Genomic DNA, 55,561 nt, shown 5'->3' with positions numbered 1-55,561 from the left:
TCCTACTGGCGGCCCCGGTTACCGGCCGGTTGGTGCCGCAACAAAGCGAAGCGCCGCTTAAAGTCCGACGGCGGCAGGTCACCTTGGGTGAGCTGCCGCCGTCGGGCTGGGGCATGGGGGGTTACGCGAGGACCGCGAGCCGGGACTCAGGACGGCGGCCGAAGAGGGCACGGTCCAGGGAGAGCCGCCCCGCTCCGGTGAGGGCCAGGGCGAAGGAAGCCGCGGCCAGCAGGAGCACGAGTTCGTACCCCCCGTTTGCCGCGAAAACGCCGGCCTGGACGTGCACCAGGAACAGGGCGCCCAGCATGTCCAGGACAAGCAGGGCGGCCACCACGCGGGTGAGGATCCCCAGGATCAGGGCAATGCCGCCTGCCAGTTCGAGGACGGCGATGGCGGGGGCCACGACGTCGGCCGCCGGAACGCCCATCTTGGCGAAGGAGGCCTGGGTGCCGGCGATGGTCCATTCATTGAACTTCTGCCAGCCGTGGGCTGCGAAGAGGAAGCCGAGGATGATGCGAAGGGCGGCAAGGGCGGTGGTGGTCAGTGCTGACTTGTTCATGGATCCACTGTCCCCGAGCAATAGTTGAACTGTCAACTAATATGCTGAAAGTGTGGGCTTTGTCATGCCCGGGCCTCGTCGGCTGGCAGCCGCGGTTAGGCTGGCAACGTGCCCCAACAACCTGCGCTTGCCCCCGCGGCCGGGACCCGCGGCCCAGCCCGCGAAATCCTCCGCCTCGCCGTCCCTGCCTTCGGGGCGCTGGTGGCTGAACCCCTCTTCCTGCTGGCTGACTCTGCCATCGTGGGGCATCTTGGCGTCGCCCAGCTTGCCGGGGTGGGACTGGCGTCCGCTGTGCTGCAGACCGCCGTCGGGCTGATGGTCTTCCTGGCGTACTCCACGACGCCTGCCGTGGCCCGTGCCATCGGCGACGGCCAGTTGGGCAAGGCCCTCGCCGCAGGGCGCGACGGCGTGTGGCTGGCAACGCTGCTTGGTGTGCTCCTTGCGATGGCCGGCTTCGCCGCTGCAGAGCCGCTCATTGACCTGCTGGGCGCGGAAGGCAGCGTGCGCACCTTTGCCGTCGAATATTTCCGCTGGTCCATGCCGGGCCTGGTGGCGATGCTCCTGATCTTCGCCGGCACCGGCGTGCTTCGCGGACTGCAGGACACCCGGACCCCGCTGGTGGTGGCAACGGCCGGATTCGGCGTCAACATTTTGTTGAACCTGTGGCTTGTCTACGGCCTGGGCTTGTCTGTGGCCGGATCGGCGATCGGCACCAGCCTGGCCCAGTGGGCCATGGCTGCCGTCTACGTCGTGATGGTGCGCCGGAACGCGGTGCGGCACGCCGTCAGTCTTCTGCCCAGCTGGCGGGGCATTCTTGGCATGACCCGTGTTGGATCCTGGCTCATGCTGCGTACACTCAGCCTGCGGGCAGCCATCCTGGCCACGGTGCTGGTGGTGACGGCCCAGGGTGAGGTCAACCTCGCCGCCCACCAGCTGGCCATGACCATCTTTTCCTTCCTGGCTTTCGCCTTGGATGCCCTGGCTATCGCCGCGCAGGCGCTGATCGGGAAGGAGTTGGGTGCTTCGAATGCCGGCAGGGCCCGACTTCTCACCGGCACCATGACCAAGTGGGGCGCAGGGTTCGGCGTGGTCACGGGCCTGCTGCTGGCCGCAGTTGCCCCCTGGGTGGGGGCCGTGTTCACTCCGGATCCGCAAGTGCAGTCAGTGCTCACCGTTGCGCTCTGGGTCCTGGCTGCCGGACAGCCCATCGCCGGATATGTCTTTGTCCTGGACGGTGTATTGATAGGTGCCGGGGACGCACGGTACCTCGCTCTCGCCGGGCTGGTGAACCTCGCCGTCTACGTGCCGCTGCTGGCCGGGGTGGCGCTCTCCGGTGCCACCGGCGCCGCAGGGCTGGCCTGGCTCTGGGCCGCCTTCGGCGTGGGATACATGGCCGCCCGCGCCCTGACCCTTGGCCTTCGTGCCCGGTCTGACCGCTGGATAGTGCTGGGGTCCGCCTGAGGCGGCATTCCAGGCCGGCACGGTGGCCGGGTTCGACCTTCCGGCAGCCGGCACTAAACTGGACCGGTGACGCAACCATCCACTCCCGCGGGCGCAGCCCCGGGAACTGCCCCCCGCAACGACCTCTGGAAGCCGGTCCTGCTGCGCGCGGCTGCCGCGCTGGCATTCGGCGCGATGACGGTGTTTTGGACTTCGCCTTCCGTGGAGGTCATGGGCTGGGCCGGCGGCCTCTACCTCCTGGCGGCCGGTGTGGTGTCCCTCCGGACTGTCCCCGCAGCGGGTTTCGCGCAGAATTCCACGCCCGGAAAGCTGCTTTCCGCCGGCGGCGCCGTCCTGGCCGGTGCCGGTTTTGCGGTGATCCTGCTGCACAGTGACCTGTTGTTCGGGGTGATCGCGGCCCTGGGGCTGGGCGTTGCCGGTGTCCTCGAACTCGCCTGCGGCCTGCAGAACAGGGGCCGCCACGTCCTGGCCCGCGACTGGATGGCGTCCGGAGTCATCGGCATCGGAACGGCCGTGCTGCTGCCGTTCTTCATCAACCTCGGAGCCCACGCCCTGCTCGGCGTAGCCGGGGGAGGAGCCATCATTTCGGGCGTCCTGTGGGTCCTGTCCGGCCTGACGCTGCGGCACGATGCCCGCCCCGGCGCAGGAAAGCCGTAAACTAGGAGGAGCGCCCTTCTACTTTCTGTAGAAAATCCGGCGCGAAACCGCAATTCGTAAACCAGGCCGGCCGCGCGCCGCCTGCAGGGAGGAACCACTGTGGCTGACCAGCATCAAGGAAAACCGCGCAAGCTGCGGACCTCGGTGAAGGGGCCGCTGATGTTTTCGGCATTCTGGGCCGTCGTCGCCTTCGTGGCAGTGTTGATCTTCGCCTCCGGGGGGAGCGCCCGGGCGCCCCGCTTCGACCTCGCCTTCACGGCCGCCGGCATCGCCTTCATCGTGACCCTGGTGATCGCCGCCATGCTGTCGATGAGCTACAAGGAGAACGCCGAACACCTCGGCAAGGGGTCGGGCGTGAACCTGAGCTCCGCGCCCAAAGCATCTCCCCACGGAGGGTCCGGCCACGGCTTCGGTGCTCCCGGCCGCGAGAACCCGCCGGCATCCGGCAACGGCAGTGACGGCACGCCCCAGCGCTAGCGGCAAACCAGCGTTAAGGGCCAAGCGCAGGAAGACCCTGCTAATTCGCGGCCGCCTGCCTGGCACGGTAGGCCGCAACATGCGCCCGGTTGGCACAGTTTCCCGTGTCGCAATACCGCTTTGACCGGTTCCGGCTCAGGTCCAGCACCGCCGCATCGCAGTCTTCCGACTCGCACATGCGCAGCCGCTCCATCTCCTTGCTGCGGATCACGTCAGCAAGGGCCATTGCCGCCTCGGTGCTCATCCGGTCCGACAGGGGAGCTTCCGGCGCCGTTGCATGCAGATGCCAGTCCCAGCCGTCGTGCTTCATCAGCTGAGGCAGCGCATTCGCGTCCCGCAGCAGCCGGTTAACCGTTTCAACGGCGGCATCCTCATCCGCGGTCCAAACCGCTGCCAGTTCACGTCGCAACTGCAGCACGCTTTCCAATTCCGCGGCATCGCGGCTCCGGCCGCCGGAGAACCCTTCAGCGGCCAGGAAGGCGTCCAGATCTGCCACGGAAGCCAGTCCTTCCCTGCCATTCGCGGAAGTGTTGATGAGGTTCACCACCGTACGCAGCGCCACTTCAGTGTCAGGGGCGAAAACCATGTTGACTCCTTACAGCACCCAAGCGTAGTGTCATGAGCATTACCCCACTTTACTCCTGACAGGAGGCGACGGTGCCTGCCGCCAACAACATCACCCCCACCCCGGAACTGCGCACCGGGCGCCCTGGCTTCCTGGCGTCCGGGCTCGGAACCGCACTGTTCTCTTCCGCGGTTTTTGGCCTGTCCGGGTCCTTCGCCAAGTCATTGCTTGAGGCCGGCTGGTCGCCGGGAGCTGCCGTCACCGCCCGCCTGACTGGTGCGGCGCTGATCCTTGCACTGCCCGCTGCCTTTGCGCTCAAGGGCCGCTGGCACAAATTGCGGGACAACTGGCTCACGATCGTGTTGTTCGGGCTCATTGGTGTGGCGGCCTGCCAGTTGTTCTACTTCAACGCGGTGGCCCGGTTGTCCGTGGGAGTGGCCCTCCTGCTGGAGTACCTGGCCCCGGTGATCATCGTCCTGTGGCTCTGGGCCGCGAGCCGGCGGCGTCCCAGGCTGCTGACGGCCGGCGGGACACTGCTGTCCCTCGCCGGGCTGGTGCTGGTCCTTGACCTTACCGGCGCCGTGAAGGTGGACCTCATCGGGGTCCTTTGGGGAATGGCGGCCGCCGTCTGCCTGGCCATTTATTTCTTCATCACCGCCAGGGAAAATGACACCCTGCCCCCCATTGTCCTTGCGTCAGGGGGACTCATGACTGGCGCTGCCGTGATGTGGCTTGCTGCCGCAACGGGCCTGCTGCCCATGACATTCAGTGCCGCGGACACCACGCTTGGCCCCTGGACCACACCCTGGTGGGTGTCCCTTGCGGGACTGGTGGTGCTGGCCACCGTGCTGGCGTACGTCTCGGGCATCATGGCCGCGCGGGCCCTCGGTTCCAAAGTGGCATCCTTCGTGTCGCTGACGGAGGTCCTGTTCGCAGTGCTGTGGGCATGGCTGCTGCTCGGCGAACTGCCCGGCGCCATCCAGCTCCTGGGCGGTGTGCTGATCGTCGGCGGGGTCATCCTGGTCCGGGTGGACGAGCTGCGTGCCGCCGCATCCCCCGGCGAAAAAGGTGCAGGTGTCACGGCGTCACCCTTGGAACACGCGAACGACGTCGAGCCCGTCCCTTAGCCACGCCCGTCACCTGCGCTTCGCCCGTGCCTTAGCCGTACCCGCCCGGGAAGCCGGCCACCGGCAAGGCGGGCCGCCGCCTTGCCGGTGGCCCTGCACCCCCAGGCGCCGCCGTCGGACGCCAACAAAAAAGGGCAGGGACACCGGTTGGTGTCCCTGCCCCGCCCGCTGCGGTAAGCCTAGTGGGAGGCCTGGCTCTGCTCTTCGGCGTTGCGCTTGGCCTGCGCGCCCGCTTCCTTCAGTGCCTCGGCAACCTTGGTGAGCATCGCCGTGTGGGTGCCGGACCATTCGTTGCGGAACTTGGTGGCGTCCGGGCCTTCCCAGTTGGTGCTGCTCAGGACCTTGGTGAGAGTGGATTTCTGCGTCTCGATCTCGGACGCCCCTGCCTGAAGCTTGCTGCCGAGCTGGCGAAGCTGCTCAACGTCTGCACCCCAAATAGCCATCAGTTTCTCCTTGTTGAAATCGTGGATCCGAACCAGATCGGCATCCCCAGCGGCCCCCCGGCTCATCCGGAAGATCCATTGCCTAAAACCTATCCCGGACCCCAAAAAAGTGTCGATGGGCAGCCCTGCCCATGCCGGGCTCCCCATGGACGCCGGGCGGAGGCCATGAAAAAGGGGTCGATCCCAGGCGTTGGAAGAGCCTAGCATGGCGGTATGTGCCGGAATATCCGAACCCTCCACAACTTCGAGCCGCACGCCACGTCCGAGGAAGTGCACGCAGCCGCCCTGCAGTATGTCCGCAAGATCAGCGGCAGCACCAAGCCGTCAAAGGCCAACCAGGAGGCCTTTGACGACGCCGTCCATGAGATCGCCCACATCACACAGCACCTGCTGGATGCGCTGGTAACGCAGGCGCCGCCCAAGGACCGGGACGCGGAAGCGGCCAAGGCCAAGGCGCGCGCCGCAGTGCGTTACGGCGCGGCCTGAGCCTCGGCCGACGCACTGCTGCTATTTCCCGAAGCTGCGCAGGCGCAGCGAGTTGGCCACCACCAGGACGGAACTGGCGGCCATGGCAGCGCCGGCGATCATCGGATTGAGCAGCCCCAGGGCGGCCACCGGGATGCCCACCGCGTTGTAGAAGAACGCCCAGAACAGGTTGGTCTTGATGGTGCCCAGGGTCTTCCGGGACAGCTCGATGGCCTGTGCCACCTGGGCGAGGTCGTTGCCCATTACCGTCAGGTCAGCGGCTTCGATGGCCACATCCGTGCCGGACCCCATCGCAATTCCCAGATCGGCCTGCGCCAGCGCCGCGGCGTCGTTGACGCCATCCCCGGCCATGGCCACCGTGGCGCCCCCCGCCTGGAGCTTCCGGACTGCCTCGACCTTCCCTTCCGGCAGGACGCCGGCGTAGACGTCGTCCGGGGCGATGCCGACGGCGGCAGCCACCCGGGCGGCGACGGCGGCGTTGTCCCCGGTCAGCAGGATGGGCCGCAGGCCCAGTGCCTTCAACCGGTCGACGGCGGCTGCGGACCCTTCCTTGACGGTGTCCCGGAGGCTGATGATTCCGGCGGCTTTCCCATCCATGGCAACGCAGATGGCCGTCGCTCCACCCTCCTCAGCGGACGACAGCAGGGCCCGCTGGCCGGCATCCAGGACAATCCCGTTCTGCTCCAGCCAGCCGCTCCGCCCTGCCATCACGGCCCGGCCCCCGACGGTTCCCGAGACTCCGCCGCCCGGGGCGGAACTGAAATCCTGCACGGATGGCAACGGGCCGGCGTCGTCCGTTGCGCCCATCGACGGCGCCCCGGCAACTGCTGCCGCCGCGATGGCGCGGGCCACCGGGTGCTCGGAGGCGGCCTCGACGGCTCCGGCCAGCCGGAGGACGTCCTGGTCCTGGAACCCGGGGAACGCTGCCGTCGCATCCACGGCCAGCACGCCCGTGGTGACGGTGCCCGTCTTGTCCAGCAGGATGGTGTCAACGGTGCGGGTGTCTTCAAGGACCTGGGGGCCCTTGATCAGGATGCCCAGCTGGGCTCCCCGGCCCGTGCCCGTCAGCAGGCCCACCGGGGTGGCCAGGCCGAGTGCGCAGGGGCAGGCAATGACCAGCACGGCGACGGCGGCCGTGAACGCCTGCCGCAGGTGGTCCCCGTCAGCGGCCGGGCCGGCGAGGAGGAGCCAGAGCACGAACGTCAGGACGGCAAGCGCCAGGACCACCGGCACGAAGACCGCGCTGATCCGGTCTGCGAGCCGCGCGATGGGTGCCTTGCCGGTCTGGGCCTGCGACACCAGCCGCGCCATCTGGGCGAGAGTGGTTTCGGAACCAACCCGGGTGGCCCTGACCAGGAGGCGGCCGGAGGTGTTGATGGTGGCGCCGGTGACGCGGCTGTCCGGTCCCACCTCCACGGGGACCGATTCACCGGTCACCAGGGAGGCGTCAACGGCCGAGGCCCCGTCCACCACTACGCCATCGGTGGCGATCTTCTCTCCCGGCCGGACCACCAGGACGTCGCCCACCTGGAGCTTGTCGGCGGAAATTTTCTCCTCGTTGCCGTTGCGCAGGACAGTGGCATCCTTGGCACCCAGGTTCAGCAGGGCCTTGAGGGCATCACCGGCCTTCTGCTTGGCATTGGCCTCCAGGTACCGGCCCAGGAGCAGGAAAGTGGTGACGACGGATGCCACCTCGAAGTACAGGCCGCCGGACATGCCCTCCATGCCCGGGTGCTCGGTCATCCGCGGGTCCGCCAGCAGCTGCCAGGCCGAGAACAGGTACGCTGACGCCACCCCGAGCGACACCAGGGTGTCCATGGTGGAGGCGAGATGCCTGGCGTTGATGGCCGCGGCACGGTGGAAGGGCCATGCAGCCCACGTGACCACCGGCAGCGCCAGCACTGCCGCCACCCACCCCCAGTTGGGGAACTGGAACGCCGGGACCATGCTGACCAGGAATACCGGGGCCGTCAGGGCTGCGGCGAGGATGAGGCGCGGGCGGAGCAGCGATGCGGGGACCGCAGCGGCTTCAGTGGCAGGCCCGGCTTCCGGACCCTTAGGGTGTTGGGCGCGGACCGTTGCCTTATAGCCGGCCGCTTCCACCGTTGCTGTGAGCTGTTCGTCGGTGACGCCCTCCGGGACCGTGACGTATGCGGACTCCAGTGGCAGGTTGACCGTTGCGGCCACACCGTCGAGCTTGCCGAGCTTCTTTTCCACCCGGTTGACGCAGGATGCGCACGTCATCCCTTCGATGTCGAGTTCGACGATGCGGGTGCCCGGCGGGCGGAGCAGTTCCTGGTGGCTCATGGTCGGCTTTCCGGTAGTGGAAGGGTTTCTAGGCTTCGTTGGCTACCACCAGGTAGCCGGCCTCGGCTACGGCTTCGCCGATTTCCGCAGGGGAGAGTTCCTTGCCCGAGGTGATGGTCACGGTGGAAACGCCGCCGGCGTTCAGGTCCACGTTCACTGCTTCGACGCCTTCAAGGGCTTCGAGTTCTTCGCTGACTGCCGACACACAGTGTCCGCAGGTCATGCCGGAGACGCTGATGGTTGTGGTGGTGGGGGAGGTGGTGCTCATGGCTTGCTCCTTCAGTGGGGCCGGCGGTGGCCGGGGTGGGATGGGGTGGTGTCAGCGAAGCAGCCGGCCGATCGCGTCGGCAGCTTCCTTGACCTTGGCATCAATGGCTTCTGCGCGTGCGTCGGGGTCCGGTTCGGAGGCTGCCCCCACCACGCAGTGGCCGATGTGTTCCTCGACCAGGCCGAGGCTGACAGCATGCAGGGCCTTGGTGACGGCGGCAACCTGGGTGAGGATGTCGATGCAGTACTTGTCCTCATCCACCATCCGGGCGATGCCGCGCACCTGGCCCTCGATGCGCTTCAGGCGGCGCAGGTACGCATCCTTGTTTCCCGTGTAGCCATGTTGCGGGGCGGTGCCATCCTCGGTGGCCGGCCGCTCGGCCGCGGAAACGGCTTCTTCCATAGCGTTCATGCAGTCAACTTATACCCGGGTGGGGTATCTTGGCAAGTACCCCTAGGGGGTATCATTGGCGCGGTGGGGTCCGACTCACCCAGGTTTCCTTCAGGGCACAAAAAAGCTCCGGAGTGCGTTATTGGGGGATACGCACTCCGGAGCAGCTTTTGGGCAATTCCGGCTTCCATCTCTCTGGATCGGCCTTGCTGAAATTAGCTTACTGGCAGGTACGGCACTGCGCCAGCACCGAGAATAACTACTTTCGCTTTACTTTAGCCGGGCCCCGCAGGGAGGCATCCGCGTCCCTGCCCGCTGCTCATGGCCGGTCCTCGTGGGCGGCCATCCGATAGGGAACCACCAGCACCGGCCGGCTTTGATGGTGGCTGAGCCAGGCCCCCACGGATCCACCCAGGGCCTCCGAGAGCCGGTGGGACAATCCCCGTTCCGAGGTGCCCACAATGATGATGGTGGCGTCCACTTCGGCTGCCAGCTGCCCAAGGGCACGGGCCGGATCCCCGGTGAGGGTACGGAAAGACCACTCGGGGCGACCGCCGCCCGCCGGCAGCTTGTCCACCGTGGCCTGGACCTGTGCCTTCAACTCCGCGGCCAGTGCAGGCATGTCATCATCAGCGTCGGGGTGCCGCGAAAGGCGGTGGGCGGAGCGGGCGGGGTCCCACTCCACAAGGTAGCTGGCTTCATCTACGTACGCGCAGACCAGGGGTGCGGCCAGCCGGGCAGCCAGGGCGGCCGCGGCCTCGATCACCTCCGGGTGCTGTTTGGGCATGAGTCCCACCAGCAGCGGGGCCCCGTCGAAGTGTTCCCACATCATGCTGCCCATTGTCCGCCCGCCCACGGCGGGGTGAACAGGTACGTTAGGCCCGGGCAGCCCCTTGACTGCCGGACCGGGTCGCTAGGGAACTGCGGGGAACGCGGTCACCACCACGTTCTTGCCCCACGGATCCTCCGTGTAGCAACTGATGAGGACCAGGCGGTTGGGCACCATGTCCCAGACCGGACTGTCCTTGAGGCTTGACTTCAGATAGGTGGTGACGCTGTCCACCCGGTAGCTGATGGTTCCGGCCGGAGTCTCAACATCAAGCCGGTCACCAACGGCCGCCGCGGAACTGAGATGGTTGAAGGGAGCGTCCGCGCCTTCCCAGCTGTGGCCGATGACGTAGGTGGTGTTGCCAGAGCCTTTCCCTGGCGTGCCGAAGGCCGTCAGCCAGTATCCGTCCTTGGTGGCAGGGGGCTCGATGGTGCGGCTGGATTGGGCTTCGCCGTCCAGGTCCAGGGGCTGGATAGCGACGTCGAAGGCGGCGGCCGGATAACGGATGTGCAGTGGAGGGGCAGCCGGTGGAAGGTCAGGTGCCTCCACTGCCGGCCGGGCCGGGCTTTGTGCAGCGGCTGCCGCAGCGTGCGGCACACCGGTCTCCGCCATGGGGGCCGCGCCGGCGGACCCAGCAGTGCCGGGAGCCGAAGCGGAGCTGACGGGGACAGCCAGCAGCGGTGAGGGATGGAACAGGGGAGCGCCAATGGTGAAGGACAGGAAAGTGAGGACACCACACCAAAGGATGGCGAGGTCGCCCCGGTTCCACCGCCGCCAGCCCGGGCGTCCCGTGACGCGTCGCCTGGGCGCCGCGTGCCGGCGTCGATCCTGTGGCATGGCATGTCCTCCCGGGCCGGGCTGGATTGGAAGGAAGGCGTCCTGCCGGGCACTGGCAGGACGCCTTCCTTGTCTGGAGCCACTGGAAGTGGCGGGTTATGGGCTAGCCGTCGGTGTGCAGCAAACGTGGCCGACGGCGGACGGCCACCGCTGCTCCTGCGGCCGCCAGCGCTCCCAGGCCTGCGAGCCAGCCGGGCCCGCCGTCGGCGGCACCCACTGCCGTCTGGGCGTTGTACCCCTGGTTCGTTCCCACGCTGACGGGAGTTGCGGCGGGAGCTGCTTGGGGGGCTGCCTTGGGAGCAGCGGCAGCCTGTTTGGCGGGTGCGGCCTGGCCCGAGACAGCGGCCGGTGCCACCGCCGGCGGTTCCACCGCAGTGGTTTCCGGTTGGACAGCGGGCGGTTCCTGAACAGGCTGGTCGACGACGACGGGCGTTTCCTCGGCCGGCGGAGTCACCACAGGAGGTTCCTCGGCGGGAGGTTCGACGACGACCGGCGGCTGCTCGGCAGGCGGTGTCGCCGGAGTTGTGGCAGGAGGATCCACCACAACGGGCGGGTCAATCACTTCGCCGGGCGGCAGTGTCGCACCGCACTCGTTGACGTAACGAAGCTTTCCCTCGTTGGTCCAGTTCTTTCCCTCCGGCAGTTTGGTGGTTGGAGGAATGATGTCATCAGGGTGCTGGTCGTGGCCGCCGGTCCCGTTGGCGTTGAATGACATCTGGGTGAGGGTCTTTCCGTCCCAGTGGCAGGCCACCACCTGGTCAGGGGCGGCTATGGCAGGCGCTGTGAGGCTGATCAGGCCGAGCCCAACCACCCCCAGTGTGGCTAAGGTGCGTTTCATGATTTCTCCCCATATATGTGTGAAACGGACCATGGCGAGGACTGGCCAGCAGTAGCGCCCTATGCCCCAGCAACACGGTCAGCTTGCTTTGAGATTTCAGGCTAGGGGGACCGCTTGACGCAGTCGCCAGTAGGGGATACTCGTCTTTCCCGGGCACCTGCCGGCCAAGTTACCTGCCGGTACCCTAAAGCCGGCCTTGGCCACCTGCTTCCGCGCCAGGACCTTGTCCGCCGCTTGGGCCGCGCCTAACGTTTTAAGTGCAGCAAGGAGGGAAAATCGTGGAAATCTTCATGTGGTGGCTGGACCTGGACCTGGCCAGCAAGGAGTGGTTGCGGCAAAACCTCCATGCGGAGGAACTGCCGCTCCCGGTGCTTCAGGGGATCGCGGAGGCGGGCGGTCCGCATCCGGGCAATCCGGCCGCCGTGCTGACCGCCGCTGACTGGGACTTCATCGAGACCCAGTCGGAATTCGTGGACTGATCCCTCCCGGTCTGCGATTGGGGAAACGCAGGGGGCGGAAACCGTTGCGCCTTGGCCCCTGACGGTGGTTGCATGGTCCGCATGGCAACGGCGGCAGAATCCTTCATCCTGGCAATCGGCACCAAGAAAGGGCTGTGGCTCGCCACCAGCCGCGACCGGCGGGAATGGTCCTTCACCGGCCCGCATTTCCTCATGGCTGAAATCCCCAGCATCGGGATCGATACCCGGGAGGGCCGCACGCGGATCCTGGTGGGGGTCCGCAGCCCGCACTGGGGGCCAACGGTTGCACACTCCGATGACCTGGGCGCCACCTGGTCCGAGCCCGAGCATGGCGCCATCACGTTTCCCGAGGACACCGGCGCCGCCCTCGACCGCGTATGGCAGATCTACCCGGACGCAGAGTCCCGTCCCGGAGTTGTGTGGGCGGGGGCCGAGCCCATCTCCGTCTGGAAATCCACCGACGGCGGCGAGCACTTCGAGTTGAACCGGGGCCTGTGGGACCACCCGCACCGCAGTGAATGGGGAGCGGGCTATGGCGGTGCGGCGGCCCATTCCATCGTCGTGGACCCGGTGGGCGAAACCGTGCACGTCGCCATGAGTACCGGCGGGGTTTACCGCTCGCTCGACGGCGGCACCTCCTGGGAAGCGCGCAACAAGGGCATCTCGGCCTACTTCATGCCGGACCCCAACCCGGAGTTCGGCCAGTGCGTGCACAAGATCGCCGCCGATGCCGCCGTGTCAGGACGCCTCTACGCCCAGAACCACCACGGGGTCTACCGGACGGACGACAACGCCGACAGCTGGAGCTCGATCGCCGACGGCCTGCCCGCGGACTTCGGCTTCGTGATGCTGACGCATCCGCGCCGGGACGGCACCGCCTGGGTGGTTCCGCTGAAGGCCGACGGCGAACGCATCCCTCCCGACGGAAAGCTCGCCGTCCACCGCACGGACGACGCCGGGACCACCTGGACCCGGCTCAGCGCCGGTCTCCCCGAGCACGAGTACAACAGCGTGCTGAGGGACGCCGCATCGGTGGACACCGCCGAACCCGCCGGCGTCTACTTCGGCACGCGGGGCGGCACCGTCTATGCCAGTGCGGACGAAGGGGACACCTTCAGGGAAGTGGCGTCGCACCTGCCGGACGTCCTCTGCGTCCGGGCAGCAGTGGTGGCCGGTGCCTGAGATCTCGTTGCTGCTTCCCAGTGTCCTGCAGCCCCTGGCCGGCGGCCAGTCGGTACTGTCCACCCCAGCCGACGGGCCGGTAACGGTAAGGCGCCTGCTCGACGCGGTGGCATCGGACTATGCCGTGCTGGGCCGGCGGCTCCGTGACGAAACCGGGGCGCTGCGCAGATTCGTCAACATTTACGTCGACGGCGACGAGGTGCGGCGGCTGCAAGGCCTGGAGACCGAGGTCCAACCCGGCCAGGAGGTGCTGGTCATCCAGTCCGTTGCGGGAGGCTGAGCTGCCCATGGAGCCCTGATCGCAAACCAATCCAAAGCATCACGGACGCCACCGTCGAGTGGCTGCATTCGCCGGTACATCATTGGCAGGACCAAAATTAGGGACGGGTTGCGGACAGTCCTTCCTGACTACGCCCGCCACCCCCTCCCCGCACCGGCTATGCCACCCGCCAGACGCTGCACTCGTCCGTATTGACTGCCTTGCGCACGCCGCTGATGCGGTCCAGGATCCAGACCACGCCGATTCCGGGCGCTGTTTCCTGGACGCTGCCGCGGCGGATCACCACGTCGTCATAGGAGGGCCCCACCGACAGGCGGGCTTCGATTTCATCGCCGCGGTGGAGCTGGTCCAGGGCACGGACTCTTGTTACATGCGTGGTCGCTTTCTTCAACATCGCGGGGCCCTCCTGGCTGGAGCTGATGCCGGCTCTTGCCTGCACTACCAAGTCTGGCCCGGCAATGTTGCGTACTGGTTTCCCCGCGGTTAGGGCGCGGTTAGTTCTTCGCGCCGCCCCGGTTTCAGGCTGTTGCCCCGCTCCGGTAGGCCGCAAGGAAGGCGGAAATCCTCCGGACGGCTTCCTCGATGTCCAGCACCGAGGGAAGGATGACAAAACGGAAGTGGTCCGGCGCCGGCCAGTTGAAGGCCGAGCCGTGGGAGACCAGGATCTTTTGGTCCCGGAGCAGGTCCAGGACGAATTTCTCGTCGCTCTCGATCGGGTACAGCTCCGGGTCCAGCCGCGGAAACAGGTACATTGCGCCCGACGCCGGGACGCACGTGACGCCGGGAATGGCCGTCAGCAGTTTGTGGGCAAGGTCCCGCTGCTCACGCAGCCGGCCACCCGGCTTCACCAGCGCATCGATGCTTTGGTAGCCGCCCAGGCATGTCTGGATGGCGTGCTGGGCGGGAACATTGGCGCACAGGCGCAGCGAGGCCAGCAGTTCCAGGCCTTCACGGTAAGCGGCGGTGGCGGCCAGTGGACCGGTGATGGCCACCCATCCGGCCCGGTAACCGGGCATCCGGTAGGCCTTGGACAAGCCGCTGAAGGTCAGGCAGCAAACGTCCTCGGCCACGGCCGCGGTGTGGATGTGCGTCGCACCGTCGTAAAGCACTTTCTCGTAGATCTCGTCGGAGAACAGGACCAGGTTGTGCTTCCGGGCAAGGCCGGCGAACTGTTCCAGGATGTGCCGGGGGTAGACAGCCCCTGTGGGGTTGTTCGGATTGATGATCACAATGCCCTTGGTGCGGGTGGTGATCTTCGCTTCCACATCGGCCATGTCCGGCCACCAGTTCTCTGCCTCGTCGCAGACGTAATGCACGGGCTTGCCGCCGGTCAGGGTCACGGCGGCAGTCCACAGGGGGTAGTCAGGTGCCGGGACCAGGATTTCGTCGCCGTTTTCCATGAAGGCCTGCAGGCACATGGAGATCAGTTCGCTGACGCCGTTGCCGACCACGATGTCCTCGACCCCGATGTTCATCAGGCCGCGGGTCTGGTAGTACTGCGAGATGGCCGTCCGGGCCGTGAAAATGCCTTTTGAATCGCTGTAGCCCTGGGCGCCGCGAAGGTGGTGGATCATGTCCACCACCACGGACTCCGGTGCCTCCAGCCCGAAAGGTGCCGTGTCCCCCAGGTTCATCTTGAGGATCCGGTGCCCTTCGGCCTCCATGTTTTTGGCGGCCTCAAGGATCGGCCCGCGGAGTTCGTAGCGGACGTTCCGGAGTTTGCTGGAGTGTTGCATGGCGCGCATGGTTGATCTTTTCACAAAGCACGACGGCGGCGGAGGCTACGGGGCCAGCCGGTCGCCTTTCCGGTGCACGCGGAACCAGCGGTAGCCGTAGCGTCCCAGCTCCACCTGGAAGCCGCCATCGGGATCCAGGGCGGCGTTGCCGCCGTCGAACAGGTCCAGCAGCATGGCACCCCGGAATGCCTGCGGCCCGTCCCCCGGCCCCACCTTCCCGCTGACCTTCACCGGGTCCTCGCCGAAGTTGTGCAGCAGCACCAGCGTGCCGCCGTCGGAACTGCAGGTGTGGGCGAACACCGCAGGCTCGGGCTGGTCGATGACCCCAAAGACGCCCCAGCCCAACTCGGGCGCCTCCCGGTAGCGCGCGATCAGCGTGGCCATGAAGGTGAACAGCGATGCCGGGTCGCGCTTGCCCGCCGCCGCGTTGACGTTCTCCGGCCCGTACTGGCCCCGCACCAGCGGGGCCACCAGGTCCGACGCCTTGGCGCTGGAGAAGCCGCCGTTCTTTTCGCTGTTCCACTGCATCGGCGTGCGGACCGCGGCCCGGCTCTTCTGCCGGAGGTCCTCGCCCATGCCGATCTCCTCGCCGTAGAACAACACGGGCGTGCCGGGCAGGGAGAACATCAGCGAATACACCATCCGGAGGCGCTCCGGGTCCCCGCCCAGCATCGGCGGCAGCCGCCGTCGCAGGCCCCGGCCGTAGATCTGCATGTTCTTCTCCGGCCCGAACGCGGCGAACACCTCCTGGCGCTCGCCGTCGCTGAGCTTGTCCAGGGTGAGCTCGTCGTGGTTCCGGACGAACATGGCCCATTGGTTGTCCGGATGGATGGCCGGCCGGCTCTTGAGCGTCTCCGCCAGCGGCCGGGCGTCCTGGCGGGCCAGCGACAAGTAGATGTGCTGCATGGACATGAAATCGAATTGCATGTTCAGCTCATTGCCCTCCGGCCCGCCGAAGTACTCGAGCTGCTCCTTGTACGGCAGGTTCACTTCGCCCAGCAGCACGGCACTGCCGTTGCGCCGGCTTACGAAACTGCGCAGCGCCGCCAGGTAGGCGTGCGGATCGATGTTCGCCGCCTCGTCCTTTGGCTGCCCGCGCGTCTCCAGGAAGAACGGCACGGCATCCAGCCGGAAACCGTCCAGCCCCAGCTCCAGCCACAGCCCCATCGCCTTGGCAATCTGGTCCCGGACCTGCGGGTTCATCACGTTCAGGTCGGGCTGGTGCTTGGCGAACATGTGCAGGTACCACTCGCCAGTGGCCTCGTCCAGGGTCCACAGCGAGTTTTCCTCCCCGGGAAACACCACTTCGGAGGACGTGTCCGGGGGCGTGTCCTGCCGCCAGACGTAGAAGTCCCGGAACGGGTTGTCGGTGGACTTCCGCGCCTCCACGAACCAGGGGTGCTGGTCCGAGGTGTGGTTCACCACGAAGTCCGCGATCAACCGCATGCCGCGGTCCTGTGCGGCACGGATGAACTCCACCAGGTCGCCAAGGGTCCCCAGCCGGGAGTCGACCGCGAAGAAATCCGTCACGTCGTAGCCGTCGTCGCGGTCCGGGGACGGGTAGAACGGCATCAGCCAGATGCACGTCACGCCAAGCGCGGCGAGGTAGTCCACCCGCTGGGTCAGGCCGGCAAAGTCACCGGTGCCGTCGCCGTCGTCGTCAAAGAATGTCTCCACGTCCAGGCAGTAGATGACGGCGTTCTTCCACCACAGGTCCGACGTCTCCGCGATCCTCATGCCGGAGCGTCCGACGCCGGTATGGCACTTGCACGGACCAGTTGCGGTTCAGCGGGGGCTCCGGCAGCCGTGGTTCCAAGGGTGCGCAGCTGCGGCAGGACGTCCGCGCCGAACGCATCGATGAAGGACGCCTGCTCCTGGCCCACGAAGTGCAGGTACAGCTCGTCGAAGCCCAGCTCCGCATACCCGCCCAGCCACTCCACGTGCTGCTCCAGGCTGGCGGAAACGTTGACCGTGCTGCGGACCTGCTCCTCGTGCACATGCTCGCCCACGCTGTCGAAATGTCCTGCCGTGGGCAGGTCCCAAGGGATGGGCGGCGCGAACGTGTTGGTCCGCCACTGGTCCAATGCGATATCAAGGGCCTCATCCTCTGTGCCGGCCCAGGACAAATGCACCTGCAGCACGGCCTTCCCCCTGCCCCCGCTGTCACGGTAGGCGGCCAGCATATCGCGCAGCTTCGGTGCGGGCTGGTTGACGGTGACCAGGCCGTCCGCCCAGGCCGCTGCCCGGCGCGCCGTGTCCACGCTGATGGCCGGTGCGATCAACGGCGGCGGGGTTTCAGGGACATCCCAGATCCGCGCCTGCTCCACCGTCACCAGGCCCCGGTGGGTGACCTCCTCGCCGCGGTGCAACCGGCGGATCACGTCCACGCACTCCTCAAGCCGGCGCTGCCGGATGTCTTTCGGTGGCCAGGGATCACCCGTGACATGCTCATTCATGTTTTCCCCGCTGCCCGGCGCGAACCAGAACCTGCCCGGAAACATGCCGGCCAGCGTTGCTGACGCGTGCGCGATGATCGCCGGGTGGTACCGCTGGCCGGGCGCGGTCACCACTCCGAACCGCAGGCCGGTGGTGGCCAGCGCTGCTCCGAGCCAGGACCAGGCGAAGCCGGAGTGCCCCTGCCGCGCGGACCACGGCTCGATGTGGTCCGAGCACATCGCCGCATCGAAACCGGCGCGTTCGGCGTGCTGGACGTCCTTCAGCAGTTGGCCGGGGCTGATCTGTTCGTGCGATGCGTGAAAACCGACAGTGACCATCGATAACCTCTACCGTCCCGCACCCTGCCCTGTCGAGGGTCCGCCGGAAAACCGGTGCGGGCAGGGGCTGCTTGTCAGATAAGTTAGAGACTTGTGGTACTGCATTCCGGCTCGCGGCGGAACGCGTGGGACGGGAAGGGGAGTACCTCGATGGGCGGTGTGCTGATCGGCCTGGCGGTGATTGGCGTCGTCATTGCCGTTGGTTATGTCGCCGCGCGCTGCGGCCTGGGCGATGAACCCACCATCTCGGCGTTGACCCGTACCGCCTTCTTCATCACCAACCCGGTGCTGCTCTTCACGGTGGTGCTGAAATCCGACCTGTCCGTGGTTTTCTCGGCCTTTGTTCCGCTGGCCATGATCACCGCAGCCGTCACCGCGCTGTTGTATGTGGCTGCCAGCCGGATCTGGTTCCGGCGGCCGCTCGCCGAGACGGCGGTGGGTGCGATGGCGGGCTCCTACGTCAACGCCAACAACATCGGCATCCCGATCACGCTTTATGCCCTTGGCGACGCCACCCCCGTGGCCCCGGTCCTGCTGGTCCAGCTGCTCCTGTTCGCCCCGCTGGTCCTGACCCTGCTGGACCTTTCCGCGGCCGGGCGGTTCTCACCGCGGCTGATGCTGACGCAGCCCTTCCGCAACCCCATGATCATCGCCTCGCTGCTGGGCGTGGTCCTCGCGGCGTTCCACGTGAAGCTGCCGGACCCGGTGATGGCACCGCTGACGCTCCTGGGCGGAGCGGCCGTCCCGGTGGTGCTGCTGGCTTTCGGCATGTCGCTGCAGGGCACCAGGATGCTCCGGAGCGGCGGGCACACGGCTGAGATCCTCACTGCCACGGCGCTGAAGTCCGCCGTGATGCCGGCGGTGGCGTTCGTCGTCGGACGTTTCCTGTTCGACCTGGACCACCGCATGCTCCTGGGCGTGGTGCTCATGGCGGCGCTGCCGTCGGCCCAGAACGTGTTCCTGTTCGCCAGCAAATACGGGCGCGGCGTGGCTGTGGCGCGCGAAACGATCCTGCTCTCCACGGCGGCTGCCGCGCCGGTGCTGGTGCTGATCGTTTGGCTGCTGGCGGCCTGACGCCGGGCGCGCCGCCCTACCGCGCGGGCCACCGGCCGGGCAAGAATGGGCACATGGAACTTCCCGTGATGCCGCCCGTCCCGCCCATGCTCGCCAAGGCCATCAGCGGCATCGACGGAATCCCCGGAGGCGGGGACCTCAGCTACGAACCCAAGTGGGACGGCTTCCGATCCATCATTTTCCGCGACGGCGATGACCTGGAGATCGGCAGCCGCAACGAAAAACCCATGACCCGGTACTTCCCGGAACTCGTAGCCGCGCTCAAGGAGAACCTGCCGCCGCGCTGCGTGGTGGACGGCGAGATCATCCTGGTGGGGGCGTCCGGGGACAGGCTGGATTTCGACACGCTCCAGCAGCGCATCCACCCCGCCGCCAGCCGGGTGAAGCTGCTGGCGGAACAAACCCCGGCCAGTTTTGTGGCTTTCGACCTCTTGGCACTGGGCGATGAGGATTACACCGGCAGGCCTTTCTCGGAGCGGCGGGCCGCGCTGGAGAAGGCGCTCGCGGCCAGCAAGGCGCCCGTCCACCTCACCGCCGCCACCACGGACAAGGAAACGGCCGCGCACTGGTTTGAACAGTTCGAGGGGGCCGGACTGGACGGCATCGTGGCCAAGCGGCTGGGCGGCCGGTACGAACCCGACAAGCGGGTGATGTTCAAGGTCAAGCACGAGCGCACCGCCGACTGCGTGGTGGCCGGCTACCGCCTCCACAAGAGCGGGCCCGACGCCATCGGCTCGCTGCTGCTTGGCCTGTACAAGGACGACGGCGGCCTGGCGAGCGTGGGCGTGATCGGCGCCTTCCCGATGAAGCGGCGGCAGGAGCTGTTCCAGGAACTCCAGCCACTGGTCACCGACTTCGATAACCACCCCTGGGCCTGGGCCAAGCAGGAGGAAGGCGAACGGACGCCCCGCAACGCCGAGGGCAGCCGCTGGAGCGCAGGCAAGGACCTGTCCTTCGTTCCGCTCCGGCCCGAACTGGTGGTGGAGGTCCGCTACGACCACATGGAGGGCGACCGGTTCCGCCACACCGCGCAGTTCAACCGCTGGCGGCCGGACCGGGACCCCGAATCCTGCACCTACGCGCAGCTGGAAGAGCCGGTGAACTTCGACCTCGCCTCGGTGCTGGAGACCGGCCGGTAGCCGCAGACTGCGTGTCCACACGGCAGGTCCGCCGCGGTTCGTATCCAACCAGATACGGACGCCATGGACCGGGGATACCATTGTTGAAGCGTTCTCGAAGATGGCACCGTTTGGCTTCCCGCAACGAGACGGATCCTTACACCAGGAGATAAGTGCTGTGGCAGAATCACCGACCAAGAGCCGCTTTGCGCGGGATGAATCTGCCAAGATAAATGCCCTGCTGTCGGATCACCCAGTGATCGCAAGCATCAAGGATGAGGACGGTTTGCGGGCGGTTCTGACAGCCCCATGCCCTGTTGTCTTTGTCCTCTTTGGATCCGTGATGTCGATCAGAGGGATCGTGGAGACGCTCAAGGCGGCCGGCAAGACGGTCTTTGTCGATGTGGACCTCCTTGATGGTTTCGCCAGCAAGCCGGTCGTGGTCGATTTTCTGAGGGCGAACACGCATGTCGACGGCATTCTCAGCTCAAAGGCTGCCATGGTACGTGCGGCAAAGACGGCGGGATTCCTGTCAATTCACCGTCTCTTCCTGATCGATTCGTTCAGCTACAACAATCTGCCCAAACAGGTCTCCGTATCGGGCGCAGACGCCATCGAGATCCTGCCGGGATGCATGCCCCGAGTAATCTCATGGGTTTGCGAAGACATAGATCTCCCGCTGATTGCTGGTGGACTGGTATGTGACAAGGAGGACGTGATCGGCGCGCTGGGTGCTGGTGCCACAGCAGTGGCTTCGTCCAACCGGGATGTGTGGCTCATGTAGCGAAAAACAAAACTGCCCCTAGGCAGACCTCCGGCCACATGCTAGAGTCCTTTTCAACTTAAAACTTCATACTTGTTCCGGGCTCTGCCCGTGACGGTTGCTCAAAAACTAGAGAACAGCGACCCCCAATTCCAAGGGGATCGCTGTTCTCTTTTTTTGTGCCTTTCCTGAACAAGGTGGAGGTTGAGTCAGCCCGCAAAAGCGCGAACGCCTAACACGAACGGAAACATAAGAATTGACAACCCTCAAACGCGAAGAGATCGTCAGCGCCTACGCCGATATCCTGGGCAGCGACCGCGTAATTACCGATGAGCAGACGCTGCGGGAGAACAGCGTCGACCGCTATTACAAGGTCGAAAATATCTTTGGTATCTATTCCTTGCCTCTGCCTGCGGCAGTCGTAAAGCCGGGTACTCCGGAAGAAGTTTCATCAGTACTAAAGCTCGCGAACGAATATGGAATCAGTATCGTCCCCAAGACTGGAGGCTCAGCAACGGAGGGCGGCCTTGAAACCGTCGTTGAAAATTCTGTCGTTGTTGACGGGTCATTGATGAACGAGATCATCAACATTGACACCGAAAATATGCTGGCGACCGTCCAGTGCGGCGTTCGGCTGCAGGATCTTGAGGACGAACTTCGAAAGATCGGCTACACGACCGGCCACTCCCCCCAGTCGAAGCCAATTGCACAGTTCGGAGGGCTCGTTGCAACGCGATCCATTGGACAGTTCTCGACTCTCTACGGTGGCATCGAGGACATGCTCGTCGGCGTTGAGACGGTGTTTGCCAATGGTGAGATTTGCCGAATCAAGAATGTTCCGCGGCGGGCGGCCGGCCCGGATATCCGTCACCTGGTGCTGGGAAACGAGGGTGCCCTCAACTTCATCACGGAGGTAAGCGTCAAGATCTTCCGCTACTTCCCCGAAAACAATCGGTTCTACGGATATCTGCTGGACGACATGAAGACGGGCTTCGAAATCCTCCGGGAAGTAGTCACGCAGGGCTACAAGCCTTCTGTTGCCCGCCTTTACGACAAAGAAGATGGGCTGTACCACTTCGGGCACTTCTCCGAAGGCCGTTGCGTACTGATTTTCATGGCGGAGGGCCCCCAACTCATCGCCGATGCCACCGGTAAAGCCATTGAGCAAATTGTCTCCTCCTTCACTGCTGCAGATCGGGTTGCAGACTCGCTGATCGAGGACTGGTTTAACCACCTGAACTGGGACGTCTCCAAGATCGAAGAGGAAAGGGTGGAAATTCGCGAGACCCTGAATAACGGCTTCACCACAGAGATCTCCGGAAACTGGAGTGTCATCAACGACATCTACATTAATGCGCTCACAAGAATCCGGAACGAAGTGCCGGCGCAATTCAGCCTCTTGGGCGGCCACTCCAGCCACAGCTATCTCAACGGAACAAATATGTATTTCGTCTATTACTACAAAATTGACGTGGACCCCACCGAGGAACGCACGGTTTACCACGACCCCATCCAGAACATAATCGTGGAGGAAACGCTCAAGCTCGGCGGTTCAATGTGCCATCACCATGGCGTGGGAAAGCACCGGACGCACTTTCTCGCAGAAGAATACGGTTCCTCGCTGTACATGCTGGAGACCCTCAAGTCTGCCTTTGACCCGAATGGCATCATGAATCCAGGGACAATCTTCCCGCTCTGATCCAGCCCAGAATCAACTCAGAACCAGGGAGTTTGTATGCCCGATTTGAACATTGCCGAATTTCAAATGAGTTTCTTCTCATTGAAAGGCAAGAATGCGATCGTAACCGGAGGCAACACCGGTCTCGGTCAGGCCTTTTCACTTGCGCTGGCCAAGGCAGGCGCCAATGTGCTGGCTGCCAGCATCATGCCTGATGATGGCAGCACGGGGACCATGGTCGAGGAAGCCGGCGCAAAATACGCCTACGTCAAGTCCGACATCACGGTGGAGGGAAACCCTAAAAAGGTTGTGGATGCCTGTATATCCGAATTTGGGAGCGTGGATATTCTCGTCAACTGTGCGGGGCGAAGCATCAACGAACCCGACGTCCTCAACTACACCCGTGCGCAATGGGACCCCATGGTGGCGCTGAACCTGACAGCCGCCTTCGAAATGTCACACGAGTGCGCCAAGTACATGGTTCCGCAGGGCAGCGGCAAGATCATCAACATCTGCTCGGTTTTCACATTCCTCGGAGGGCAATGGTCGCCGGCCTATGCAGCCACAAAGCACGGTATTGCAGGATTCACCAAGGCCTACTGCGACGAGTTGGCCCAGTTTGGTGTGCAGGTTAACGGCATTGCACCCGGCTACTACGCCACAGAACTAACCACTGCGACCAGAGCTGATCCTGAAGCCAACCGGCGGGTCCTGGACCATATCCCGGCGAACCGCTGGGGGCAAACCCAGGACCTCATGGGCGCGACAGTATTCCTGGCCAGCCGGGCGTCCGATTACGTCAACGGTCACATCCTGAGCGTCGACGGCGGTTACCTGGTGCGCTAGGCGCCGGCAACGCAGATGAGGAACATGACATGACCACCAACTACATCATCGGACTTGATGGTGGATCCCAAAGCTCAAAGGTAGTCATCTTCGACACCAACGGCCGGGTCGTGTGCGAGGCAAGTGAGCCCCTGGCCCCCATGCACACGCCCGGGGCGGGTATTGCGGAACACCCGAACGACGACCTCTATGACTCCATCGTTGCCGCGGCCGCCCGGGCGATGAGGGCTTTTCCTGGAAATCGCAAGGACATCATTGGCGTGGGGTTGTGCACCATCCGGTGTTGCCGGGCACTGGTTCGCAGCGACGGGACCCTGGCCGAGCCTGTCCAAAGCTGGATGGACCATCGGCTCTCCAAAGCGTATGAACACAACAACGACGACGTCGCTTACGTCACCACCGCTTCGGGGTATCTCATGGGCCGGCTCACTGGGGGGCTAACGGACACCGCGGCCAACTACATTGGACCCTGGCCCATGGATGGCCGGACATGGGACTGGTTTGACGATCGGGAAAAGTTCGAGTCGTTCAATGTGCCGCGTGACATGTTGTACCGGTTGCAGATGCCGGGCGACGTCGGCGGCTTTGTGAACACCACCTTTGCGGAGCTCACAGGGATCCCACAGGGGATACCTGTGGTCCACACCGCAAACGACAAGGCTGCCGAGGCATTGGGTTCCGGCCTCCGCGACGACGCAACCGGCCTGGTCTCGCTGGGCACGTACATTGCCGGCATGGTCGTTGGGAAGGAATTTGCGGCCGAGCCGCGGACATACTTCTCGAACTTCGCGTCAGAGCCGTACCGCTACATATACGAATGCGGCGGCATCCGGCGGGGCATGTGGACCGTCTCCTGGCTACGGGACCTGTTTGGTGCGGAGAACGCCCTTGCTGCGGCGGAGGCCGGCACCAGTGCCGAGGAGCGCTTAAACAGGTTGGCTTCTGACATTCCCGCAGGAAGTGACGGCCTGCTGTGCGTTCTCGACTGGCTCGCACCGCCGAACAAGCCCTTTAAAAAGGGAATGTTCATCGGCTTCGACGAACGGCATGGTTACGCGCACATGTACCGCGCCGTCCTGGAAGGCATCGCCTTCACAATGAAGCGAAACATGGCTGCCATGACCGCCGAACGAGACATGGATCTTAGGACGCTGGTTATCTCAGGTGGCGGCTCAAACAGCGATCTCATCATGCAGATCTTCGCCGACGTCTTCAATATGCCAGTGGTCCGGAATGTTGTCCGGAACGCCGCCGGTCTCGGTGCTGCCATCTGCGTTGCCGTGGCCTGTGGAATTTACCCGGACTTCGACGACGCATCTGCCCATATGGTTCGGCGAGAGGACCGATTCGAACCCGACCCGCAGAACGCCGCGCTGTACGAGCAGTTGTGCACAGTTGCGGCCGAAATACCGATGCACACAGACCCCATTTTGGAAAAAATCCACAAAATACTATCTGACAAATAAGGAGCTGCTCCATGCTCAAGCTCGGCAAATCAAAGAAGATTTTTCAGCTTGTATTGCTCATACTCGCGGCGGGCTCAATCTATCCGCTTGTGTACCTTCGACAAAACTTTGAATCCACTATCCTGTCCGTCTTTCATCTCAGCAACTCAGAATTGGCGGGCCTCTACTCGATGCTCGGGATCATCTTCGTTATCGGCTACATACCAAGCGGATGGTTGGCCGATAAGGTCCCGGTGCGTTACCTCATCACATTTTCGCTGGTTCTCACCGCAGTGACTGGCCTGTTCTACGCGCAGGTACCGGACAAATCCACTCTCGTCTACGTATACCTTGTCTGGGGATTTGCCACAGTCTTTACATTCTGGAGTGCAATCCTTAAAACTGTCAGCCTTCTCGCGGATAAGAACGAGGAAGGTACTTACTTTGGTGCGCTTGACGGCGGTCGGGGACTGGTGGAGGCAATTCTGGCCAGCTGCGCAGTCGGTCTTTTCGCACTGTTTGCCGGAGATGGCACCTCCGACATCACGCAGACCAAGGCAGGCTTCCAAGCTGTGGTCTATATGTATTGTGCAGTGCTCGTCGTTATCGCCGTCCTGGTCTTCTTCGTACTTTCCGACGGTCAGCAAAAGGACGCCAGGTCCCAAGGAGAACCGGTTGAGTCGACTTTGGCCGCGGTACGGCGAATCCTGAAAATCCGCGAGGTGTGGGTGATGAGCCTGGTTCTCTTCTGTGGCTACACGCTGTTCTGGGGACACTACTACTTCTCCGGGTTCCTCAATGTGAATCACGCCGTGAGCCCGGTGAATGCGGGTGTAGTGACGGTAATCGTCCTGTGGATGCGTCCAATCGGTGGGTTCGGAGGAGGGTTCCTCGCAGACAGGCTCGGCAAGAGCCGGGTACTGGCGGTCTCAATGGTTGTCGCAGCTCTCGGGTTCATTAGCCTGAGCCTCCTGCCAAGCGGTTCGAATGCCCTGGCCTACGTGCTGGTGGTGGTTGTTGGCCTCTTCCTGTACGCAATCCGCGGGATCTACTGGTCGCTGCTTGATGATTGCCGTGTCCCTGCCGCGGCGACTGGTATCGCCATCGGCATCATTTCATTTGTGGGTTATCTGCCTGACATTTTTATTCCGCAGATCAGCGGCGCGATTTATACCGCCTTCGGTGACGATGTGGCAGGAGCAAACAACTTGTTCTTCCTTGTCACTGCCGGCATCGGGCTGGTTGGCGCGGCGGCTGCCGGTTACTTCGCAGTTCTGATGAGGAAGCGCCGGAATTTTGAGACAGCCAGCGACATGGAGGCATCGCCAACCACGATCTAGCCTGCTTTTCACTGGTCCTTCCGGATGTCACGACGAAGCCCGCCATCCCTGGCCATTCCAGGGGTGGCGGGCTTTGCCTGTTGCGTGACTCGGGGTGGACCGCCGCTACTTCAGGCCGAGCTGCTTGGTGGGGGCCCGGAAGGATTCCTTGGCGGTCAGGGCGGACACGGCTGCAACGGCGCAAATGATGGCAGTGAAGATGCTGATTTGCACCCAGCCGCCGGGCTTGATGCCGCCCATGGCAGCCACGATGGCCGGGGCGAACCCCGCCATCAGGAAGCCCAGCTGTGTGCCGATGGCCAGGCCGGAGAAACGGACCTTGGTGCTGAACATTTCAGCGTAGAAGGAAGGCCAGACGGCGTTGGCCGCTGCGTAGCCGCACGAGAAGTAGCCGATGGCGGCCAGGAACATCAGCGGGACGCTGTGGGACTCAAGGCTCAGCAGGAACACGGGGGTGAGGACCGCGCTGGCCAGGGCGCCGTAGATGAAGACCGGCTTGCGGCCGATCTTGTCTGCCAGCATTCCGAAGAGCGGCTGGGTGCCCAGGGCCACGACGTTGGCAGCAACCACCAGCCACAGGGTAGTGGTGCCGTCCACGCCGGCCACGGTCTTGGCGTAGCTGATGGCCAGGGTGCCGAACACGGTGGAGACGGCGGCGATGAAGGCGCAGCAGATCACGCGGAGCACGTCGCGCCAGTGGCCCTTGAGCAGGTCGGCCACGGGCAGCTTGGCGATCTGGGCGTTCTTCCGTGCTTCCTCGAAGGCGGGCGGCTCGTGCAGGGTGCGGCGGATGAGGAACGCCACCACAACCACCGCGGCGCTCAGCCAGAACGGGATGCGCCAGCCGATGCCGAACTTGATCTCGTCCGGCAGTGCCAGGACGGGGATGAACACCAGGGCCGCGAGGATCTGGCCACCCTGGGTGCCGGTGAGGGTCCAGGAGGTGAAGAACGAGCGGCGGTTGTCCGGAGCGTGCTCCAGGGTCATGGAGGAGGCGCCGGCCTGCTCGCCTGCAGCGGAGAGGCCCTGGCACAGGCGGGCCAGCACCAGCAGCGCCGGAGCCCACCAGCCGACCGTGCGGAAGTCGGGCAGGCAGCCGATGACGAAGGTGGAAGCACCCATGAGCACCAGGGTGAACATCAGGACTTTCTGCCGGCCCACCCGGTCACCGAAGTGGCCCAGGATGACGGCGCCAATGGGCCGCGCCACATAGGCGAACCCGAAGGTTGCGAAGGACATGATGGCGGCGTTCGCATCGGCATTGGGGAAGAAAACCGTGGGGAAGATCAACGCTGCGGCGGAGCCGAAGATGAAGAAGTCGTAGTATTCCACGGCGCTGCCCAGGAAGCTGGCGAGGGCGGCCTTCTTGGGAGTCCCCGCGGAGGTGAGGGCACCCGCCCTTGCTGCCGGAAGTGTCTTGCTCATGGTGTTCCTTTGGTGTGACGACATTGTCGCTGATGGATCTGGGGCGCGGCCGCCCATGCCTTGATGCGGGCGGGGGATGCGGCTGGAGTCCGGTCGGAAGACCCGGCCATAGTAGCCACATGGTGGGAGCTACTTTTGCGATACAGAAACTATGCCTGTGAGGGCAGTCACCTGTCAAGAAAATAATCACTATCTAGAAATAGTTCTCACATTGTGGCAACATCGTCACTATGAGTGTGAACCAAACCACAGCGGCCGATGAAGAATCCGCTGCTGCCGGCCGCCCAGGAGGGCCCGTAAATGCCATGCCGCCCGAAGGCAAGGTTGGCGCCCGTCCCGCGGAGCGCACGGATATGGTGGGCAAGGCCCTGGGGCTGCTGGTCCTTCTGGGCGATGAACCCCGCGGCGCCAGTGCCGCGGAGATCTCGCGCCGTGCCGAGCTTCCCTTCAGCACCACCTACCGCCTGCTGGGCTCTCTCACCCGCGACGGCTTTGTCGACTACGAGCCGGATGGCCGCCGCTACCACCTGGGCCTACGGATCTTCCAGCTGGGACAGCGCGTCTCCAACCACCACGGCTTCGCGGGCACGGCCATGCCCATCCTCCGCCGGGTCACCGAACAGACCGGTGAGGCCACCATCCTCAGCGTCCGCGACGGACTGCACCATCTGACCGTCAGTAAGGTGGATGGACCGCAGACCTTCCGCGTGACCAGCGACCCCGGCCACCTGGGCTCGCTCTCGTCCACCGCGGTGGGCAAGGCCCTGGTGGCATTTGCCGAGGACGCGGAACGCGAAAAACTGCTGGCCGAGGTCCCGCTCGAAGCGCTCACTGACAAATCGATAACGGACCGCGAAGCGTTCAAGACCGAAATCGAAAAGGTCCGTCGGCAGGGATACGCCGTCATGGACGAGGAGAACGAGGCCGGAATGCGCGCTGTGGCCGTTCCGCTGCTCAATGACCAGGGGCACGCCTTTGCCTCGCTGGCAACTGCAGTGCCGGTCTTCCGGCTGGACCTTGAGGGGCTGGTGGCGCACGTTCCCCTGCTGCAGGAAGCCGCTGCCGAACTGGCGGCCAGGCTGCCGCAGCGGTAGCAGAACCCGAAATCAGGACCGGCCCGAAAACTACTTTTGTTCGTATGTAGAACATGAGTGCGATAAGTGAACATTTGTTGTACCGTAATCCCTACCACCTGCAATGCGGCTGAGTTCCGCGCCTGGTGCCGTACCAAAGGAGCTGCACGCATGAGCAATCGAACTGAGTCCTACCTGGTAGGACTGGTTGGTGATGGCGTTACGCCATCGCTCACGCCGCCCATGCACGAACGGGAAGGCGACGTGCAGGGCCTGCGCTACCTGTACCGGCCCATCGACCTGCTGGACCTGGGGTTGACCGGGGAATCCGTGGGCGCCATCCTGCACAGCGCCCGCACCCTGGGCTTCAACGGACTGAACATCACCCACCCCTGCAAGCAGCTGGTCCTGGAACACCTTGACGAGATCTCACCTGACGCGCGCCGGCTGGGCGCCGTCAACACCGTGGTCATCCGCGACGGCCGGTTTATCGGCCACAACACAGACTTCTCCGGCTTCGCAGCAGCCCTCGCGTCCGGCCTCCCCAACGCCCGGTTGGACCGCGTGGTGCAGCTCGGCGCGGGCGGTGCCGGGTCCGCCGTCGCCTACGCCCTGCTCAGTGCGGGAGTGAAATCGCTGGACCTGGTGGACATGGACCCCGAACGCGCTGCGGCGCGGGGCGCCGAGCTGCAGGGCTTTTTCCCCGACAGCACCGTCACGGCACGCACGACGGCGGAGCTGCCGCAACTGATGCCGCTTGCCGACGGCCTGGTGCACTGCACCCCCGTAGGCATGGTGGCGCACCCCGGCGTCCCAATGGACCTGGACCTGCTCGAGCCCCGGCACTGGGTGGCGGACATCGTCTACCGCCCCATCGACACCGAACTGGTCCGCGGCGCCCGCGCCAAGGGCTGCGAGGTGCTGGACGGCGGCCGGATGGCCGTGGGCCAGGCCGCCGACGCCTTCCGGATCTTCACCGGGCTCGAGGCGGACCCGGCGCGCATGCGCAGCCACTTCCTGGAGCTTGTGGCCGCCGAGGAGGTGGCCGCCTGATGCGCACCGGAATCGCCACGGTTTGCCTCTCCGGCACCCTGAAGGAAAAGATGCAGGCCTGCGCCATCGCCGGCTTCGACGGCATCGAGATCTTCGAACAGGACCTGGTCACCTCCCCGCTCAGCCCTGAGGACGTGCGGAAGATGGCCGCCGACCTGGGGCTTGGCCTGGACCTGTACCAGCCGTTCCGGGACTTCGACGGCGTCACGCCGGACTTGCTGAAGGCCAACCTGCGCCGCGCGGAGGCCAAGTTCAAGCTCATGGCCCGCCTTGGCATGGACACCATCCTGGTGTGCTCCAACGTTGCCACAGCCACCATTGACGACGATGCCGTCCGCGCCGAACAACTGGCACAGCTCGCAAACCTGGCGGGGGACCACGGCGTCAAGGTTGCTTACGAGGCCCTGGCCTGGGGCAAGTACGTCAACGATTACGAGCACGCCTACCGCCTGGTGGAAATGGTGGACCACCCCAACCTGGGCACCTGCCTGGACTCCTTCCACATCCTCTCCCGCGACTGGGACACCGCGCCTATAGAGAACATCAACGCGGACAAGATCTTCTTCGTCCAGGTGGCGGATGCCCCCAAGCTTTCCATGGACGTGCTGTCCTGGAGCCGGCACTACCGCGTGTTCCCGGGTGAAGGGCAGTTTGAGCTGGCCAAGTTCATGGGCCACGTGGTCCGCGCCGGCTACACGGGCCCGGTCTCCCTGGAGGTGTTCAACGACGTCTTCCGCCAGTCCGACGTCGAACGCACCGCCGTGGATGCCATACGCTCGCTGATCTGGCTGGAGGAGCAAAGCGCCAAATGGCTCGCCGGCGCCGAAGCCGCGCCCGGCAACGCAGGCGCGCTCCGCCGTCGTTATCCCATGGAACTTGCCACCCTGCCCAAGGTGAACGAGCCCGCAGGTTTCAACTTCGCCGAGGTCAAGGCGGACGACACCGCCCAGCTGGAGAAGCTCCTGGGCCAGCTCGGGTTCCAGTTCGAGGGCCGGCACCGCACCAAGGACGTGCAGCTCTGGACCATGGGCCAGGCCCGGGTCATCATCAACGAACAGGCCGCACGGCACGCCGACCCGGCCATCGCCGCGCTGGGGTTCGACGTCGATTCCCCCGTGATCGCCTCAGCCCGCGCCCAGCAGCTCAAGGCCCCCGTGGTAGCCCGCAAGGTCCAGGCGGACGAGGAAGTGTTCCAGGGCATCGCCGCGCCGGACTCCACCGAGATCTTCCTCTGCCAGGGCAGCCCGGACGGCACCGCCGCGTGGACGCACGAATTCGGGGAAGGGCTGGAACACCCTTCGGGAGGAGCCAGCGCGGTCATCGACCACGTGAACCTGGCCCAGCCGTGGCAGCACTTCGATGAAGCCGTGCTCTTCTACACCAGCGCGCTCGCCCTCGAACCGCAGCCGTTCGCGGAAGTCCCAAGCCCCAGCGGCCTGGTGCGCTCGCAGGTCATGCAGACCTCCGACGGCGCGGTGCGGCTGGTCCTGAACCTCGCCCCGATACAGCAGGCAAGGAATGAGGCCCGCAAAACCTACCAGGAACACATTGCCTTCGCCGTGGAGGACCTGGTGGCCACCGCCCGTGCTGCCAGGGAGCGGGGACTGGAGTTCCTGCAGATTCCGGCCAACTACTACGAGGACCTGGACGCCCGGTTTGATCTCGAGCCAGGGTTCCTGGCCACGCTCCAGGAGCTCAACCTGCTGTTTGACCGGGATGCCGACGGCGAGTTCCTGCACTTCTACACCGCAACCGTGGGCAGCGTGTTCTTCGAAATGGTGGAACGCCGCGGCCGTTACGACGGATACGGTGCCCCGAATGCCCCGGTGCGGCACGCAGTCCAGTACGACTCGCTGCACCGCACCACCTAGACCAGCACCACCCAAAACCCAGACGCACCAAACCCAACAACCAGAAAGGAGCCAGCCGTGAAGGAAGACATCAACGCCGAGCTGGAGTCGGAGGAGCTCGTGCCCCCGGCCGAACCCAAGGCTGCCCACCAGCCCCTGGACAAGGCCATCGAGTCGCAGGCGGACCTCAGTGCAGAGATCAGCGCCATCGGCGAGGCATACCGCCGCGCCCTCAAGGACGGCGGCCAGCCGGAGATCCAGCCGCGCCTGGACTACCCGCCGTACCGCAGCAGCATCCTGCGCCACCCCACCAAGAGCCTGCAGCACGCGGACCCGGAAACCATCGAGCTGTTCTCGCCGGCGTTCGGGCACCAGGACGTGCACGCCCTGGAATCGGACCTCACCATCCAGCACAACGGCGAACCGCTGGGCGAACGGATCATCGTCTCCGGCAAGGTCCTGGACGGCGACGGCCGCCCGGTGGCGGGACAGCTGGTGGAAATCTGGCAGGCCAACTCCTCCGGCCGCTACATCCACAAGCGTGACCAGCACCCCGCGCCCATCGACCCCAACTTCACGGGCATTGGCCGCTGCATCACCGGCCCGGACGGCTCGTACCGGTTCATCACCATCAAGCCCGGCGCCTACCCGTGGAAGAACCACCTGAACGCGTGGCGGCCGGCGCACATCCACTTCTCGTTGTTCGGCACCGAATTCACCCAGCGGATCATCACCCAGATGTACTTCCCCGGCGACCAGCTGTTCCCGCTGGACCCGATCTACCAGACCATCGTGGACCAGGACGCCCGCGACCGGCTGGTGGCCACCTACGACCACAGCCTCACCGAGCCCGAGTGGGCGCTGGGCTACAACTGGGACATCGTCCTGACCGGCCCCAAGCGGACCTGGACGGAAAACGAGGCGCTGGGCGCCGCAGGCGACGAGGAGTAGGAAAGATGAGCACCAAACTGGTACCCACCCCCGGCCAGACCGTGGGCCCGTTCTACGGCTACGCGCTTCCGTTCGAGAAGGACAACGAGCTGCTGCCACCCGGTTTCCCCGGGTCCATCCGCCTGCAGGGCACCGTCTATGACGGCGCCGGCCACCCCATCCCTGACGCCATCCTGGAGATCTGGCAGCCTGACGCGGACGGCAAAGTTGTCCAGCGCACCGGTTCCCTGGTCCGTGACGGCTACACCTTCACCGGCTGGGGCCGCGGCGCCGTTGGCAACTCCGGCGTCTTCACCTTCACCACCGTCAACCCCGGCCCCACCAAGCCGGGCGCGGCACCGTTCATTTCCGTGGCACTCTTCGCCCGCGGCCTCACCAACCGGCTGTTCACCCGCATCTACCTGCCGGAGGACACCGAGGCCCTGGCCAAGGACCCCCTGCTGGCCTCGCTGGAGCCTGAGCGCCGCAAGACGCTCATCGCCCGCCGCGACCCCGACGGTGGCCTTACTTGGGACATCCGCCTCCAGGGTGAGGGCGAGACGGTCTTCCTGGACTTCCAGTGACCCACGCCGCCGCTTTGGGAGACCTGCGCGCCTTCGCGGAAGAGGCCGACGCCGGCCTGCTTACCCCCGTCTCAGCGTCGCCGTTGGTGGCGGCGCTGACAGGGGACCGGGCAGTGCTGGCGGCCATCCTCGCCGTCGAAGCGGGCTGGGCCGCCGTGCTGCAGCGGGCCGGGCTGGCACCCGCCGGTTCGGCCGCCGTCGTCGCCTCCGCCGCCGAGGCGGGGCGCTACGACCTGGCCGGTATTGCGCTGCGCGCCCAGGGCGGCGGCAACCCGGTGATCCCGCTGCTGGCGGACCTCCGGAAGAACGTGGCGCCGCTCGATGCCGCCGGAGTTGGTGCCGCGAAGGCCGTGCACACCTCCCTGACCAGCCAGGACGTGCTGGACACTGCCCTGATGCTGCTTGCCCGCAACACCGTCCACGCGGTGCTGGCGGACCTGAAAGGCACCACGACGGCGCTCGCGCACCTTGCCGGGCAGCATGCGGACACGCTGTGCGTGGGCAGGAGCCTGACGCAGCATTCGCTTCCCTATACCTTCGGGCTGCGGGCCGCGCAGTGGTTCCAGGGCGTGGCCGCCGCGGGCCGGCAACTGGAAAGCCTGGAGTTCCCGGTGCAGTTCGGCGGGGCGGCGGGAACGCTCGCTGCCGGGACCGTGCTGACGGACGGCTCCCAGTCCACGCCGTTCACTCTGGCCGATGCCCTGGCTACCCAGCTGGGCCTGGCCCCGGCCGCGGCTCCCTGGCACACCAACCGCCTGGCCATCACATCCCTGGGGCATGCGCTGGCATCTGTGCTGGACGCCTTCGGCAAGATTGCTGCCGACATCCTGTTCCTGAGCCGGCCCGAGGTGGCGGAACTCGCCGAACCGCGGGCGGCCGGGCGGGGGGTGTCCTCCGCCATGCCGCAGAAGCAGAACCCGGTGCTGTCCGTCATGGTCCGCAGCGCCGCACTGCAGGCACCCCAGCTGGCCGCCCAGCTGCACGTTGCAGCCGCCAACTTCAACGACGAACGCCCGGACGGCGCTTGGCACACCGAATGGCCGGCCCTGCGCCAGCTGCTTGCCCTGGCCCTCGGGGCCGCGGGCCACATCCACGAACTCGCCGGGGGGCTGCGGGTCTTCCCGGACGCCATGCGCCGCAACCTTGACCTGTCCGGCCCGCTGCTGCTGGCTGAGGGCGTCAGCGCCGCGGTGGCCCCCCTCCTTGGGGAGAAGGACGGCCGCAGCGGCAAGCAACAACTGCAGGACGTGGTGGACCGGACCTTGCAGGCGCCTCCCCCGGAGCAGGCCGCCACATACCGCAAGCTGTTCCGCGACGCCGTCGCCGCCGCCGTCGTTCCAGACGCACGGCTGGAGGAGCTCCTGGACCCCGCCAGCTACCTGGGCCAGGCGGCGGAGATCGCCCGCCGCGTCCTGGCCGCTTTTCCCGAATTCACTTCCCCTACCACCGACGCGAATGGAGCTTCCCGTGGCTAAGCCGGCTTTGAAGGCAGCGCTGCTGTCCCCCCAACGTCCCCTGGGCGACCACCCCCTGATGGTTGTCGGTCCCTCTCTGGGAACCTCATCCATCCTGTGGAACCGCGTCGCCACCCTGCTCGGCAACGATTACGACGTGGTGGCCTGGGATCTTCCCGGCCACGGCGTCTCGCCCGCCGCCACCGAAACGTTCGACGTCCCCGTGCTCACCGACGCCGTGGTGGACCTGGTGGATTCCATTGCCCCCGGCGAGGTTTTCCACTACGCAGGAGTCTCCCTGGGCGGCGCCGTGGGCCTGCAGCTGGGCATCAAGCACGGGGAACGGCTGAAGAGCCTCTCCGTGCAGAACAGCGGCGCCAAGATCGGGACCCCCGAAGGATGGCTGGAGCGCGCTGAAACCGTCCGCACGCAGGGCACGCCGGTCATGATCCAGGGGTCCGCGCAGCGCTGGTTCGCACCCGGCTTCATGGACAGGGAACCCGAGTTCAGCAGCAGGCTCCTGCACTCGCTGCGCGATGCCGACCGCTTCAGCTACGCCTTCTGCTGCGAAGCGCTGGCCGCCTTCGATGTCCGGCAGGAGCTGGGCAACATCACAGTCCCCACCCAGGTCATCGCCGGGGCCCTGGATGGCGTAGCCACGCCGGAGATGGCCGAGGAGGTCGCGGGCGGCATCACGGCTGGCGGCGGCACCGCGACGGCCGTCACGATCGAGGGCATTTCGCACCTGGCACCCGCGGAAGCACCGGCACACGTTGCGGACCTGATGCGCAGCCTGGCCACCTGGGCCGAATCACGGCAGGCCGCCAAATGAGCAGCGCAGAACGCCACGGCGTGGTCCAGCCCGGCGCCACCAGCCAGGAGATTTACGACGGCGGCATGGTGGTCCGGCGCGAAGTGCTGGGCGACGCGCACGTGGACCGGGCCAACGCCAACAAGGATGACTTCACCGACGACTTCCAGGACATGATCACCCGCATCGCCTGGGGCGGAATCTGGACCCGGCCCGGCCTGACCCGCCAGATGCGCTCCGCGGTCACCATTACCGCCATGGTGGCGCATGGGCACTGGGAGGAGTTGGCCATGCACATCCGCGCCGCCCTCCGGAACGGCCTCAGCAGGGACGAGATCAAGGAAATCCTGCTGCAGACCGCCATCTACTGCGGAGTCCCCTCCGCCAACACCGCCTTCAAGACCGCCCAGCAGGTCTTTCGGGAAATGGATACCACCCACGAAGACCCGGCGGGCACCAACACCAACTCCACCCCTCCCAACTAGCTCGCAGTTGTTGTCGTTTTGAGCCTCCGAAACGACATCAATTGCCAGTCAGTTGGGTCCCCAGAGAACCAAGAGGAACCATGAACCAGGCTTTTGTGTACGACGCCGTGCGCACCCCGTTCGGCAAGTTCGGCTCCGGCCTTGCCGCCGTCCGTCCGGACGACCTCGCTGCGCACGTGATCAAGGAGTCCGTGCGGCGCGCACCGGGGCTCGACGTCGAACGGATCGACGAGGTGGTGTTTGGTAACGCGAACGGTGCCGGTGAGGAGAACCGCAACATCGCCCGGATGGGCACGCTGCTGGCCGGGCTCCCGGTCTCGATCCCGGGCACCACGGTGAACCGGCTGTGCGGGTCCTCCCTGGATGCCGCCATCATCGCTTCCCGCCAGATCAACGCCGGTGATGCTGACCTGATGCTCGTGGGTGGCGCCGAATCGATGTCCCGTGCCCCCTGGGTGCTGCCCAAGACGGAGAAGCCCTACCCGGCCGGGGACATGACCCTGGCCTCCACCACCCTGGGCTGGCGCCTGGTGAACAAGGCCATGCCCAAGGAGTGGACCATCTCCCTGGGCGAAGCCACCGAGCGGCTCCGCGAAAAGTATGGCGTGACCCGCGAGGCACAGGACGAATTCGCCGCCGCCTCGCACAACCTGTCCGCCGCCGCCTGGGATGAAGGCTTCTACGACAACCTCGTGGCCCCCGTGCCCGGCACCGACCTGGTCCGTGACGAGAGCGTGCGCCCCGGCTCCTCGGCCGAGAAGCTCGCCGGCCTCAAGACCGTGTTCCGGACAGAGAACGGCACGGTCACCGCGGGCAACGCGTCCCCGCTGTCCGACGGCGCCTCCGCAGCCTGGATCGGCAGCGAGACCGCCGCCGGGCTGCTGGGGCTCGACCCCCTGGCCCGCATTGCCGGGCGTGGCGCGCACGCCAACGATCCGCAGTACTTCGGCTACGCCCCCGTGGAGGCGGCGAACAAAGCCCTCGCCAAGGCGGGCATCGGCTGGGACCAGGTGGGCGCCGTCGAACTTAACGAAGCCTTCGCAGCGCAGTCCCTGGCCTGCATCAACGCCTGGGGCATCGACCACTCGATCGTGAACCGGCACGGCGGCGCCATCGCCATGGGACACCCGCTGGGTGCTTCCGGGACCAGGATCCTGGGCACCTTGGCCAGGTCCCTGCAGGCCTCGTGTGAGCGCTGGGGCGTTGCTGCCATCTGCATCGGAGTGGGCCAGGGCCTGGCCGTCGTACTTGAAAACGTCACCGCTGGAAAGGACCAGTAATGCTGAACTTCGTAGATTCGGTCCAGGACGCCGTCGCCGGCATCAAGGACGGCTCCACCGTGATGATCGGCGGGTTCGGCAACGCCGGGCAGCCGTTCGAACTGATCGACGCGCTGCTGGAATGCGGGGCCACGGACCTGACCGTGGTGAACAACAACGCAGGACAGGGCGACCAGGGCCTGGCGCTGCTGATCAAGGAGGGCCGGGTGAAGAAGATGATCTGCTCCTTCCCGCGGCAGTCCGATTCCTGGCACTTCGACGCCAAGTACAAGGCCGGCGAAATCGAACTCGAACTCGTCCCGCAGGGCAACCTGGCCGAGCGGATCCGCGCCGCGGGGGCCGGCATCGGCGGGTTCTTCACTCCCACCGGCTACGGCACCATGCTCGCCGAGGGCAAGGAAACCCGGTTCCTGGACGGCAAGTGGCAGGTCTTCGAAACCCCCATCCACGCCGACGTCGCACTGGTCAAGGCCCTCAAAGCCGACGGCAAGGGCAACCTGGTCTACCGCAAGACCGCCCGGAACTTCGGTCCCATCATGGCAGCGGCCGCGAAGCACACCATCGTGCAGGTGTCCGAAATCGTGCCGACCGGCGGGCTGGACCCGGAGAACGTGGTCACCCCGGGAATCTACGTCAACAGCATCGTTAAAGTAGCCGGCAGCGGCAGCACAGCAGAAAAGGCGGCCTGACATGAGCGTGCAGTCCAACGAAAAGTCCCTCCAGACCTCTGAGACGCCGCTGGGCCGCGACGACCTGGCCCGGCTGGTGGCCAGGGACATCGCACCCGGGTCCTTCGTGAACCTGGGCATCGGCCAGCCCACCCTGGTGTCCAACTACCTCACCGAGGAACAGAACATCACCCTCCACACGGAGAACGGGATGCTCGGCATGGGCCCGGAAGCCAAGGGCGACCAGATCGACGGCGACCTCATCAACGCCGGCAAGATCCCCGTCACCGAGCTCCCGGGTGCGTCCTACTTCCACCACGCCGACTCGTTCGCGATCATGCGCGGCGGGCACTTGGACATCTGCGTCCTGGGCGCCTTCCAGGTCTCGGCCACCGGTGACCTGGCAAACTGGCACACCGGGGCACCCGGGGCGATTCCCGCCGTCGGCGGTGCCATGGACCTGGCCACGGGTGCCAAGGACGTCTTCGTCATGATGACGCTTCTGACCCGCGAAGGCGCCTCGAAAATCGTGGAGGCCTGCAGCTACCCGATCACCGGCGTCGGCTGCGTCACCCGGGTGTACACGGACAAGGCCGTCTTCCTCATCGGTCCGGACGGCGTCACCGTCCGTGAAACCTTCGGCTGCACCCTGGAGGAACTCCAGGAACTGGTACAGGTCCCGCTGAAGGCCACACCCGCCGCCGGATGAGCCTGCGCCCGGTACCGCACCTAGGATTGGTAACCATGATTGACGCAGGCACAGATACCCAAGCCGCCCCGCAAGCCAGCGACCAGTACGTCCAGTCGCTGGCCCGGGGTTTGGCCGTGATCCGCGCCTTCGACGCCGAGCGCCCGGTCATGACGCTGTCCGAGGTTGCCGTCCGGACCGGGCTCACCCGAGCCACGGCCCGCCGCTTCCTGCACACCCTGGTGGAACTGGGCTACGTGCGCACTGACGGAAAAACCTTCGCCCTGACGGCCAAGGTGCTCCAGCTGGGGTATGCCTACCTTTCGGGGCTGTCCCTGCCGCAGCTGGCGCAGCCGCACCTTGAGGAACTGTCCCTGAAACTGGGTGAGTCCACGTCCGCCGCCGTGCTGGACGGCACCGACATCGCCTACATCGCGCGGGTCACCACCCGCCGCATCATGACCATCGGCATCACCGTGGGAACCCGCTTCCCGGCCTACGCCACCTCAATGGGCAGGGTCCTGCTTGCGCACCTTCCGCCCGCGGACCTCAAGGCCTACCTGGCAGCGGCGGACATCAAACCACTCACCCCCCGCGCCCTGGGCACCGTACCGGAGCTGCTGAAGGTGCTGGACACCGTCCGGGCGCAGGGCTGGTGCCTGCTGGACCAGGAGCTGGAGCTGGGCCTCATGTCCGTCGCCGCGCCCGTGTACGACGGGGCCAAGGTGGTGGCGGCCGTGAACGTGTCCCTGCAGGCCCAGTCCGTGGAGGCCAAACCGGACCCACAGGCCTACCTGGCGTCAGTGGCGCAGGAGATCGTGGCCACGGCAAAACTCATTTCCGCGGACCTCACTGCCCGCGGGTAGCCGCTTGACCGGCTCCGTGGTCAGCTTCTTTCCCTGAGTGCAGTGACTGTTCCTGCGCAGCGAACCCGGTTCTCAGTGCGCAGGGACTGCCGCTGCGCAGCCAACCCATACTTCACTGCGGGGATTCCTGCCGCTTGGCAGGCGGCTAAGACGGGCCCGGTCAGGGTGACTGTTTAGTCGCGCTTAGCTGACCGTGGTCTGCGCAAGTTGCTTCTCGCTAGCTGATCTTGGTTTGGGCGAACAGCCGGCGGAGTGTGAAGAAGCAGCCCAGGCCACTGAACAGCAGAGCAACGAGGAAGTCCCCGCCGTACCCGTCGATCAGTTCCCGGTTCGTCGAGAGGTTGAAGAGGAGCAGGTCCCAGGTCTGGGCATCTGCCAGCATCAGCAGGGGAGAGCCCCCGCCAAGGTACTTCGCGGCGTCCACCAGCATGCCGCCCCAGAAAGACAGCAGCACCGTCACCGCCGTTATTGCCACAACCACCCATGCGCCCCGCCGGCTGATGATGCCGCCGGTTCCCATGACGTACAGGCGCGCTGCCAGCGCTGCGGCGATAAAGGCAACGATGGAGGCCATCCAGCCCATGTTCCACAGCACCAGCCAGGCTGCGATGCCTACTGGAACCGCCGCCAGAGCGTAGACGGCACCGCGCACCACATCCTCCCGCGGGGCTGTCGGCTCGGGCACCGGGAGCTGGAACTGGCCTGCGGGCGGCACCTGTGGTTCCGAAGACCGCTGGCCGTACTGCGGAACCGGAGTTCCGTGACTGCCCTCCGGCCCGGATGGTGTTGCCTCGAATTCTGCGCGCTCTGACATGGGTCCCCCAATATTTTGTTGTCTGTGAATCCCGCTCATTCTCACACAACAGCGCCTTGAGCTGGCCAAACGCGCGGGGTGCAAAGGCGGGGAGGACGACGGCGGGTGCTTCCCGCCGTCGTCCTCCTGGCTTGGGTGTGTGGCCGCCCAGTCCTACTTCACCGGGTTGCCAAGCTGCCGGAGCGGGGTTTTGGCGGTTTCGCGCGCCCACCACGCGCCTGCCACCGCGAGGATCGAGGAACCTGCCACGATCCAGGCTGCGGGTCCCCAGTTGGCCTTGTCCGCACCCACCAGCGCGGTGCCCAGGAGCGGGGTGAAGCCGGCGCACAGGATGCCGATCTGGAGCCCGATCGCCATACCCGAGTAGCGGACCTTGACGTTGAACAGTTCGGCGAACCAGGCCGGGTAGATCGCATTCGACATGGCGTAGGTTCCCGCCGTGATCAAGGTGCTGGTCAGGAAGATCATGGGGACGTTGGCGGTGGCAATCACCGAGAAGTACACGAAGATCATGATGCCGGAACCGAGGACACCGATGATGAAGACCGGACGGCGGCCGAAGGTGTCGGAGAGGCGGGCCGTCAAGGGCTGCGTGACGATGGCCAGGACGTTACCCACGATGCTCACCCAGAGCATCGTCGAGGCGGGGACACCCACCGAGACCGCATAGGCAAGGCCAAAGGACTGCATGAAGGTGTTGGTGACGGTCTCGAAGGACATCAGCGCCACCTGGAAGAACTGCGCCGGGTGCGTCTGGAACATCTTGGCGAAGGGGAGCTTCACCAGTTCACCATGGTCATGCTTTTCCTCGAAGACCTCCGGCTCGTCCAGCGAGCGGCGCACCAGGTACGCGACGATGAGCACGACGAGGGAGAGCCAGAACGGGATCCGCCAGCCCCAGGCGAGGCGGTCCGCCTCGCTCATGGCGGCCACGGGCAGGAAGGCGAGGGACGCCAGGACGATGCCGGCGGAGATGCCGCTCATGGCGAAACTGGCGAAGAAGCCGCGGCGGCCCTCCGGGGCTTCCTCGGTAGACAGCGCCGAGGCCCCGGCGGTTTCGGCCCCGGCGGACAGGCCCTGCATCAGGCGCAGCAGCACCAGCAGCGCCGGCGCCCAGTAGCCGGCAAGGCTGAAGTCGGGCAGCGCGCCGATCAGGAACGTGGCACTGCCCATGAGCACCAGGGTGAGTACCAGGGTGTTCTTCCGGCCAATCTTGTCGCCGAGGTGTCCGAACACCACGGCGCCGAAGGGCCGCGCGACGTAGGCCACTCCGAACGTGGCGAAGGAGGCGATGAGCGCCACTGTAGGGTCGCCGGCGGGGAAGAAGATCTTCGAGAACACCAGCGACGCTGCGGTGGCATAAATGAAGAAGTCGTAGTATTCCAGCGCGCCGCCGAGGAAGGCGGCCAGTGCGGCCTTCTTGGCACGCTTGAGCTGGCGCTGTGCTTCAGGCGTTGACTGGGCCTGGGCTCCTGCTGCGATGTCGGTCATTTCTGGTTCCTTCCACGCTGAAGGCGGGGATCTTGTCGTCTATTTGTACGCAATGCGAACATGTGTGCGAAATGCGCCTAGAAAGAGGATACTAGCCGGTGACGCCAATCACAACGTCATTGAGAAAGGTGCATCATGACCGAAGGCAACCAGCAAGCATCCCGTCTGGTCCTCATCGGCTCGGCCGCATCACAGGCCATGTCTCCCGGCCTGTGGAATCCTGTTCTGCGGGAGCTTGGCAACGGCTGGACCTACGAGTCCTGGGACGTGGCTGGTGACGGAGACCTGGAAGCGGTCCGCCGCAGGCTCCTGAACCCCGACATCGTGACGGCGAACGTGACAATGCCGCACAAGCACTGGGCGGCGGAAACTGCTGATGAAGCCACCGCGCCCGTCCAGCTCAGCGGCGCCTGCAACCTATTGGTACGGCAGGGCCGAAGGCTGGCGGGCCACAACACGGACGTTACGGCTGTGAAAGTCCTGCTCGGGGGCGGGTACCAGCAGCACGCGCTGTTGCTGGGTGCCGGGGGAGCCGCCAGGGCAGCACTGGTCGCGCTCCGGGGCGGCGTGGGAAGAGTGTCCATTGCGGACCGCGATCCCCACGCGTCAAAGGAGTTGCTGGACCTGGCCCGGGGCTTCGGGATCGAGGCACAGGCCGTCACCTGGCACGAGGCGCAGGACCTGGCTCCCAAGGCATCCCTGATTGTCAATGCGACTCCGGTCGGAAAAAGCGCCTCCGACATGCCGGTCTGGGGCGGCGCGCCGCTGGCCCCTGGTGCGGTCCTCTATGACTACGTGTACGCACGCCATGTCACCGCCAGTGTGGAGCGCGCCAGGGAGTTGGGCGTCCGGTGCATCGACGGGTGGGACCATCTCCGTGAGCAGGCCCTAGCCATGGTGCCCCTCCTTGGCCTTGACGGGCGGGCCAGCGAACTGCTCCAGCGGTCCCTTGGAATCCTCCGGGAAAGGCACTGAAGGGGAAGCGGCCGAACGATAAGATCGAACAGGCGCCGAAGACCGGCAGGCCGGTGCAGGTAGCCAATCGTTCAGAGAGGAACAGCAACGTCAATGGAGGAGCAGGCTGCCTACTTTGTGAAGTCGGTTGAGAAGGCATTCGACGTCCTGCTCGCTTTCACCCCGGAGCAGCCGCGGCTTACCGTCTCGCAGGTTGCTGCCCGGACGGACATGACCCGCGCGTCCGCCCGCCGCTTCCTGCTGACCCTGGCGGACCTTGGATACATCCGCGCCGAGGGGCCGGCCTTCGAACTCACCGCCCGGTCGCTGGATGTGGGCCGTTCCTACCTTGCGGGCCTGACCTTGCCCAAGGTGGCGGAGCCCCATCTCAGGGATCTGGCGGCGGAGCTGAATGAAACAACTGCCCTGTGCATCCTCGACGGCGGGGATGTGGTCTACGTGGCCTGCGTGCCGTCTCCCGGCCTGTTGAGCGTTTCCATTACCGTCGGGACCCGCTTCCCGGCGTGGGCCACCTCGATGGGCCGCGTCCTGCTTGCCGGGCTGCCGGCCCCGCAGCTGGAGGAGTACCTCCGGTCGGTCCAGCTGCGCCGTTTCACCGACCGCTCGATCGGCAGCGTGGAGGACCTGCGGGCAGAGGTGGAAGCGGCGAGGACCAGGGGCTGGTCAATGGTCTCCCAGGAACTCGAGGAGGGCCTGCGCGGTGTGGCCGTCCCCGTGTGCCGTGGAAACGAGGTGGTTGCCGCCACCAATGTGTCCCTGCAGACCCACCGTGCGGCGGCCAGGGATATCGAGGCAACGGTCCTTCCGCAGTTGACGGAGGCCGCACGGCGCATTGCACTCGATTACGGCGGCCCCGCCGCCCGCGCCAGCAACTAGTAGCCCTACCCCGCCCGTGAAGGGGCCCCGCAGCCCGAAGGACGCGGGCTGACAGGTGAATCGTTACCCACAACCTCCCCGCCGCCTACTCCCGCCGCGCGCCGCCGCGCTCTAGACTCAAGCCAACTGCGTGCAGCAGAGCCGCTGCACAGCTCGTCAGGAAGAGGAGTCGGCGGGTGAAACTGGGGATTCCGCGGGAACGCAGGGAGGGTGAGCGGCGCGTCGCCGCCACACCGGATACCGTCAGGCAGCTCGCGGCAATGGGGCTGGACGTCCTGGTGGAAACCGGGGCGGGGGACGGCGCCGGGCACGCTGATGCCGCCTACCAGCAGGCCGGCGCCACCATCGTCCCTGAACTGGACACCTCAGCCCTGGACGTCCTGGCCCACGTCCGGCCCCTTGACCCGCACACTGCCGCGTCCCTGCAAAGGGGAACCGTGACGGTGGGGCTCGCGTCGCCGTCGTCCGAACTGCCCGCGGTGCAGGCGCTCGCGGACAACGGAGTGACCTCCTTCGCGCTGGAGCTGGTGCCCCGGATTTCCCGTGCCCAGTCCATGGACGCCCTGACCTCCCAGGCCCTGGTGGCCGGGTACCGCTGCGTCCTGGAAGCCGCCATCAGGCTGCCCCGGTTCTTCCCGCTGTACATGACCGCTGCGGGAACCGTCCCGCCGGCCCGCGTCCTGGTGCTCGGTGCGGGCGTGGCAGGGCTGCAGGCCATTGGCACCGCCAAACGGCTGGGGGCGCGGGTCTTCGCCAACGATATCCGCCCCGCCTCAGCCGACGAAGTCGCCTCGATGGGCGGAACGTTCATCCGGCTGGACCTTGAGACGGCGGAAGCAGCCGGCGGCTACGCCCGCCAGCTGAGTTCCGACGCCGGCACCCGGCAGCGGCAGCTGCTGGCACCCCACGTGGCGCAATCGGACGTCCTGATCACGACGGCGGCCGTCCCCGGGCGGCCGGCGCCCCTCCTGGTGACACGGGAGATGGTGCAGGGCATGCGCCCGGGATCGGTCGTCGTCGACCTCGCCGCCGAGTCCGGCGGCAACGTGGAGGGCTCCGTGCCGGGCCAGGACATCCCCATCCCCACCGCGGACGGAACGGGCCGCATCACCCTGGTGGGACTGAAGGACCCCGCCTCCGCGATGGCATCGGACGCCTCACGCCTCTACGCCAAGAATGTGGCCAACCTGCTGGCCCTGCTGGTCCGCGACGGGACCCTCACCCTGGATTTCGACGACGAAGTAGTGGCCGGCGCCTGCCTCACCCACGCCGGGGAGGTGCGGCACCAGCCCACCGCGGACCTGCTCGCGGCACGGACGGCCACGGCTGCGGCCGGCCCGGAAGGAGTGCTCTGATGGATGGAACCGCGCTGTTGACCATCACCGTGCTGGCGGTGTTCGTCGGTTTCGAGGTGGTTTCCAAGGTCTCCAGCACCCTGCACACGCCCCTGATGTCCGGCGCCAACGCCATCCACGGGATCATCCTGGTGGGGGCCATTATTGTCGCCGGCCAGGCAGCTGACCCATGGGTGCTCGCGGTGGCGCTGCTCGCCGTCGTCCTTGCCACCGCCAACCTGGTGGGCGGTTTCGTGGTGACGGACCGGATGCTGCACATGTTCCACGCGAAAAAGGACCCTGTTAAGGCTGGCGCCCACCCCGAGGCAGGCAGCAAATGAGCCTCCTCGACCCCGTCTGGACCTCCCTGCTCTACCTCGCGGCGGCGGTCTGCTTCATCCTGGCCCTGCGCGGACTCAGTTCCCCGCGCACGGCCCGCCGCGGAAACCTGGTGGGGGCACTCGGGGCGCTGATCGCCGTCGTCACCGTCTTCCTGTCCGCCCGGCTGGAGAACATCCCCTGGATCCTGGCCGCCATCGCCATTGGTTCGGCGGTGGCGGCCCCGGTGGCGCGCCGAGTGAAAATGACGCAGATGCCGCAGCTGGTGGCGCTGTTCAACGGCGTTGGCGGCGGCGCGGCAGCGTTGGTGGCGCTCCTGGAATTGGGCCACGCCGGCAATCCCTGGGTCCGGGTGGCGATCGTCTTCACGCTCCTGGTGGGGGCCGTTTCCTTCGCCGGTTCCGGCGTCACGTTCGCCAAGCTGCAGGAGCTGATGACCACCCGGCCCGTTGTGTTCCCCGGCCTCCCGGTGGTGATGGCGGTGGTCCTGCTCGCCGCCGTGGCTGCGGCCGTGGCCGTGGTCATCACCAGTTCGCTGCCCCTTGCGGTGCTGTTGCTGGTCCTGGGCCTGGCCGCCGGTGTCCTGCTGGTGCTGCCGGTGGGTGGCGCCGACGTGCCTATCGTCATTTCGCTGCTGAACGCCTTCACCGGCCTGGCCGTCGCGGCGTCCGGCCTGGTGCTGGGCAACGTCCTGCTCGTGGTGGCAGGCACCCTGGTGGGAGCTTCGGGCACCATCCTCACCCGGGCCATGGCGGCGGCCATGGGCCGGAGCGTGGCGGGTATCCTGTTCGGTGCCTTCCGCGGAGGTTCGACGGCGGGGTCCACGGCCGTGAGCGAGCGTCCCGTCCGCTCGTCCTCAGCGGAGGACGTGGCGGTTCTGCTGGGGTACGCCCAGCGGGTGATCATCGTCCCCGGGTACGGTCTGGCGGTGGCTCAGGGCCAGCACACTGCCGCCGAACTGGCCCTGGCACTGGAGGCCAGGGGCATCGAGGTGGACTTCGCCATCCATCCCGTGGCCGGCCGGATGCCCGGGCACATGAACGTGCTCCTGGCGGAAGCCAACGTGCCCTACGAGTCGCTCAAGGAGATGGGCGAGATCAACCCGGAGTTCAAGACCACGGACGTGGCCCTGGTGGTGGGCGCCAACGACGTGGTGAACCCGGCCGCCAAGACGTCCTCCGGGTCCCCGATTTACGGGATGCCCATCCTGGAAGTGGCCGAGGCGCGGCAGGTGGTCTTCCTGAAGCGCTCGATGCGCCCGGGCTTCGCCGGCATCGAAAACGACCTGCTGTACGAGCCCCAGACCTCACTGCTGTTTGGTGACGCCAAGGACTCCCTGGCCCAGGTGCTGGGCGCGGTCAAGGCGCTGTAGCCCGCCACACTGCGTCTGACCACCCCCGCGGCGGGTTACCCTTCTTTCAGAAGCCTGCTTTCCATCCGCCACTAGAGGACGCCATGACTGAGACCAGCTCAACTTCGCCCAAACGGGCCGCCATCATCGTCAATCCCGCCAAGCCGGTGGACATCGACGTGCGCGGCCTGGTGGCCAAGCACTGCGTGGAAAACGGCTGGGGCGAAGCCATCTGGCTGGAAACCACCAAGGAGGACCCGGGCGTCGGCCAGGCGAAGGAAGCGCTGGCGCAGGGCGCGGACATCGTCATCGCGGCCGGCGGCGACGGTACCGTCCGCTGCGTTGCCGAGGTCCTGTCCGGCGGCGACACCCCCATGGGCCTGCTGCCCCTGGGAACCGGGAACCTGCTGGCGCGCAACCTGGGCATGGACGTCACCGATTACGACGGTGCCATGGCTGGCGCCCTGATCGGGACCGAACGGAAGATCGACGTGGTCCGCGCCCGCCGCAGCGACCCGGACAAGGAACAGCTGTTCCTGGTCATGGCCGGCATGGGTTATGACGCCACCATCATGGCGGACACCAACGAGGACCTGAAGGACAAGGTGGGCTGGCTTGCCTACGTGGACGCCGGGATCCGGAACCTGCCCGGCAAACCCGTCAAGGCAACCGTGGTGATCGACGGCAAGTCCGTGGTGCACCGCGGCGTCCGGAGCGTCATGGTGGGCAACTGCGGCAAGGTCCAGGGCGGCCTGGAGATCTTCCCTGACGCCAAGATGGACGACGGCCTGCTGGATATCGCCGTCCTGGCGCCCCACCACGGCAAGCTGGGTTGGCTGTCCGTGCTGGCGGGCATCATCGGCAAAGGCAAAAACAGGGACACCGCCGTGGAGTACTTCCAGGGCAAGACCGTTGAGATCACGCTGGAGCACAAGGACGACTACCAGCTGGACGGCGACCACGAGGGCGAGGGCAAGCACGTCCTCATGACCATGGAGCCCGGTGCCCTGACCCTGCGGATGTAGGGCCGTGCGGTACGTTCGCTACCCCAGCAGCCTGCCCCAGCGCGCGTCCAGCAGCGGCGCGCCGGCCAGTTTCAGGGCGTGCCAGAGCGTGACTGCCACTGAATCCAGCACCGGCACCCCGGTGGCCTGCTCGATCTCGGCCGTTATGTTGGCTCCGTATAGGTTGGTGCACAGGTACACCAGCGCGTCGGGAGCCGCGGCGGCGAGTTCCAGGGATCCGGGGCGCATCTCGTCGTCGGTGACCCGGGCAAAGGACTCGTTGTCGCTCAGGCCCAGCGCCCGGTGGTCCACGGTCTTGATGCCTTCACGCTCGTAGGACGCGATGACCTGGTGGTTCACGTCCCCGGTGTAGGGCGTGAAGAGGCCGATCCGCTCGGTGCCGAAGGCCCGGAAGGCCGCAAGGTAGGCCAGCGTGGAGGTGGTGGCCGGGATCCCGGTGGCGGCCGTGATCCCGCCGGCCAGTTCCTGGTCGTGCGCTGACCCCAGCCATGAACCCGAGGTGCCGTTCCAGGCGATCACGTCCACATCCGCCGTCGCCAGCAGCTTGGCTGCGTCCGCCATGACGGCGGGGTCGAATTGGCGGTTGGAGGAGTCGTCCAGGGCGATGCGGGTGACCGGGATCCGGGTGAAGTGCACTGTGACGTCCGTGCGATCGCCCAGGATGCGGTAGGTCTGGGGCTCCAGGCAGGTGTTGGAGGACGGCACGATCATGCCAATCCTGCGGGGGCGTGTGGTTGCGGGCATGGGGGCTCCTAGAGGACGGCGGCAGGCAGGTGGGAGGCGTCGGCAGCGGCGGACTGGTGCTCCCGGAAGCCGTTGCGGTTGATGAAACGGCCGGCGGCGCCGGGGTCGTGGAAGCCGTCTGCGTCCAGGACCACGCGGCCGTTGGAAACCACGACGGCGGGCCAGCCCGTGAGTGCCTGCCCGTCGAAGGGTGAGAAGTCGGTCCCCATGTGCAGGGCAGCGCCGTTGACCGTGCGTTCCTCGGCGGGATCGAAGATGACCAGGTCGGCGTCGAAGCCCTCGGCGATGCGGCCTTTGCCGGGGACGGCATTGATCCGGGCGGGCTCCGCAGCGAAGGCGCTGACGAACTGTTCCACGGTTGCGCCGGCGGATGTCATCGCGGTGAACGTGACGGGCATGCGGGTCTCCACTCCGGGCAGTCCGTGCGGCATGGCGCGCACGTCATCTGTGCGCTCGAGCTTCTGGGACAGGTCGTAGCAGGAGTGGTCCGAGGACATGGTGTGGATGGCGTCGGACACCAGCCGCTCCCTGAGGGCGGCCACGGTTTCCGCGTTGCGCATGGGCGGGCAGCAGGCGAACCACTCGGGGAAGGTGGAGGCGTAGACGGTGTCGTCCAGCGTGACGTAGTGCGGGCAGGTCTCGGAGTACGCCTCGAGCCCGCGTTCCCGTGCCTGGGATACCAGGTCCACCGCTCCGGGCGTGGACTGGTGGACGAAGTAGACCGGTGCCCCCGTGTATTCAGCCATGGCCAGGGTTTCTTTGACCGAGATCTCCTCGGCCAGTTCGGGCCGGGTCCGGTGCAGGTGTTCGATCCCGATCAGGCCGTCCTGGGCGTGCTGTTCGGTGCAGTCGGCAATGATCGGATCGTGCTCGGCATGGATGTAGGCCAGTCCGTCCAGCCGCACCATTTCGCGCATCACCTTCAGGATGGTGCCGCCGTCGGCCATGGTGGTGCCGCGGTTGGTGGTGTACATCTTTACCGACCGGACGCCCTCGGCGGCCAGCTGCTCCAGTTGCCACGGCACGGTTTCGTCCCAGCTGACCACGGCGCCGTGCAGGGCCACGTCGCAGCGTGACTGGGTGGCGAGTTCCTTCTTGTGCAGGACGGCGGCGAGCGGTGTTTCCTGGGCATCGCGGGGGATGCCGAAGTCGATGATGGTGGTGGTTCCGCCCCACAGCGCTGCGGTGGAGGTGGTGCGGTAGTCGTCGAGGGTGCGGAAGCGGCCGGTCACCTGCGCCACGTGGCAGTGTCCGTCCACGCCGCCGGGTATCACGAGCTTGCCCGTGGCGTCGATGGTGCGGTCCGCCGCCGGGGCGGGTTGGGCGGCGTCCACAAGGGCTGCGATCCGGCCTCCGGAAACCACGATGTGGGCTTCGCGCCGGCCCGTGCTGTTGACCATGGTGGCGTTGGCGATGACAAGTTCTGGCTGGGACATCGGTGTCCTCCTACAATTGGTGGGCTTTGGCTTTGGCTTTGGCTTTGGCTTAGGCGGTGGGCTGGGGTGTGCCGGCGCGTTCCTGGCGGGCGGCGAGGGCCGCGTCCAGGTTGCCTGACAGGCCCTTGCGGTCCTTGGCCGGGGGCGGGGCGAAGGCGCCGGCGCGGTGGGTTCCGGACTGCAGTGCGGCCACCGCCTCCGCCATGCGGATGCCGGCGGAGATGCCGTCAACCACCGGGACGGGAATTTGTCCCTTGAGTTCGCGGGCCAGCCCGGCGAGCGGGGCGCCGGCAAGGATGACGACGTCGGCGCCGTCCTCGGCGACGGCCTGCCGGCTGAGCGCCAGCAGGGTTTCCCGGAAGTCCTGCTGGACGGAAGCGATGCTGGTGAGGGAGTCGTTGATGGAGCGGATGGAAGCCAGCCGGCCGGACAGGCCGAACCGCTCCACGCACTCGCGGTACCAGGGCTTGATCCGGTCCGAGATGGCGATGATGGAAAAACGGTGGCCCTGCAGGGCGGCTGCGCACAGTGCCGCCTCGGTGATGCCGATGACGGGGACGTCCGCGAGTTCCTTGAGGGCAGGCATGCCCGGATCGCCGAAGGCTGCCACCACCACCGCATCCACCGGGTCTGCTCCGGGGCGGGTGTGTTCGGCGATGATTTCGGCCACCGCACCGGCGGCGATGAGGGATTCGAAGCGGGTCTCGATGTATTCGACGCCGTGGCCGGCCGTCCGGACCAGCAGTTCAGTGCCGGGGGAGGCGGATCGGAGCGCCTCGGATTCGATCAGCGCTGTGACATCGGCGCTGATGTTGGGGTTGATGACCAGGAGTTTCATTTTCTCTTCCGGTGGAATTCTGGTTCGGTCTTCTGGAAGTCCTCAGGGAACTGCTCCCGGTACTTTCCAATGTGGGAGGCGGACTGGGCGGCTGCTTTGTCCGGATCACCGCTGGCGATGGCCGCGTAGAGCTCGCGGTGTTCGCGGATGAGCTCGGGCAGGTCGCTGACGTGCCGGAACAGCCAGTGCATGCGGCCCTGGAGGGGTTCCAGGGCGGACTTGAGGAAGTTGTTGTCTGCGATGGCGGTGATGGCGTCATGGAACTCGCTGTTGGAACGGTGTGCCTCCATCACCGCCCCCTTGGCCAGGAACGCCTCCGCGTTGTCCAGCAGCCGCTTGAGGTAGGAGAGGTCGTCCTTGGTGGCCCGCTTGGCGGCGAGCCTGCAGGCCAGCACCTCCAGGGACTGGCGGACGTCGAAGAGGTCCTCCACGTCCTTGGGGCTGAGGCTGCTGACTTCTGCCCCGCGCGCACCGCGGTCGCTGATGAGGCCTTCCTGGCGGAGCATGCGGAGCGCCTCGCGGACCGGCAGCCGGGATACGGAGAATTCGGCTGCCAGGTCGCGTTCCACCAACCGCGTGCCGGGAGCGTAGTGCCCTTCGAAAATCCGGGTGCGGAGGGTGTCCCGGACAGTCTCGCGGAGGGGGCGGTCCTTGTCCTGGGTCTCTTCTGCGGTCAGCATGCTGCTCCATTCGGATTCTTGTGTGGCACGGCTCCCGGCTGCGGGGGCGTCATTGGTAGCAAGTTTCCCTGCGAGGGTCAGCTTAGACAGGAAGCCGCTTGTTGTAGTTCAGGGTCAGGACTGAGGCGCCCATGATCACCGCGGAACCGACGAAGTACAGCAGCGCCCAGGTGTAGGAGCCAGTGGCCCCGACGATCAGGCCGACGGCGATCGGAGTGACGAACCCGGAGATGTTGCCGCTGAAGTTCATGGCGCCGCCCAGGACGCCCGCGTTGGTGCGGCCGCCGAGGATGGAGGGGATGCTCCAGAACAGGCCCACCCAGCGCAGGAAGAACATGACGAGGGAGAGCAGGACCACTGCGGTGGTGGGGTCCGGGACCACGGTGACGCCCACCAGGCCGCCGATCACCACGACACTGGAGATGCCCAGGAGGGTGCGCATCACTTTGTTGGCTGAGGCGCCGGAGGCGCGCCACTTGTCCGCAATGGTTCCGCCCAGGATTTCGCCTACGAAGCCGGCACCGAAGATGACGAACGTCGACCAGCCGATGGTCTTCAAATCGAAGCCCTTGGCCTGGGCGAGGTACAGCGGGCCCCAGGTCAGCAGCCCATAGAACACTCCATTGAAGCCGAGCCAGCCGAAGCACATCGCCCAGAAGGAACGAAACTTAAGGTAGGGGAGCAGCGCGCGCTTGCCCTGGCTGCCGTCGAGTTCGGCTTCGGCGTCCTCGGCTGCGTGCGACGCTTCAATGTACTCGGCTTCGGCGGCATTGACACCGCGATGTTGCCGCGGGTTGTCGCGGACGTACCACCAGACGGCCAGGCCCATCAGGACCGTTGCCGCGCCGGCGATGACGAACGAACTGCGCCAGCTGCCCGTTGCGGCGATGAGGCCGGCGATGAGGATGCCGCCAAGGCCTGCACCCAGCGGGGCGCCGGCGTCCAGAATGGTGGCGCCGCGGCCGCGCTCCGACTTGTGCATCCAGATGGCGTTGAGCTTGCCGCCGGCTGGCATGACGCCGGCTTCGGTCACGCCGATGCCGAGTCGGGCGATAAACATGCTCAGGAAGCCGCCGGCCATGCCGGATGCGGCCGTTGCCGCGCCCCAGCCGATGCAGGAGGCGGTCATCACCTTGCGGGGACCGAACTTGTCGATCAGCAGGCCCACAGGGATTTGCATCAGGGCGTAGGTCCAGAAGAAGGCGGAGAGCAGTAAGCCCACTAGCTCAGGGGCCAGATTGAACTCCTTTTGGATGATGGGCAGCGCGACAGAGATGGAGCCGCGGTCGATGTAGTTGACGGAAACCAGAACGAGCAGGAGCAGGAACATTTTCCAGCGGACGGAGGTGCGCCGTTGCTTTCCGTCCTTTCCGGATTGTTCGGCGGTTTGGGGTGCGGCCTCGTCGGACGTGGCCGTTGTTTCAGTGTTTGGGATGGACACAGCTTCTCCTTCACGGGGAAGTTTACGGATGGGGAGGGTTCGAAAAGATGCGTGGTGCGTCGTGGGCAGGATTGGGACTGCCTGCGGAGGGAGCAGCCGCTGGACGATCCGGAGCGTGGAGCGGGTACTCAGTTGGGATCCCAATTTGGGATCCCAAAATCAAAGGTAGAAGTGACTCCCGCCACTGTCAAGGGTTTTAGTGGTCCGAAGGGGCCCAGATGGCCTGCAAGCGGATTGTGACTGCCCCCGGACCTAGGCCAGGGAGTCCTTGCGCCGGTGGGACAGGATCTCGGCAAGCTCCGCCAGCCGGTGTGCCCGGGCCGATTCGGCCGGAGTGAACGGCTCGCCCGCACGCGAAAAGGTGATGGGACCATGCCATGCGGTCGGGATCTTGAGGCGGGTCCCGTCGTCGGGCGCTTCATCGAGGGCGTCCGACGGCGGCACAATCGTCGCGTGCAGCAGCTCGGCCACCGCCAGGGGCAGTTCGTCCGGGGCAGCAGCGATCCTCGAGGCAAGGCTCAGTGCCCTGGTCTGTCCGTCTGCCATGGCAAGCGCAGTAGTGGGCCAAACGTGCGAACCGCTCCCGCCGCCGTCGGAAAGCGCAGCCAGTAGCTCACGCTCACCCACGGTGCCCGGAGCCGAGAGTACGAACTCGTCCAGCACGCCTCCCGGCGCCGGGTGCACGTGGATGCCGAGGATGTTCGTATCGAGCCGGGCCAGCGCCCGCGTGATCCGCTGCAGCGAGCCGGGGTGGTCCTGGAGCCTCGTCCGCGCCCGCCACAGGGACGGGGCTGAGGCCAGCTGCCTGCGGTGCCGCAACGCGGGCGCGTGCAGCCAGCCGCGCAGGATCCGGGCAGCGGACGGCTCGGCCACCCAGATCACCAGGACCGTGGCGGTGAGGGTCAGCACCAGCACCTTCGCCACGTAGGGGAGGTGGGTCTCCACCACGAGTGCATGGACCAGAAGCTCGATGGGCAGCATCGCGGCCACGTTCGCCAGGGTCAGCCGCGCCTTGGTCGGTTCCGGCATTTGGCCGCAGACTTCACAGCTCAGGTCGGCGGCGGGCGTGTTGTGCGGAGGGCGCTTCATGTCTCAAGCATCACGGGGCGTTGTTTCCGCCGCATTGCCCCCCGATTCCGTTCATGGGAACGTACCGGGCGGTCCCGGGGGTCCTGGCCGTAGGATTTACCAGGAACGTCAGCGCGGCCGCCACCCCGGAATCCACCCCCAAGGAAGGCGCTGCCCCCGTGAAGATGCTTGCTGAGATGTTCAGCATCGCCCCCGGCAACAAGGACCACCACCCGGCGCTGAGGTGCGCCGTAGGCGTCTTCGTACCCCTGATCACCCTGGTGCTGCTGGGCCGGCTGGACCTGGCCATCTTCGCGTCGTTCGGTGCCTTCACCGGAATCTACGGCCGTGGGGAGCCGCACGCCGTCCGCTTTGTGCTGCAGCTCCGGGCCGGGCTGCTGATGCTGCTGGTAATCCTCCTCGCCGCGCTCGCCGCCCGGATGGGTCCTGCCTGGGGCCTGGATGCCGCCGCGCACACCTGGCTGCTGGTCCTGGCCACCACCCTGGTGGCAGGCGTCTGCTCGGTGGCGATCTCCTGGCTGCGGCTGCGCCCGGCAGGGTCGCTCTTCCACATCTTCGCCTTTGCCGCCATCGCGTCCATTCCCAACCAGCCGCCGCTGCGGCAGGGCATGCTGGTCGCGGTCCTCACCACGGTGTTCTCCCTGCTCATCGGCTTCTCGTCCCGGGTCCTTCCCAGCCACCGCACGCCCTGGACCAGGCCTCCGCGCATCCGGCGCACCCCGGCGGAGAAGCGGACGGCGTGGCTTGAGGGGTTCGGCTACCTTGTGGCGGCGGGCCTGGCCGGTTCGTTGGCCACGTGGGCGGGAGGGCGGCTTGGATTCGGCCACAACTATTGGGCCATGGTGGCTGCCGTAGTTCCCCTGGTGGGCCACACCACCAGGCACCGGGTGCGCCGCGGCATCCAGAGGATCATCGGTACCGTGCTGGGCCTGCTGGTCCTGGCTGCGGTCCTGCTCGTGGGCCTGCAGCCCTGGCAGACGGTGCTGGTGATGGCGCTCTGCCAGTTCGGCGCGGAGATGTTCATCATCCGCCAATACCTGGTGGCCCAGGTGTTCGTGACGCCCCTGGCGCTGGTGTCCACGCTCCTGGTGGTCCCCGCTTCCGCGTCCATCCTGCTGCGCGACCGCATCATCGAGACCGTCATTGGTGCCGCCGTCGGCATTGCCGTGGTACTAACCCCGGGCGCGTGGCGCCGGGTCCGGCAAAGGCAGGAGCAGGGTACGACGGCGGCCTGACCGCCGTCCGGGACAGCCGCTCTGGGTGCGCCCGGCCTTTCGTTCGCCAAGCCTTTTCGTTCGTCCAGGGCGGTACGCTGGACTTCCCATTCAACGGAAGGGTGTGCGGCCGTGGCGAACTCAAGCTCCGGCGATTCGGTGGTGGACCGGATTGTGCGGCTGATCTCTGCCTTCCCCCAGGACGTCACCGACCTCCGGTTGTCGGAGCTTGCCGAGCGTGCCGGCCTGCCACTGACCACCACGCACAGGCTGGTGGCCCAGCTTGCCGGGCATGGCCTGCTGGAGACTGCCCCCGGGGGAATGGTCCGGCCCGGACTCCGGCTCTGGGAGCTGGTGAACCGCGCCTCCCCGGCGCTGGCGCTCCGGCAGGCGGCCATGCCCTTCATGGAGGATATCCAGCAGGTCCTGAACCAAAACGTGAACCTGGCAGTCCTGGACGGCTGGGAGGCGCTCTTCGTGGAACGGCTCTCCCGGCGCGGCTCGGTGGCCAACCGCGCCCAGGTGGCAGGCCGGATGCCCATCCACATCTCGTCCGCAGGGCTGGCGCTCATGGCCCACCAGGACAGGGCGCTGCAGCATGAGTACCTCAGCCAGTTCCACGACCCCTACGGAAAGCTGGCAGCCGATGACGTGAGGACCCTGCTCGCGGATACATCGCATCAGGGCTTCGCGCAGCTGAAAGGCGTGGTTGATCCGGACACCTGGGGCATAGCCGTGCCCGTCCTTAACCGCCGCCAGCGCGCGGTGGCATCCCTCGGCGTCGTGGT

At 66.2% G+C, this 55,561-nt stretch carries 57 protein-coding genes (1 of these 57 cut by a window edge); 35 read left to right on the top strand and 22 right to left on the bottom strand.

Translation table 11 applies throughout. The features are described from left to right. Positions 1-121: 121 nt before the first annotated feature. On the bottom strand, positions 122-559 hold the full coding sequence (locus tag ACTHQS_RS16260; RefSeq protein ID WP_440170978.1) for a DoxX family protein: 438 nt from the start codon (positions 557-559) through the stop codon (positions 122-124). Positions 560-667: 108 nt separating this feature from the next. On the opposite strand from ACTHQS_RS16260, the gene ACTHQS_RS16255 reads away from it, so the two are divergent. The 3 genes from ACTHQS_RS16255 to ACTHQS_RS16245 all read left to right on the top strand — a co-directional run bounded on the left by ACTHQS_RS16255 (position 668) and on the right by ACTHQS_RS16245 (position 3,154). Beyond that, positions 668-2,020, top strand: coding sequence for an MATE family efflux transporter (locus ACTHQS_RS16255; RefSeq protein WP_440170976.1), 1,353 nt, complete (start codon positions 668-670; stop codon positions 2,018-2,020). 66 nt (positions 2,021-2,086) lie between these two features. Then, complete coding sequence (locus ACTHQS_RS16250; RefSeq protein ID WP_440170974.1) at positions 2,087-2,677, top strand: hypothetical protein; 591 nt, start codon at positions 2,087-2,089, stop codon at positions 2,675-2,677. A gap of 99 nt (positions 2,678-2,776) precedes the next feature. Continuing rightward, positions 2,777-3,154, top strand: coding sequence for a hypothetical protein (locus ACTHQS_RS16245; RefSeq protein WP_440170972.1), 378 nt, complete (start codon positions 2,777-2,779; stop codon positions 3,152-3,154). Between the two features lie 40 nt (positions 3,155-3,194). Here the strand turns inward: ACTHQS_RS16245 and ACTHQS_RS16240 are convergent, their stop codons facing one another. Next, on the bottom strand, positions 3,195-3,740 hold the full coding sequence (locus ACTHQS_RS16240; protein WP_440170970.1) for a CGNR zinc finger domain-containing protein: 546 nt from the start codon (positions 3,738-3,740) through the stop codon (positions 3,195-3,197). Between the two features lie 71 nt (positions 3,741-3,811). Between ACTHQS_RS16240 and ACTHQS_RS16235 the strand changes: the two genes are divergently transcribed. After that, positions 3,812-4,846, top strand: a complete 1,035-nt coding sequence (locus tag ACTHQS_RS16235) for an EamA family transporter (protein ID WP_440170967.1) — start codon at positions 3,812-3,814, stop codon at positions 4,844-4,846. Between the two features lie 179 nt (positions 4,847-5,025). Here ACTHQS_RS16235 and ACTHQS_RS16230 read toward each other — a convergent pair whose 3' ends face one another. Next, positions 5,026-5,289, bottom strand: coding sequence for a WXG100 family type VII secretion target (locus ACTHQS_RS16230; protein WP_043448478.1), 264 nt, complete (start codon positions 5,287-5,289; stop codon positions 5,026-5,028). A 213-nt stretch (positions 5,290-5,502) separates the two neighbouring features. On the opposite strand from ACTHQS_RS16230, the gene ACTHQS_RS16225 reads away from it, so the two are divergent. Continuing rightward, positions 5,503-5,775 (top strand): DUF2277 domain-containing protein, encoded by a 273-nt coding sequence (locus ACTHQS_RS16225; RefSeq protein WP_440170965.1) that lies wholly within the window; start codon positions 5,503-5,505, stop codon positions 5,773-5,775. A 21-nt stretch (positions 5,776-5,796) separates the two neighbouring features. Here the strand turns inward: ACTHQS_RS16225 and ACTHQS_RS16220 are convergent, their stop codons facing one another. The 6 genes from ACTHQS_RS16220 to ACTHQS_RS16195 all read right to left on the bottom strand — a co-directional run bounded on the left by ACTHQS_RS16220 (position 5,797) and on the right by ACTHQS_RS16195 (position 11,244). Next, the gene (locus tag ACTHQS_RS16220) at positions 5,797-8,082 is read right to left on the bottom strand and encodes a heavy metal translocating P-type ATPase (RefSeq protein ID WP_440170963.1); all 2,286 of its coding nucleotides are present in this window, start codon (positions 8,080-8,082) and stop codon (positions 5,797-5,799) included. Between the two features lie 28 nt (positions 8,083-8,110). Further along, entirely contained in the window at positions 8,111-8,350 is a 240-nt protein-coding gene (locus ACTHQS_RS16215) for a heavy-metal-associated domain-containing protein (protein WP_440170961.1), read from the bottom strand. Positions 8,351-8,401: 51 nt separating this feature from the next. Further along, a complete protein-coding gene (locus ACTHQS_RS16210; RefSeq protein ID WP_440171001.1) occupies positions 8,402-8,752 on the bottom strand; it encodes a metal-sensitive transcriptional regulator in 351 nt (116 codons plus the stop codon). A gap of 307 nt (positions 8,753-9,059) precedes the next feature. Further along, positions 9,060-9,572, bottom strand: a complete 513-nt coding sequence (locus ACTHQS_RS16205) for a universal stress protein (protein ID WP_440170959.1) — start codon at positions 9,570-9,572, stop codon at positions 9,060-9,062. Positions 9,573-9,653: 81 nt separating this feature from the next. Next, positions 9,654-10,406, bottom strand: coding sequence for a class F sortase (locus tag ACTHQS_RS16200; RefSeq protein ID WP_440170957.1), 753 nt, complete (start codon positions 10,404-10,406; stop codon positions 9,654-9,656). A 103-nt stretch (positions 10,407-10,509) separates the two neighbouring features. Continuing rightward, positions 10,510-11,244 carry a hypothetical protein gene (locus ACTHQS_RS16195; protein WP_440170955.1) on the bottom strand — a complete coding sequence of 245 codons (735 nt, stop codon included), beginning with the start codon at positions 11,242-11,244 and terminating at the stop codon, positions 10,510-10,512. A gap of 278 nt (positions 11,245-11,522) precedes the next feature. Between ACTHQS_RS16195 and ACTHQS_RS16190 the strand changes: the two genes are divergently transcribed. The 3 genes from ACTHQS_RS16190 to ACTHQS_RS16180 all read left to right on the top strand — a co-directional run bounded on the left by ACTHQS_RS16190 (position 11,523) and on the right by ACTHQS_RS16180 (position 13,185). After that, entirely contained in the window at positions 11,523-11,723 is a 201-nt protein-coding gene (locus ACTHQS_RS16190; RefSeq protein WP_366367305.1) for a hypothetical protein, read from the top strand. A gap of 72 nt (positions 11,724-11,795) precedes the next feature. Continuing rightward, positions 11,796-12,905 carry a WD40/YVTN/BNR-like repeat-containing protein gene (locus ACTHQS_RS16185; RefSeq protein WP_440170952.1) on the top strand — a complete coding sequence of 370 codons (1,110 nt, stop codon included), beginning with the start codon at positions 11,796-11,798 and terminating at the stop codon, positions 12,903-12,905. Continuing rightward, complete coding sequence (locus tag ACTHQS_RS16180) at positions 12,898-13,185, top strand: MoaD/ThiS family protein (RefSeq protein WP_440170949.1); 288 nt, start codon at positions 12,898-12,900, stop codon at positions 13,183-13,185. Before ACTHQS_RS16185 ends, ACTHQS_RS16180 begins: the two co-directional genes overlap by 8 nt. A 157-nt stretch (positions 13,186-13,342) precedes the next feature. Here the strand turns inward: ACTHQS_RS16180 and ACTHQS_RS16175 are convergent, their stop codons facing one another. The 4 genes from ACTHQS_RS16175 to ACTHQS_RS16160 form a co-directional block, all read right to left on the bottom strand. Further along, on the bottom strand, positions 13,343-13,579 hold the full coding sequence (locus tag ACTHQS_RS16175; protein WP_440170948.1) for a hypothetical protein: 237 nt from the start codon (positions 13,577-13,579) through the stop codon (positions 13,343-13,345). Positions 13,580-13,703: 124 nt separating this feature from the next. Next, positions 13,704-14,930 carry a pyridoxal phosphate-dependent aminotransferase gene (locus ACTHQS_RS16170; RefSeq protein ID WP_440170946.1) on the bottom strand — a complete coding sequence of 409 codons (1,227 nt, stop codon included), beginning with the start codon at positions 14,928-14,930 and terminating at the stop codon, positions 13,704-13,706. A 36-nt stretch (positions 14,931-14,966) separates the two neighbouring features. Further along, on the bottom strand, positions 14,967-16,658 hold the full coding sequence (locus tag ACTHQS_RS16165; RefSeq protein WP_440170944.1) for an alpha-amylase family protein: 1,692 nt from the start codon (positions 16,656-16,658) through the stop codon (positions 14,967-14,969). After that, positions 16,655-17,695, bottom strand: coding sequence for a TIGR03885 family FMN-dependent LLM class oxidoreductase (locus ACTHQS_RS16160; RefSeq protein ID WP_440170942.1), 1,041 nt, complete (start codon positions 17,693-17,695; stop codon positions 16,655-16,657). The genes ACTHQS_RS16165 and ACTHQS_RS16160 overlap by 4 nt, the downstream gene beginning before the upstream one ends. A 150-nt stretch (positions 17,696-17,845) precedes the next feature. Here ACTHQS_RS16160 and ACTHQS_RS16155 point away from each other — a divergent pair, with 150 nt between their 5' ends. The 7 genes from ACTHQS_RS16155 (at position 17,846) to ACTHQS_RS16125 (ending at position 25,959) form a co-directional block, all read left to right on the top strand. Further along, positions 17,846-18,769, top strand: coding sequence for an AEC family transporter (locus tag ACTHQS_RS16155; RefSeq protein ID WP_440170939.1), 924 nt, complete (start codon positions 17,846-17,848; stop codon positions 18,767-18,769). Between the two features lie 53 nt (positions 18,770-18,822). Then, positions 18,823-19,908, top strand: a complete 1,086-nt coding sequence (locus ACTHQS_RS16150) for an ATP-dependent DNA ligase (RefSeq protein ID WP_440170937.1) — start codon at positions 18,823-18,825, stop codon at positions 19,906-19,908. 157 nt (positions 19,909-20,065) lie between these two features. Further along, positions 20,066-20,671 (top strand): glycerol-3-phosphate responsive antiterminator, encoded by a 606-nt coding sequence (locus ACTHQS_RS16145; protein WP_440170934.1) that lies wholly within the window; start codon positions 20,066-20,068, stop codon positions 20,669-20,671. A 235-nt stretch (positions 20,672-20,906) separates the two neighbouring features. After that, positions 20,907-22,349, top strand: a complete 1,443-nt coding sequence (locus ACTHQS_RS16140; RefSeq protein ID WP_440170932.1) for an FAD-binding oxidoreductase — start codon at positions 20,907-20,909, stop codon at positions 22,347-22,349. Positions 22,350-22,385: 36 nt separating this feature from the next. Next, the gene (locus ACTHQS_RS16135) at positions 22,386-23,174 is read left to right on the top strand and encodes an SDR family NAD(P)-dependent oxidoreductase (RefSeq protein ID WP_440170930.1); all 789 of its coding nucleotides are present in this window, start codon (positions 22,386-22,388) and stop codon (positions 23,172-23,174) included. 29 nt (positions 23,175-23,203) lie between these two features. Then, positions 23,204-24,640, top strand: a complete 1,437-nt coding sequence (locus ACTHQS_RS16130; RefSeq protein WP_440170929.1) for an FGGY-family carbohydrate kinase — start codon at positions 23,204-23,206, stop codon at positions 24,638-24,640. An 11-nt stretch (positions 24,641-24,651) separates the two neighbouring features. Next, on the top strand, positions 24,652-25,959 hold the full coding sequence (locus ACTHQS_RS16125) for an MFS transporter (protein WP_440170925.1): 1,308 nt from the start codon (positions 24,652-24,654) through the stop codon (positions 25,957-25,959). Positions 25,960-26,064: 105 nt separating this feature from the next. On the opposite strand, the gene ACTHQS_RS16120 is transcribed toward ACTHQS_RS16125, so the two are convergent. Further along, positions 26,065-27,384, bottom strand: coding sequence for an MFS transporter (locus tag ACTHQS_RS16120; protein ID WP_440170923.1), 1,320 nt, complete (start codon positions 27,382-27,384; stop codon positions 26,065-26,067). Between the two features lie 230 nt (positions 27,385-27,614). Here ACTHQS_RS16120 and ACTHQS_RS16115 point away from each other — a divergent pair, with 230 nt between their 5' ends. From ACTHQS_RS16115 to ACTHQS_RS16060, 12 genes are all read left to right on the top strand, one after another. Next, positions 27,615-28,478: an IclR family transcriptional regulator gene (locus ACTHQS_RS16115; protein ID WP_440170921.1), complete on the top strand. Its 864-nt coding sequence runs from the start codon at positions 27,615-27,617 to the stop codon at positions 28,476-28,478. Positions 28,479-28,628: 150 nt separating this feature from the next. Continuing rightward, positions 28,629-29,510: a shikimate dehydrogenase gene (locus tag ACTHQS_RS16110; RefSeq protein ID WP_440170919.1), complete on the top strand. Its 882-nt coding sequence runs from the start codon at positions 28,629-28,631 to the stop codon at positions 29,508-29,510. Next, positions 29,510-31,381, top strand: a complete 1,872-nt coding sequence (locus tag ACTHQS_RS16105) for a bifunctional sugar phosphate isomerase/epimerase/4-hydroxyphenylpyruvate dioxygenase family protein (protein WP_440170917.1) — start codon at positions 29,510-29,512, stop codon at positions 31,379-31,381. Before ACTHQS_RS16110 ends, ACTHQS_RS16105 begins: the two co-directional genes overlap by 1 nt. A 57-nt stretch (positions 31,382-31,438) precedes the next feature. After that, positions 31,439-32,311, top strand: coding sequence for a protocatechuate 3,4-dioxygenase subunit beta (gene pcaH / locus ACTHQS_RS16100; protein ID WP_440170915.1), 873 nt, complete (start codon positions 31,439-31,441; stop codon positions 32,309-32,311). 5 nt (positions 32,312-32,316) lie between these two features. Further along, positions 32,317-32,874: a protocatechuate 3,4-dioxygenase subunit alpha gene (pcaG, locus tag ACTHQS_RS16095; protein WP_440170913.1), complete on the top strand. Its 558-nt coding sequence runs from the start codon at positions 32,317-32,319 to the stop codon at positions 32,872-32,874. Then, the gene (locus tag ACTHQS_RS16090) at positions 32,871-34,349 is read left to right on the top strand and encodes a lyase family protein (protein WP_440170910.1); all 1,479 of its coding nucleotides are present in this window, start codon (positions 32,871-32,873) and stop codon (positions 34,347-34,349) included. The genes pcaG and ACTHQS_RS16090 overlap by 4 nt, the downstream gene beginning before the upstream one ends. Next, entirely contained in the window at positions 34,342-35,160 is an 819-nt protein-coding gene (locus ACTHQS_RS16085) for an alpha/beta fold hydrolase (protein ID WP_440170908.1), read from the top strand. The genes ACTHQS_RS16090 and ACTHQS_RS16085 overlap by 8 nt, the downstream gene beginning before the upstream one ends. Next, positions 35,157-35,624, top strand: a complete 468-nt coding sequence (gene pcaC, locus ACTHQS_RS16080; RefSeq protein ID WP_440170906.1) for a 4-carboxymuconolactone decarboxylase — start codon at positions 35,157-35,159, stop codon at positions 35,622-35,624. Before ACTHQS_RS16085 ends, pcaC begins: the two co-directional genes overlap by 4 nt. Before the next feature lie 80 nt (positions 35,625-35,704). Continuing rightward, on the top strand, positions 35,705-36,904 hold the full coding sequence (locus ACTHQS_RS16075) for a thiolase family protein (protein WP_440170904.1): 1,200 nt from the start codon (positions 35,705-35,707) through the stop codon (positions 36,902-36,904). Further along, the gene (locus tag ACTHQS_RS16070; RefSeq protein WP_440170901.1) at positions 36,904-37,593 is read left to right on the top strand and encodes a 3-oxoacid CoA-transferase subunit A; all 690 of its coding nucleotides are present in this window, start codon (positions 36,904-36,906) and stop codon (positions 37,591-37,593) included. Before ACTHQS_RS16075 ends, ACTHQS_RS16070 begins: the two co-directional genes overlap by 1 nt. Position 37,594: 1 nt before the next feature. Beyond that, positions 37,595-38,281, top strand: a complete 687-nt coding sequence (locus ACTHQS_RS16065; RefSeq protein WP_440170898.1) for a 3-oxoacid CoA-transferase subunit B — start codon at positions 37,595-37,597, stop codon at positions 38,279-38,281. A 35-nt stretch (positions 38,282-38,316) separates the two neighbouring features. Continuing rightward, positions 38,317-39,126, top strand: coding sequence for an IclR family transcriptional regulator domain-containing protein (locus ACTHQS_RS16060; protein ID WP_440170895.1), 810 nt, complete (start codon positions 38,317-38,319; stop codon positions 39,124-39,126). Positions 39,127-39,343: 217 nt separating this feature from the next. Here the strand turns inward: ACTHQS_RS16060 and ACTHQS_RS16055 are convergent, their stop codons facing one another. Together ACTHQS_RS16055 and ACTHQS_RS16050 are read right to left on the bottom strand one after the other, a co-directional pair. Further along, entirely contained in the window at positions 39,344-39,940 is a 597-nt protein-coding gene (locus tag ACTHQS_RS16055) for a hypothetical protein (protein ID WP_440170893.1), read from the bottom strand. Between the two features lie 153 nt (positions 39,941-40,093). Continuing rightward, a complete protein-coding gene (locus ACTHQS_RS16050; protein WP_440170891.1) occupies positions 40,094-41,431 on the bottom strand; it encodes an MFS transporter in 1,338 nt (445 codons plus the stop codon). A 135-nt stretch (positions 41,432-41,566) separates the two neighbouring features. On the opposite strand from ACTHQS_RS16050, the gene ACTHQS_RS16045 reads away from it, so the two are divergent. From ACTHQS_RS16045 to ACTHQS_RS16020, 6 genes are all read left to right on the top strand, one after another. Next, entirely contained in the window at positions 41,567-42,406 is an 840-nt protein-coding gene (locus ACTHQS_RS16045; protein WP_440170889.1) for a shikimate dehydrogenase family protein, read from the top strand. Positions 42,407-42,499: 93 nt separating this feature from the next. Continuing rightward, positions 42,500-43,282, top strand: a complete 783-nt coding sequence (locus tag ACTHQS_RS16040; protein ID WP_440170887.1) for an IclR family transcriptional regulator domain-containing protein — start codon at positions 42,500-42,502, stop codon at positions 43,280-43,282. 176 nt (positions 43,283-43,458) lie between these two features. Continuing rightward, a complete protein-coding gene (locus ACTHQS_RS16035) occupies positions 43,459-44,637 on the top strand; it encodes a Re/Si-specific NAD(P)(+) transhydrogenase subunit alpha (protein ID WP_440170884.1) in 1,179 nt (392 codons plus the stop codon). Continuing rightward, positions 44,637-44,957, top strand: coding sequence for an NAD(P) transhydrogenase subunit alpha (locus ACTHQS_RS16030; RefSeq protein ID WP_440170881.1), 321 nt, complete (start codon positions 44,637-44,639; stop codon positions 44,955-44,957). Before ACTHQS_RS16035 ends, ACTHQS_RS16030 begins: the two co-directional genes overlap by 1 nt. Then, a complete protein-coding gene (locus ACTHQS_RS16025; protein WP_440170879.1) occupies positions 44,954-46,327 on the top strand; it encodes an NAD(P)(+) transhydrogenase (Re/Si-specific) subunit beta in 1,374 nt (457 codons plus the stop codon). The genes ACTHQS_RS16030 and ACTHQS_RS16025 overlap by 4 nt, the downstream gene beginning before the upstream one ends. Before the next feature lie 83 nt (positions 46,328-46,410). Continuing rightward, positions 46,411-47,331, top strand: coding sequence for a diacylglycerol/lipid kinase family protein (locus tag ACTHQS_RS16020; protein ID WP_440170877.1), 921 nt, complete (start codon positions 46,411-46,413; stop codon positions 47,329-47,331). Between the two features lie 18 nt (positions 47,332-47,349). Here the strand turns inward: ACTHQS_RS16020 and ACTHQS_RS16015 are convergent, their stop codons facing one another. The 6 genes from ACTHQS_RS16015 to ACTHQS_RS15990 all read right to left on the bottom strand — a co-directional run bounded on the left by ACTHQS_RS16015 (position 47,350) and on the right by ACTHQS_RS15990 (position 53,559). After that, the gene (locus tag ACTHQS_RS16015) at positions 47,350-48,075 is read right to left on the bottom strand and encodes a maleate cis-trans isomerase family protein (RefSeq protein ID WP_440170874.1); all 726 of its coding nucleotides are present in this window, start codon (positions 48,073-48,075) and stop codon (positions 47,350-47,352) included. A gap of 8 nt (positions 48,076-48,083) precedes the next feature. After that, positions 48,084-49,511 carry an amidohydrolase family protein gene (locus ACTHQS_RS16010; protein ID WP_440170872.1) on the bottom strand — a complete coding sequence of 476 codons (1,428 nt, stop codon included), beginning with the start codon at positions 49,509-49,511 and terminating at the stop codon, positions 48,084-48,086. Positions 49,512-49,560: 49 nt separating this feature from the next. Beyond that, the gene (locus ACTHQS_RS16005) at positions 49,561-50,349 is read right to left on the bottom strand and encodes an aspartate/glutamate racemase family protein (RefSeq protein WP_440170869.1); all 789 of its coding nucleotides are present in this window, start codon (positions 50,347-50,349) and stop codon (positions 49,561-49,563) included. After that, on the bottom strand, positions 50,346-51,029 hold the full coding sequence (locus ACTHQS_RS16000; RefSeq protein ID WP_440170866.1) for a GntR family transcriptional regulator: 684 nt from the start codon (positions 51,027-51,029) through the stop codon (positions 50,346-50,348). Before ACTHQS_RS16000 ends, ACTHQS_RS16005 begins: the two co-directional genes overlap by 4 nt. Before the next feature lie 82 nt (positions 51,030-51,111). Further along, a complete protein-coding gene (locus ACTHQS_RS15995; protein ID WP_440170864.1) occupies positions 51,112-52,470 on the bottom strand; it encodes an MFS transporter in 1,359 nt (452 codons plus the stop codon). A 252-nt stretch (positions 52,471-52,722) separates the two neighbouring features. Beyond that, complete coding sequence (locus ACTHQS_RS15990) at positions 52,723-53,559, bottom strand: ACT domain-containing protein (protein WP_440170861.1); 837 nt, start codon at positions 53,557-53,559, stop codon at positions 52,723-52,725. Positions 53,560-53,717: 158 nt separating this feature from the next. Here ACTHQS_RS15990 and ACTHQS_RS15985 point away from each other — a divergent pair, with 158 nt between their 5' ends. Together ACTHQS_RS15985 and ACTHQS_RS15980 are read left to right on the top strand one after the other, a co-directional pair. Next, positions 53,718-54,794 (top strand): FUSC family protein, encoded by a 1,077-nt coding sequence (locus tag ACTHQS_RS15985; protein WP_440170998.1) that lies wholly within the window; start codon positions 53,718-53,720, stop codon positions 54,792-54,794. Between the two features lie 111 nt (positions 54,795-54,905). Further along, positions 54,906-55,561, top strand: the 5' portion of a protein-coding gene (locus ACTHQS_RS15980; protein WP_440170859.1) for an IclR family transcriptional regulator. The gene runs 88 nt beyond the window's last position; the window shows 656 of its 744 coding nt (coding positions 1-656); the start codon lies at positions 54,906-54,908; its stop codon lies off the right edge, out of view.

Origin of the sequence: Arthrobacter sp. SAFR-044 (assembly GCF_051965175.1) — a bacterium.
Lineage (GTDB): Bacteria > Actinomycetota > Actinomycetes > Actinomycetales > Micrococcaceae > Arthrobacter.
This window is presented reverse-complemented; position numbering and strand designations above follow the sequence as displayed.

Bases quoted from the DNA above. Each gene is read 5' to 3' on its own strand.
- ACTHQS_RS16050 (WP_440170891.1), bottom strand. From the start codon at position 41,431: ATGACCGACATCGCAGCAGGAGCCCAGGCCCAGTCAACGCCTGAAGCA.
- ACTHQS_RS16000 (WP_440170866.1), bottom strand. From the start codon at position 51,029: ATGCTGACCGCAGAAGAGACCCAGGACAAGGACCGCCCCCTCCGCGAG.
- ACTHQS_RS16015 (WP_440170874.1), bottom strand. From the start codon at position 48,075: ATGCCCGCAACCACACGCCCCCGCAGGATTGGCATGATCGTGCCGTCC.
- ACTHQS_RS16240 (WP_440170970.1), bottom strand. From the start codon at position 3,740: ATGGTTTTCGCCCCTGACACTGAAGTGGCGCTGCGTACGGTGGTGAAC.
- ACTHQS_RS15990 (WP_440170861.1), bottom strand. From the start codon at position 53,559: ATGAAGCGCCCTCCGCACAACACGCCCGCCGCCGACCTGAGCTGTGAA.
- ACTHQS_RS16120 (WP_440170923.1), bottom strand. From the start codon at position 27,384: ATGAGCAAGACACTTCCGGCAGCAAGGGCGGGTGCCCTCACCTCCGCG.
- ACTHQS_RS16165 (WP_440170944.1), bottom strand. From the start codon at position 16,658: ATGAGGATCGCGGAGACGTCGGACCTGTGGTGGAAGAACGCCGTCATC.
- ACTHQS_RS16135 (WP_440170930.1), top strand. From the start codon at position 22,386: ATGCCCGATTTGAACATTGCCGAATTTCAAATGAGTTTCTTCTCATTG.
- ACTHQS_RS16210 (WP_440171001.1), bottom strand. From the start codon at position 8,752: ATGGAAGAAGCCGTTTCCGCGGCCGAGCGGCCGGCCACCGAGGATGGC.
- ACTHQS_RS16220 (WP_440170963.1), bottom strand. From the start codon at position 8,082: ATGAGCCACCAGGAACTGCTCCGCCCGCCGGGCACCCGCATCGTCGAA.
- ACTHQS_RS16055 (WP_440170893.1), bottom strand. From the start codon at position 39,940: ATGTCAGAGCGCGCAGAATTCGAGGCAACACCATCCGGGCCGGAGGGC.
- ACTHQS_RS16110 (WP_440170919.1), top strand. From the start codon at position 28,629: ATGAGCAATCGAACTGAGTCCTACCTGGTAGGACTGGTTGGTGATGGC.
- ACTHQS_RS16105 (WP_440170917.1), top strand. From the start codon at position 29,510: ATGCGCACCGGAATCGCCACGGTTTGCCTCTCCGGCACCCTGAAGGAA.
- ACTHQS_RS16040 (WP_440170887.1), top strand. From the start codon at position 42,500: ATGGAGGAGCAGGCTGCCTACTTTGTGAAGTCGGTTGAGAAGGCATTC.
- ACTHQS_RS16215 (WP_440170961.1), bottom strand. From the start codon at position 8,350: ATGAGCACCACCTCCCCCACCACCACAACCATCAGCGTCTCCGGCATG.
- ACTHQS_RS16195 (WP_440170955.1), bottom strand. From the start codon at position 11,244: ATGAAACGCACCTTAGCCACACTGGGGGTGGTTGGGCTCGGCCTGATC.
- ACTHQS_RS16155 (WP_440170939.1), top strand. From the start codon at position 17,846: ATGGGCGGTGTGCTGATCGGCCTGGCGGTGATTGGCGTCGTCATTGCC.
- ACTHQS_RS16185 (WP_440170952.1), top strand. From the start codon at position 11,796: ATGGTCCGCATGGCAACGGCGGCAGAATCCTTCATCCTGGCAATCGGC.
- ACTHQS_RS16175 (WP_440170948.1), bottom strand. From the start codon at position 13,579: ATGTTGAAGAAAGCGACCACGCATGTAACAAGAGTCCGTGCCCTGGAC.
- ACTHQS_RS16200 (WP_440170957.1), bottom strand. From the start codon at position 10,406: ATGCCACAGGATCGACGCCGGCACGCGGCGCCCAGGCGACGCGTCACG.
- ACTHQS_RS16010 (WP_440170872.1), bottom strand. From the start codon at position 49,511: ATGTCCCAGCCAGAACTTGTCATCGCCAACGCCACCATGGTCAACAGC.
- pcaC (WP_440170906.1), top strand. From the start codon at position 35,157: ATGAGCAGCGCAGAACGCCACGGCGTGGTCCAGCCCGGCGCCACCAGC.
- ACTHQS_RS16065 (WP_440170898.1), top strand. From the start codon at position 37,595: ATGAGCGTGCAGTCCAACGAAAAGTCCCTCCAGACCTCTGAGACGCCG.
- pcaG (WP_440170913.1), top strand. From the start codon at position 32,317: ATGAGCACCAAACTGGTACCCACCCCCGGCCAGACCGTGGGCCCGTTC.
- ACTHQS_RS16115 (WP_440170921.1), top strand. From the start codon at position 27,615: ATGAGTGTGAACCAAACCACAGCGGCCGATGAAGAATCCGCTGCTGCC.
- ACTHQS_RS16150 (WP_440170937.1), top strand. From the start codon at position 18,823: ATGGAACTTCCCGTGATGCCGCCCGTCCCGCCCATGCTCGCCAAGGCC.
- ACTHQS_RS16260 (WP_440170978.1), bottom strand. From the start codon at position 559: ATGAACAAGTCAGCACTGACCACCACCGCCCTTGCCGCCCTTCGCATC.
- ACTHQS_RS16205 (WP_440170959.1), bottom strand. From the start codon at position 9,572: ATGATGTGGGAACACTTCGACGGGGCCCCGCTGCTGGTGGGACTCATG.
- ACTHQS_RS16170 (WP_440170946.1), bottom strand. From the start codon at position 14,930: ATGCGCGCCATGCAACACTCCAGCAAACTCCGGAACGTCCGCTACGAA.
- ACTHQS_RS16030 (WP_440170881.1), top strand. From the start codon at position 44,637: ATGGATGGAACCGCGCTGTTGACCATCACCGTGCTGGCGGTGTTCGTC.
- ACTHQS_RS16125 (WP_440170925.1), top strand. From the start codon at position 24,652: ATGCTCAAGCTCGGCAAATCAAAGAAGATTTTTCAGCTTGTATTGCTC.
- ACTHQS_RS16025 (WP_440170879.1), top strand. From the start codon at position 44,954: ATGAGCCTCCTCGACCCCGTCTGGACCTCCCTGCTCTACCTCGCGGCG.
- ACTHQS_RS16230 (WP_043448478.1), bottom strand. From the start codon at position 5,289: ATGGCTATTTGGGGTGCAGACGTTGAGCAGCTTCGCCAGCTCGGCAGC.
- ACTHQS_RS16060 (WP_440170895.1), top strand. From the start codon at position 38,317: ATGATTGACGCAGGCACAGATACCCAAGCCGCCCCGCAAGCCAGCGAC.
- ACTHQS_RS16045 (WP_440170889.1), top strand. From the start codon at position 41,567: ATGACCGAAGGCAACCAGCAAGCATCCCGTCTGGTCCTCATCGGCTCG.
- ACTHQS_RS16070 (WP_440170901.1), top strand. From the start codon at position 36,904: ATGCTGAACTTCGTAGATTCGGTCCAGGACGCCGTCGCCGGCATCAAG.
- ACTHQS_RS16005 (WP_440170869.1), bottom strand. From the start codon at position 50,349: ATGAAACTCCTGGTCATCAACCCCAACATCAGCGCCGATGTCACAGCG.
- ACTHQS_RS16130 (WP_440170929.1), top strand. From the start codon at position 23,204: ATGACCACCAACTACATCATCGGACTTGATGGTGGATCCCAAAGCTCA.
- ACTHQS_RS16160 (WP_440170942.1), bottom strand. From the start codon at position 17,695: ATGGTCACTGTCGGTTTTCACGCATCGCACGAACAGATCAGCCCCGGC.
- ACTHQS_RS16020 (WP_440170877.1), top strand. From the start codon at position 46,411: ATGACTGAGACCAGCTCAACTTCGCCCAAACGGGCCGCCATCATCGTC.
- ACTHQS_RS16075 (WP_440170904.1), top strand. From the start codon at position 35,705: ATGAACCAGGCTTTTGTGTACGACGCCGTGCGCACCCCGTTCGGCAAG.
- ACTHQS_RS16225 (WP_440170965.1), top strand. From the start codon at position 5,503: ATGTGCCGGAATATCCGAACCCTCCACAACTTCGAGCCGCACGCCACG.